Below are 57,671 nucleotides of genomic sequence, written 5' to 3'. Positions count from 1 at the left end.
CTGAAAGTGGCGAGAAAGTAAGTCGAGTAACGTCAATTAAATAATCGATAAGCAACATTAATAGAAGAGCTCCCTCGTTATTATCTTACTCAAGGTAAAAAGTGGGAGCTCTTTTTGTTTAAGGCGAGTTAAGTCTTTCTATTAAACTGAAACATATAGAAACCGTCTTTGTTTATATCGTCAACAACGCACATAAGGTGAGTTTCGTCGCAAAAGTGACGGGTATCTCATTATTCTCTTCAAAAAATAAGTCCCCTATAAAAAACTATAAATCAAATGTGATTGAACCAACTGAATCTAATTTTGCGTCGTAAAATAATGTGATCTTGATCTGTACATTTTTGCGTCTTGAGTTTTTTATCAATTTTTATGTTTTTAAGTGTCTGATTTTAATCTGTTAAATAACTTGTTCTTTTTTGATAGTGAGAGAGATCACTCTGCTCATTCTTTTATTTTGAAACGCAAATTAATTAGAGCAACATAGATTTCATGCCAGGGAGGCTACCAACTACTCAAGCGGTGAAGGTGAATGATGTACCGAAGATGTGCCGCTGAAAAAATCAAACTAAGGCAGTTTACTATGAAAAAAATTATCGCTCTAAGTGCACTTTCTCTTGCTTTTGCTTCTAGTGCTTTTGCTGGTTCTTCTTACGTTACAGGTAACGTTCAATTTCACTCTGATTTCCAACCAAACGCTACGTCTACATTAGAAGCTGGCCACACGTTTGATTCAGGTACAACGCTACTAACAGAGTTCGATGGTATCTCTCTTGGTAAGTACGACGATGATGCTCTACAAGACAACAACATTGGTAACTCTCCATACATCACTCTTGGTGTTGAGCAGATGTACAACATCAATGATAACCTATGGGTTGCTGCTGGTTACCACCACCTACTAAATAACGGTGAGACGGTTCAGTACCGTCCGCTAGTTAAGATTGGTTATAACTTCGATAACGGTATTTCTATCAGCAACCGTACTCGTTACCACGCTATGGAAGATAGCAAAGCTGACGACCAAACTCGTTTTGATAACCGTATCGGCTATGCAGTAAACGCTGAGCTAGCTCTAAGCTACAACAACGTATACGTGATGAGCGATGCTGATAATACTATGGACCACGAGCTTCGTGCTACATGGACTCGTCAAGGCGTTCAACCTTACTTTGAGTACCGTAACCAAGCTGACAATGCTAACAACGCATTCGTATTCGGCGCTTCTTACGGCTTCTAAGCCGATTCACTTGGCTGCTTAGTCTATTAGATTATTAGCCGAGTGAGCTTCTTCGCTAAATAGCTTTTTTGTTAAATAGCTTTTTGCTAAATAGCTTCTTAGCCAATTAGCGAGGAGAAATATAGCGGCACTAACAGCCCGGTTGGTGCCGCGACAAGATTTGCTTTACTGTCCAAAAGCAAAGAGCCTAGCAAGTAAACCACAGTCTTGGGTTTACTCATGCTAGGCTCTATTTTTATGACTTCTTTTTATTGCTTGGCGTTGGTCTAGTTAAGCTTTATTTTCCGTTGTAATGACGGTACTCAAACACCTGACCTTCTTCATTAAACGCATACACAGAATACTCGTCTTTCTTATCGCCATACTCCATGCCCGGTGAGCCCATTGGCATACCTGGAACCGCTAAGCCAATCGCATTGCGTGGTGGGTTTTCTAAAAAGGCTTTCACGTCCTCTGCTGGAATGTGCCCTTCAAATACGTAACCGTCGATCTCTGCAGTGTGGCAAGAGGCTAGTTTTTGCGTTACCCCTAACTTCTGCTTGATTGGATTCATATCATCGTGGAGCTTCTCTGTAACATCGAACCCAGCATCTCGCATATGTTCTGTCCATTCTGTGCAGCAGCCACAGTATGGAGACTTATGGTTTAGAACATCAGTAGCTAGAGCTTGTCCTGAAATTGCAGCGAGTGCTGTAAGAGTCATAATTTTACGAATCATGGTTAACCTCATGAATATGGTTTTTGTTGATATTAGAATGTGTGGGTTTAAACAGTCTTAATCTGTTGGCATTGCTTACTACCGTGATTGACGACATCGCCATAGCAGCGCCTGCAACGACTGGACTAAGCAGAAATCCGAAAAATGGGTAGAGCACACCGGCTGCGATAGGAATACCAAGCGAGTTATAGATGAAGGCACCAAACAGGTTTTGCTTCATGTTTCTTACGGTCGCTTGGGACAACTCGATCGCATTGCTTACTGATAATGGCGATGAGTTGAGTAGCGTCATTTGCGCACTTTCAATCGCGACATCACTGCCACTGCCCATTGCGATTCCTATATCTGCTTGAGCAAGAGCTGGTGCATCGTTAATACCGTCTCCGACCATAGCAACACTCTTATATTGCTGTTGAAGCTGAACAATATGTTGAGCTTTCTGCTCTGGAAGTACTTCCGAGATAACCTCGTCGATACCGACGCTTTTACCTATCGCTTGAGCAACAGAATCGTTGTCGCCTGTTAATAGCACGGTGTGAATTCCGGCGGATTTTAGTTGAGCAATGGCTTGTTTGCTATCTATTTTTAATGCGTCTGAAATGCCAAATATGCCTTCCAGTTTTTGATCTATTACAACGAAGATTGGTGTCCATGCCTGTGAGCGGCAAAGCTCAATAAAGTCCGCGCCAATTTCAGTCTCAATGCCAAGTTGAGTGAGGTACTTAAGTGAGCCGACTTGAACGTTCTTGCCGTTAATTATTGCTTGTACGCCAAGCCCACGTTGGTTTTCGAACTCGCTATGAGGTAGCGCTGAAACTTGTAAGCTCTCTGCATATTGGCAAACGGCTTTCGCTAATGGGTGTTCTGACCCTACCTCTACCGAATAGGCGTAAGCCAGCAGTTCTTGCTCTGATAGATCGCCATAAAAAGCCTGCTGAACGGTTGGCTTACCTTGAGTTAGGGTGCCGGTTTTATCAAATACGACAGCATCGATTTTGCTTGCAGATTGCAACACATCGGCATCCTTGATCAGAACGCCAAACTCTGCGGCTTTACCAACGCCGACAGTAATTGAGAGCGGTGTCGCTAAGCCCAATGCGCATGGGCAGGCGATGATCAGCACTGTTGTTGATACCACTAGCATGTAACTTGCACTAGGTTGTGGTCCAACAAAAAACCAAACTAAGGCGGCAATGGCTGCGATCGCGACAACAACAGGTACGAAAACGGCAGAGATAGAGTCAGCGAGCTTAGCAATCGCAGGTTTGCTGCTTTGTGCTTGGCGAACCATCTGAATGATTCGAGCCAACATGGTGCTTGAGCCAATCCCGGTCGCTTCAATGACCAGGCTGCCATCACCATTAATGGTACCTGCTGAAACGCCATCATTAATCGATTTAACGTTAGGAAGCGGTTCGCCAGTCAGCATTGATTCATCGATGTAGGATTCACCCGAAACCACAACGCCATCGACAGGGACTTTTTCTCCCGGTTTTACACGCACTTGCATACCGACTTGAATGGCTTCGGCGGCGATGGTCTGTTCGTTACCATCGACGATAACTACCGCTTTTTGAGGCTGTAAGTTAATTAGTGCCTGTAAAGATTTTGTGGTGCGTGCTTTGGCTTTAGCTTCAATGTAGTGCCCTAAAGAGATAAGGCCGACAATCATTGCACTTGCTTCAAAATAGACATGACGCGATGGTTCTGGGAACCATGTTGGAATCAGTACAACCAGCATTGAATAGAACCATGCTGCGCCGGTACCCAAAGCAACTAACGTATCCATGGTCGCACGCTTATGCATGAGTGATTGCCAAGCGTTAGTGAAGAAGCTGCGTCCTGAAGTCGCAAGCAGTATCAAACAGACCACACCAACCAATCCCCAAGCTAATTGATCGTTAAATGTAACAATGGTCATGCTGCCACCGAACAGACCCCACGCCATCAGCGGAGCTCCGATAACCAGCGCACTTACTGAATTCTTTAGGAAAGCTTTTTGGGTACGAAGTTGTTGTTCTTGTTGTTTTTGTTGTTGAGTTGCCGCGTCATCAACGAATTCAGCACCGTAACCTGCGGTTTTCACCGATTCTATTAGAGCGCTTTCAATCACATCTCGTGTTTTAGAGGTGAAAACCAAGGCTGTCTGTTCTGCGAGGTTGATCTGAGCTTGGTCGACGAACTCATTCTTTTTCAACGCTTTCTCTACCGAAGAAACGCAACTCGCACATGTCATTCCTTCAAGAACAAGGTGATAGGTATATTGGCTAGCAGCAGGTTTAGCTTGTGTCGGTTCTATGGGCGCTGTTTTTTTATCTTCTTTTGAATCTGAACTCGATAAAAGGTCATTAGCTTCAGAGTAGGGAGTCGCGTGATAACCCACGCTTTCGATCAGCGCAATAAGCTCGGATTCTGCAAGCAAAGTAACCAAGGACAATTCATATTTGCTGACTTCTAGGTCTGATATTTGCTCGGTCTGCTCAAGCGCTTGAGTCAGTTTGCTCACGCACTTACCACAGCTGAGTCCTGATAATGATAGATGCAGCGAATTACCCATGGAATAACTAAGGGGCGCTAACTGTTCGTTGAGTTCAACGTAGCTAAAAGGAGTCGAAATATCGATGTACGTCGGCGATATATCATTGATCGTCGTATTGTCGAGTTCGCCAAACAGTGTGCGAACTTTCTTCGCACAACCCATGCAATTTAGGCCGTTGAGCGCGGTTGTGTAATGCTTCATATCGATACTCCAATTCTCATCTACGCCTAACATAAACCTTCCCGTAAGGGTAAGGTCAAACATAAATTCAAGAATTTGATCTTAGTGGCATATGAATGGGCGGGGTACGTTGATGAAATAAGCGAGAGTTAAAGAAAAGCGTGGCTATAATTTATTGGCTCAGGCTATAGATTTGCTACATCGAAGCTGAATTTGGCCTTTCTACAGTGGCTTTCGCACAAGATCCGCGCATTAATCATTCACTACTGATTGTAGATTTAAGCGGTGGTGATAAAATAGCGCCCAAAATTTAGTGATATTTGTCTGTTACAGGCTTTGTAATGGCGAGCACTAAAAGAATCACCTACATAATCAAGGTATTTAAATGACGGTTAAAACTCGTTTTGCTCCTAGCCCAACTGGCTATCTTCACGTTGGTGGTGCACGTACTGCACTTTACTCTTGGCTATTCGCTAAGAATCAAGGTGGTGAATTCGTTCTGCGTATCGAAGACACGGACCTTGAGCGTAACTCTCAAGAAGCGGTTGATGCAATTCTAGAAGGCATGCAATGGATGGGTATGGAATGGGATGAAGGTCCTTACTACCAATCTAAGCGTTTTGACCGTTACAACGAAATGGTTGATAAGCTACTTGCTGAAGACAAAGCATTCAAATGTTACGCGTCTAAAGAACTGCTTGATGAGATTCGTGCAGTACAAGAAGAAAACAAAGAAATGGCTCGTTACGATGCGAACCACCCTAAAATTGTTGCAGCAAACGAAGCAGCAAAAGAAGGTGATGCATGCGTTATCCGTTTCCGTAACCCTAAAGAAGGCAGTGTAGTATTTGATGACCAAATCCGTGGTCGCATTGAAATCTCTAACAGCCAACTTGATGACCTAATCATTCGTCGTACAGACGGCGCACCAACATACAACTTCGTGGTTGTAGTGGATGACTGGGATATGGGTATTACACACGTTGTTCGTGGTGAAGACCACATCAACAACACACCTCGCCAAATCAACATCTATGAAGCACTAGGCGCGCCAGTTCCAACTTTCGCTCACTGTGCAATGATTCTTGGTGATGACGGTGCGAAACTTTCTAAGCGTCACGGTGCTGTTTCTGTAATGCAATACCGCGATGAAGGTTACCTACCAAATGCACTGAACAACTACCTAGTTCGTTTAGGTTGGTCTCACGGTGACCAAGAGATCTTCTCTCAAGAAGAGATGATTGAGTTCTTCAGCCTTAAAGCAATCAGCAAGTCTGCATCTGCATTCAACACTGAAAAGCTACTTTGGTTGAACAACCACTACATCAAGACTTCTGAGCCTGAGTACGTTGCAAAATACTTGCAATGGCACCTAGACGCACAGAAGATCGATACAACAAACGGCCCAGCGATCACTGAAGTGATCAAGCTAGTTGGCGAGCGTTGTAACACGCTTATCGAACTTGCTGAGCAGTCTCGTTACTTCTACGAAGATTTCTCTGAGTTTGAAGCTGGCGCAGCGAAGAAGCACCTACGTGGTGTTGCTAAAGGCCCACTAGAGCTTGCTCTTGCTAAGGTTGAAGCACTTGAAGATTTCACTACTGCAAACATCAAAGATGGTGTGATTGCAGCAGTATGTGAAGAGCTAGAGATCGGCATGGGTAAAATCGGTATGCCACTTCGCGTAGCAGTAACAGGTGGCGGTCAGTCTCCTTCTGTTGATGCAGTGATGGAGCTGGTTGGTAAAGAGCGCGTAATCGCTCGCATCAAGATGGCTCTTGAGTTCATCGCTGAGCGTGAAGCTAACGCTTAATTGAGCTATTGCTAGATTCACAAAAAAGGGTCAGTAACTTGGTTACTGACCCTTTTTATTTGTCTTGAGCTTTGCCGATTAGAACTTTTTCGATTAAAGCTTTGTCGATCCGAACTCTGCTGATCAGAACTGGATTCGTTATAGCTTGTCGTCAGTAATCAGTTGGGTCGCTTGATCCGCTGTTTTCTTATCGAACAAGATATCCATCATCGCTTTGATGCGTTCCATATCGTCGCCAAACTTTGATAAATTTCCGCTATTAGGTGCCTTAAATTCTACGTTGCCTACGCGCTGTTGATCTTGATAAGCTGAGATCTTGGCGTCTGCCACAAAGGTTCTGAAATCCCAACTCCAGCGAGAGACATAATCAAGCGTAATATCCTCTGGGTTATGTTCTGAACCGTCTGCAACGACTTTACATTTGACCTGATTGTTCAGGCACCAATCGAGCATGGAATCGAGGAAAATGCTGCGTGTTTTTACATCTTCCACGATCGTGATATTTTCGATGTTGTTTGCTTCAGGAAGTGCATTGCCCGAATACTTCGGAGCACTGCAACCTGCGAGTAAAAAGACAACAGCAAGAGCTAGCCAATTTTTCATTATCTATCCTAGATTTTTTTGAAGATGATGGAAGTGTTGATCCCGCCAAAGGCAAAGTTGTTGCTCATTAGGTATTCAACATCCAGTTCGCGGCCTGAGCCCGTTATGTAATCAAGTTTACCGCAGCGTTCGTCAATGTTTTCAAGGTTCAATGTTGGACTGAACCAGCCTGAATGCATCATTTCTAGGCTTAACCAAGCTTCAATTGCACCACACGCACCAAGCGTATGACCAAAGTAGCTTTTCAATGAACTGATTGGCACTTCTCCGAAAATGTTCGCTGTAGCATTACTTTCTGCAATATCGCCTTTTTCAGTTGCGGTACCGTGAGCAGAAACATAACCGATCTTTTCAGCCGGAAGCTGTGCGTCTTTGAGTGCTTTCTCCATACAAACTTGCATGGTTTCCATTTGAGGTTGAGTTACATGGGCCGCATCGCAGTTGCTGGCAAAGCCGATGATCTCAGCGTAGATTTTTGCGCCACGAGCAACAGCATGTTCATACTCTTCGAGCACAAGCGTACCTGCGCCTTCACCGATGACTAGACCATCGCGCTCACTGTCGTAAGGGCTAGGGGATTTTTCTGGTGTGTCGTTTTTTAAACTGGTAGCAAAAAGGGTATCGAAAACGGCAGACTCAGTTGGGCATAGTTCTTCACCACCACCAGCAACCATCACGGTTTGGTAGCCGTGTTTGATCGCTTCATAAGCGTAACCAATCGCTTGGCTTCCTGAAGTGCAGGCACTGCTGGTGGGAATCACGCGCCCGCGCAAGCCAAAGAACAGTCCAACGTTGACCGCAGCAGTGTGTGGCATCATTTGAACATAGGTAGTTGCTGTGATTGCTCGTGTCGATTTCTCATTAAGCATCACACCAAACGCACCTACGGCATCAGTACTGCCGGTTGAAGACCCGTAGGCAATGCCCGTTTCTCCGTTAGTTAGAACATCATGTCCAATTAATCCGGCTTGTGTTAAAGCATCTTCAGTCGCGACAGTGGCTAAGCGAGAAACCCGACCCATGCCTCGAACCTGTTTACGTTTGTAGTGTTTTGGTAATTGGAAGTCATCAATAGGCGCAGCTAGCTTAGTGTTGAGGCCATCGTATTGCTCAAAACTTGGCATATATTGAGTGGCATTTTCACACGCTTTCAGTTTTGGCTCGATGTGCTGCCAATCATTACCAAAGGCAGTAACACCAGACATGCCAGTTACAACAACGCGGTGGGTCATACTAAGCCTCCATTGACAGAAATTACTTGGCGAGTGACGTAGCCTGCAATATCAGACATTAGGTAGCTGACTAGGCCAGCCACTTCTTCTGGCTCGCCCATGCGGCGCAGTGGAACTTGAGGTAGAGCGTGATCTTTCACGTGCTCATCAACCATACCGGTATCGATTAATCCTGGAGCAACACAGTTTACTGTGATCTTGCGTTTTGCGAGCTCAAGAGCAAGAGACTTAGTTGCGCCAATTACGCCCGCTTTTGCTGCGGCATAGTTAGTTTGGCCACGGTTACCCATGATGCCTGATACTGACGCCAAAGTGACGATGCGACCGCCTTTACGCTTTTGAACCATAGGCATTACGCACGGGTGAAGTACGTTGTAGAAGCTGTCGAGATTGGTATGGATCACGCCATCCCACTCTTCTTCCGTCATGGCAGGGAAGGCCGTATCACGAGTAATGCCCGCGTTATTTACTACACCATAGTAAGCGCCATGTTTAGCTATATCTGATTCAAGTGTTTCACGGCATTCACTGCGATTGCTGATATCGAATTGGATCAGACGTCCTGCGCCACCCAATTCAGTGATCGACTTTAAGGTATCTTCGGCACCTTGCTTGTCACCCATGTAATGAACGGCGATTTCAAATCCGTCTTTTGCGAGTTGAATAGCGATCGCTTTACCAATGCCTTTACTGGCACCAGTGACTAATACCTGACGGGTCATGATGGGCTCCTAGTTTTCATTTCTTGTAATTTGTGTTCAGTTGGCACATAGACATTAAGTTGGCATTGAGCCATCAATTCGCCTTGGTCTTCGACTCTGGCGGTAAACACGGCCATGCCACTGTCTTCCATCAGTTGCTCGGCGTAGATATCAAGGGTTTGCCCCTGAGTAAATTGGTCACAAAGTGATTTGTAACGACGAGAACCCAGTAAAAACCCGATGGGTGGAGTGGTGCCGTTTTTTATCGCGTGGTATCCAGACCAAGCGGCAACCGACTGCGCCATAAACTCGATACCAACATAAGCGGGTACGGTTTGAGTGTCTGCGTTAAAGAACAGGTTATGTGCTCCAATATCCACTTGGCAGTGAATCGATAACGCCTCTACGCTGATAGCACGATCGATTAATATCATCGGGTCATCATGTGGGAGGAGTTGGTCTACAGAAGGGATATCAGTCATTTACTACACCAAAAATCAGGCTAATGTTGTTGCCACCAAAAGCAAAAGAGTTGCTTAAGATGTTCTTTACTTTAAGTTTCTGGGCACAGTTTACCAAATCAATCTCAATATCCTCAGCTTTATCCTGACATTTTTGTAAGGGAAGCGGTAAGTCATATTTTAAAATATGCCATGCTATTGCTGCTTCTATCGCACTTGCGGCTCCAAGAGTATGCCCGGTGAGCGGCTTGGTGGAACTGACGGGAACCTTGTTTGCAAAAATACGATGAATGGCTTTGCTTTCCATTGAGTCATTGAGTGGGGTTGCGGTGCCATGGGCATTGATATAGCCGATATCCTCTGCTGTTAGCTGTGCAGCGTTCAGTGCCTTTCTCATGGCTTGTTCTGCGCCATTTCCTTCAGGGTGAGGGGCTGATATATGGTGCGCGTCAGAACTATCACCACAACCTAACAGAGCAATATTGGGTAAGTTGTTCGATGGTTTTATTGTGCTAAGCAGCATAAATGCGGCGGCTTCTCCGATATTAATACCATCTCTAGAAGCACTAAAAGGCTGACAATGTGTCGTTGAAAGCGCTTCAAGGCCATGGAAGCCATTGAGCGTAAGTTTACATAAGGTATCGACACCTCCAACCAAAACAGCATCGGCTATGCCGGAATCTAACAGTCGCTCGGCGGTGAGAAATACACGGCCACTTGATGAGCAAGCCGTCGAAGTTGCATAACTTGGCCCCATTATCGCGCAGTATTGGCTGACGAACTCAGAAGTATTGCCAAGCTCTTGTTTCGAGTAATGGTAATGCTCAGGAAACTCATCGTGTGTCAATTTATGTTTGAAAGCCGCTTCACCATCAGAAATACCTGAGGTGCTAGTGCCTATAACAACAGCAACTTTATCCGAGCCAAATTGTAATTTTGCTTGCTCGATAGAATCTTTGATTTGGTTTAGGGCCGATAACGCGAGCTGGTTATTACGAGTAGCGTATTCGGCAAGGTGCTGAGGGATTTCAGGCAGATCGCCAGCTACCTTACCAACAACAGTCGACTTGCCGTCATTCAGCATATCGTCAACTTCAACCATATTCGATCTGTGCTCATTTTTAAGGCAGTCGTGAATTTCAACAACACTTGAGCCTAGCGCCGAGTGGAAACCACAGTCTTGGATGTAAATAGGCATAGTGTTCAGCTCTTACTTGGGTTGTCGATAATCGTTGAGTTCAACGTTTGTATAGTGATGGTATAGCCTTGGGTCAAATGCGTGAAAACAATGTCGCCGCTAGTTTTGTCAGCTCCGGAATCCGCTTGGTAATCAATTCGAATGATTGCCTGTTGGTTATCGTCAAACACTGTGCGGCTGTTTTCTGTGTCGACCAAGTGCCAGCCGATACTTTCTAAAGGTTGAGTCCACGCTTCAACTGGCCATAAGGTCAGCATTAAATTAAATAGCACCTGTTCGGGTTGCGGCAGGGTCGCCCCAAGGCCAGATAAAACCTGTGTATCAATCACTTGGTTTTGGTACTGCAGTGACAAAATTCGAGTCCCCCAAGATGAAAAACCCGCTAACACCACTTTATCTGGTGTCACTTCAACTTGAACAGGAAGTTGTTGAGTCTCGTTTTGCCAGGTCGCGTTAATCAACTGGCTCGCCGTAAATGAGTATCCAAGCTCAGAAGGCAAAGGTAAGGCTAATTCGGTGTCATTATCGATAGACACACTTGCGCCAGTCGGCTGCTGAGAAACCATTGAACAGGCACTGAGTAGTAAACCCAATACAACGCCCAGCGTTATCTGTATTGTATTTTTCATCTAAAAGCCTCATGAGGTTTTGGTTTTCTTGCGGCTTTCTCTGTATTGATTGCTAGTGGAGAAAGCAACCACGCCACAAAAATACCCGTTAAGACGGTAACACCGAAGCTATGAATGGCATGAGTCTGACTTAATGACAGTAAACCAAATGAAAGCAGCGTCGTGAGGCCAGACAAGGTAATAGCTAACAAGGTGCTCAGTGATTTCTTCTGCTCAGCAAAGAAAAGGGTGTAGTCGATGCCAATCCCTAGAATCAGAATCAGACCCAATAAGTTAAATAGGTTTAAGGTCGAACCTAAAACGCCGGTGATCGCTAGCCCTGCGATTCCCGCAATCAAAGACGGCAACAGCATCAACAGGCTCTGTTTTACACCATAGCGCCAACCTAAAACCATTCCAATGGCTGCCAATGCTATTAATAATAGTTCGGTGATCTTGACTCTGTATTCAGCAAAAAGCGACGAAATTTCATCGGCCTTATTGAGGAACTTAACATCTTGATGCTGAGCAAAATCTGAACCAAGCCATTGAGAGAACAGCTCTGAGTCAGTGACATCTTTGATTAAAATAACAGACGCAGCTTGTCCATCAATCGGCCTCAACCAAAGAGGACGAATGGGTTCTGATACTGGTGATGCTAAAAACTCATCAACTGTTATTGGTTCATAGTTAGGAAGCTCAGGGAAACTCGACCAACCTAATGTGGTTTGTAATGTTGAGCTCTGATTAGCGTAGAGCTGTTTCACCAGCCGATAGTTTTCATTTTGCTCATGCTCACTTGGCAGGTGTTGATTGACGCTGCGATATCCTGAGATGCCTCGCTTCTCGATCAATGAATCTAATTCAGAGGTGATCAATGCCAATTTTTTCAGTAATGCTTGATTACTTTTCGCAGTCACCAACAGCATATTTTGACCACTGCCTAATCCTGAAATCTCAGTGATGGCTTGCTCTTGCTGTTTGAGTTGTTCTGGCATTGCCTGAAGTTGGCGTATATCGTCGTCGTAACGAATTTGACTGAGTGACATTAGGCTAACGACAGTCACCATTAACGGTAAGCCTATTCTGAATTTTGGCTTGCTCCATACACTCAACCAACTATGCCAAAGCTTCACTAGGGGGAGTGGACGTTCCTGACTTGGTTTCGCCGCTAAAACGGGGTACCAACACACTACACTGGCGTAAGCTGCAATGAGTCCAATTGACGAGAACAAAGCAAGTTGTTGTAAGCCTGGGAAAGGTGCAACAAGTAAGCCTAGGTAGCCAATCAAGCTAGTAATAAGCCCCAAGCTGATCGCAATAAGGATATGTTGCAACCCTTTTTTACTTTGCCATTTACTTCCTGCCGCTAAGCGATCGGTAAGGAAGTGAAAAGAGTAATCGATTGATACGCCGATCAAACTGGCACCGAACACTAAGCTGAACAAGTGAATTTTGCCGAAGATAGCGACGGTGCTCGCGAGTGCAACCAATAATCCAGTGCTTATCGAAAGCAGAGACAAGACAAGTGGTAGGGCGCTACGAAATGTCAGCCACACCAACAAAATAACGCCAGCTAACGATCCTAAACCAATGGTGCTGATCTCAGATTTTGCACTTTGAGTGCCGTAATTAGCGTAGAAAACCACGCCAGTGTGCTGAACTTTGACGTCAAATTGCTTCTCTATGCCTCGCTCTAAAGCGTCAAGTGCCGGAAGTTGCTCTTGAATAGCCAAGCTATAGGGAGAGCCAGCCAAGGTTGCGGTAACCAAAATGTGTGACTGATCTTGCGATTGCGCCGTTAGGTAGCCCTCTTTAAGGCTAAAGTTACTCGAACGAGTACCAACGGCGCTGATGTAGTCTCGAAATAACAAAAAAGGATCGAGTGTCAGTTCGGCTGCAGTGACGCCTGAAAATGGATTGTATAACGACTGAATTACATGTTGAGCGCGAGATTCGGGCGAGTGTACCAGTGTTTCTTTTTGTTGAACGGTCAACAGTTGAGCCCGATGACGAAAATAGAAATCGCTCCATTGGCTTTGAGTGCTGGCGTTGATTTTTCCTTGCACGTGCTTAAAAAGAGTTGGCTGACTGGAGAACGCTCTTTGGTTGAGGGCTTTTTCAAAAGCATTAGTGGCAGCGGTGGCATGTTCGATATCAGAGCCACTTATTATGAAGACGACTTGCTCACTCATCGAGTTGGAAATCTGTTGAAAGGCTTGTTCTACCATAGGATCTTGCTGGTTTTCTGGCAGCAATTTCATAATGTTGCTTTCAATCGGTACTGAAGAAGAAAAAGCGAACTGTTTGATTAACAGTCCGCTAAATAGCACCACGACAACAAGCCAAATAAGGGCAAGGCTAGAGTTGGAATTGTTGCGCTTCAGCATCTGATAATACTTCCGGTTGATGGCTTAGCTGGCTAAATTCGATCACTGTGCTGTCTCCACGAATCTCTTTCAGCTCAATGCGTTCAATATCGTTGTTACCTTGTAGTGTGATGGCTTCAAATACCGCATTCATTGGCGCACTTTTGGGCTTTAGAGTGAGCGTCCATGACGTACCCTCTGTGCTTTCATTTGCACTTTCATCTGAGCTTTGCTCAGTCGCGGGTTCAAATGACAATGAGAACTGCTCTTGGAGTTTTTGAGTATCACCGTGGAACACCGCTAGGAATATATGGCTGAAATAAAACGCCATTGGGTTTTCTTGGTCGGTGATGATCTTAGCTGGTTGATCAGCAAACCTTTGGCTCAGTTTGTTGTCGGTTAGCACCAAGCTCACAGGGAACGGTGTCGCTTGTGTCCAAAGTAAACCATTCGATTTGTCTAACAGGAAAGTACCTTGTGATGTTAAAGGCTGAGCGAACATTTCCATATTGCGTGTTTGAGTAAACTCTCCACGCACGATGTTGTTTGCACTTAATACTGTTTGAAGATATGAAATAGAGCCAACCGTAGCTGTACTTTCATTAGCAATAACAAAGCTACTCGCCATCACAGAGGCAAGCCCTAGTAGTGCGATACTGATTTGCTTACGTCCGTGATTAAACAGACTCATGTTTCACCTGCTGCTGTGTGTTAGTTGCTTGAGATTGATCGGATAGCGGATTATTTGATTGAGTGGTGTTTGATTGTGGCAAACAGCCAAATTGGTGCCAATGATCGATTTTATCGGTAAATATTTTCGGCGAAGCAAAACACATTTCTTGTTCTTCAATGGTCACCGCAACCTGCATGGTATGAGCTCGCGTCATACGAGCTCCAGTGTTGGCATCGTGAATCTCGTAGTCAACACGCAAGCGATTTTCCCACTCGGTCAGCTTAGCTGATACCTTGATCTGATGATTAAAAGGGATCGCTTTAATGTACTTTACGCGCGTGTCGATGATTGGCCACATGTAGCCGGAATCCTTCATCTCATGATAGTTGTACTCAATCTTATCCATCATGATGCGCCTTACTTCTTCAAAAAACCGGAAGTAGTTGCCGTGATAGATCACGCCCATCGGGTCGGCATCTTGGAATGAGGTAACTAGAGTGACCTCAGATTGTAATGGATGAAGGATTTCAGACATAAATCGCTCTCAACAATATTGCGTAAAGGGTTGGCTACTTTATGAAGTTAGCTACTTTATGAGGTTAACTACTCTATGAGTAAAGTGACCAGTGCTGACTTTGAATACGAGCAATGAAGTGGCGTAGATCGCCTTCAAGCGGTCGATCTTCAACAATAAACTCAAATTCTTTGAGTACTTCGTCGCGAATGTGCTTTAGGTTTTCACTCATGTGGTGCTCATCAAGCTCATTGTGACGTTTACGAAGTTCAAGTGCTTGTGTACCCGCCAGAAGTGATGCTGCTGCCACTTGTTCCGTTAGCTCTAGAACGCGTAAACAATCACGAGCAGCAATGGTACCCATGCTGACTTTATCTTGGTTGTGACATTCAGTAGAACGAGAGAACACGCTCGCTGGCATGGTGTGTTTCAGTGCTTCTGCCGTCCAAGCTGAAACACCGATCTGTACTGCCTTGAAGCCGTGGTTGATTGGCTTACGTTCGCCTTCTGCGCCTGTTAGGTTAAATGGCAGTCCGTTGTTGAACTTGTAATCCATCAACTGTGCCATTTGGCGATCAAGCAGATCCGCAAGGTTGGCTACTGCTGTTTTTAACGTATCCATCGCCATGGCAATATGGCCGCCATAGAAGTGTCCACCGTGCAGTACGCGCTCGTTGTCGCCATCGATAATTGGGTTATCGTTAGCGCTGTTGAGCTCGTTCTCAATCATTTGGCGAAGCCAAGGCAAAGAGTCTTGAACGACACCGATAACGTGTGGAGCACAGCGCAATGAGTAACGATCTTGCAGTCGGTCACTGTTGCGAGGTGGGCGTTCTGCTTGAAGGTCGTCGCGTAACCACGCTGCAATTTGTTGTTGGCCAGGGTGAGGCTTCACTGCAAACAGTGCTTCATCGAAGTGGAAGTCATTACCTTGCATACCCACAGACACCATTGCCGTGATCTTAGTCGACAGTTGAGTTAGGTATTCAGCGCGTTTGTAGGCGATACAAGCCAAAGCTGTCATCACTGACGTGCCATTCATCAACGCTAGGCCTTCTTTGGGCTTAAGCTTGATAGGGTTAATGCCTAGTTCTTTGTAGACATCACTGGTTGGGCGAACTTCGCCTTTATAGATAACATCGCGCTCGCCAATCAGTGTTGCTGCCAAATAAGACAAAGGCGTTAGATCGCCACTGGCACCGACAGAGCCTTCTTGAGGAATACGCGGTGAGATATCTTGGTTGATCAGGGTAACGATTTGGTTGAGCAGATCGTGAGTCACACCAGACACACCTTGTGACAACGAACAAAGACGTGTTGCTAACACTGCGCGCGCTTGTTCGTGAGACAAAATTTCGCCTAAACCACAGCCGTGAAAACGCGTTAAATGCAGTGGTAATTCATCGACAAGGTTCGGCGGGATCGCAACGGTACATGAGTCACCGTAGCCTGTTGTCACACCATAGATCACGCCTTCTTCTTTCAATAGGCGTTCTAAAAAAGCGACACCACGGTCGATTTTTGATGTGAATGCTTCACTTGAGTTCATCGAGGCTTTTGCGCCTTGTGAGATAGCGACAACGTCCTCGATAGTGAGGCGTTCGGCACCAAAAGTGATGCTATTTGGATTCTTTTTCGTCATGGTGCTGGTTGCTCAATGTCCAAAAGTTAAAAAAGTTGTACCACTGAAGCGGTGCTTTCAGTGTGTAGTGCTGAAGTCGGTTTGCGTATTTTTGCACGACTTGCTGTAAAGATTGTTCGCGAGTCTTTCTTGGTAGCTCGATCTTGTCGCTAAAATGCTCGAAATAAACATTAAAGTGCGGTTTTGATTGAGTGTCATCACGTAGACCAAACAATAGAAACACGGGCGCTTTAAGTATAGAGGCTAACATAAATGGCCCTTGAGGAAAGGGGGCTTCTTTACCCAAGAACTCAGCCCATACCGAGCGACTTTCTTTGCTGGTGGAGGTTCTATCGCCCACAATCACAATCCACTCGCCTTGTTCCAGTTTCTGCTGCAACAAGATAGCGGTATCTGGCCCCATTGAGGTCACTTGGATTAGGTTTAAATCAGACTGCGGGTTGACCGCTTTCATTACCGAATTAAAACGCTCAGCGTGTTCGGTGAAAACCAGCGCATTGATTTTGATGTTCGAGTGTCTGCGACCCAAAGCTCGGCACAGTTCGATATTGCCAAGGTGAGAACCCAGAATTAGCACACCTTGTTGGTTGGCGACCATGCTCTCAAATTGCTCTTGACCATGTATGGTGAGGTTATCGGCTGAGAAATCACCTTTCCACGCGGCTAACTTGTCTAGCATTGTATGGCCAAATGAGAGCAGGTGGTTATAGCTGGTTAATTCAGTCGGCAACTCAATGTTTTGTTGCTCAGCGTATGCCTTAAGCTGAAATAGGTACTGTTCTGAGGCGTTTCGTGCACGTTTGCCCGTTAGATGGTAGTAACGCATCACACCGCGCAAAATCAGATTAAATACGCCTCGGCCTAACAAGGTGTAAACGGCCAATAACAGTTTGATGCCAAGTACTGTTCCGCGTTCTTGAGTGCGCGACCAGTGTGGTTGCTCTGAACCTTTCTGTTTTGAATTTATCTGTTTTGAATGTACCTGTTTTGAATCTGCCGAGGAACCTTGGCTATTTTCAGCTGGCAAACTCTTAGCTGCAGATAAACTCTCGGCAGCAGATAAGCTCTCGGCGGAATCTGATTTGAAATGACGAGCAATCAATTTTGGTGCTCTCGGCAGCATGCCGAAAAACAGTCTCGTGTGCATCCAGCTGATTTTCACGTTATCCCACAGCGCATCGAAATGAGATATGCCGTTTTCAGGATAGATGACTCGCGTCTCAATAAAGTCGATGTCGCAGCCTTCCCAATACAGGCGAACCAGTATCTCGATATCGAAGTCCATTCGAGACCCAACATCGTATTTATTCAGTACGGTTTGCGTCTTATCGATTGGATACGCTCTAAAGCCACACATGCTGTCTTTAATCGATAGAGAGAGGGTTTCTATCCATACCCAGATGTGTGTCGCGTAGCGTCCGTAGAGCCTTGCCTTAGGCACGCTCTCGTCATATACAGGCTGACCTGATATCAGGCGTTGTGGCTTAGCTTGTGACGCTTGGATTAATGCGGGCAGAGCATCTAAGTCGTGTTGGCCGTCTGCATCAATTTGGATGGTGTGGCTAAAGCCGAGCTCTTGCGCTCGCTTGATGCCAGCCTTTACTGCACCACCTTTACCTTGGTTCTGCTCAAGTGTCACCAGAGTTACGCTTGGGCTATCGGCAAGTGGAGTCAGAAACTGTTTGGTCGCGAGTTCACTGCCATCATCAACAATAATAATCGGCAGTTCGAACTTAAAAAGTGATGAGACCACAGTTGGCATGGTGGCACCGTGGTTAAAGCACGGGATTAGGAAGCAAGCGTTGTAGCTACTTTCTTTTTGCGTTTGTTGATAAGCAGCCTCGGCAGGAGCGCTATTCACTTTTCTCTCCCAGCTTCATTTTTCCTGAAGAGTGGGTTTGTTCGCCGTTGTTCGATGTGTAACTGAAGATTAATTTATCTTTATCGGCTTCCCATTTCAGTGAAAGCTGGATAGTTGAGTCAGGCAAGATAGGCTCTTGGAATTTGATGACCTCCATGCCTTTAAAGTAACCAGGGACACCTAGCTCTTGAACTGCGTAGTGAAGTGCCCAATCAATCTGTGTAACGCCAGGAAGAATAGGAAAGCTCTTGAAGTGCCCCTTAAAATCGGTGATGTCTCCAGTAATTTGGAGTGTCAGGGTCGATTCTTTCTCTGCAGTGTCAACAGCAATTACGTTTGGTTTTCTCTTATCCATAGCGCGTGCTTAGAATCCTTGGGCTGAAAATGGGTGTTCTGACAAAAATATAAAAAGACAGTCTCAGTGTAAAATACGATCAGCGGTTTCTATGATTTTATTAGCTGTTCGATGTGAGACGTTAATCGCTTACCTTGGCTGTTGAGTGGAATCTCATCAACAATACGATACTTTCTTGGGATAGCGATCGGTTCTAACCACTTTCTAAGTTCTGAACGCAGCATCAACCAGAATTTACCTTTACTCATGGTGGCGAGAGTTGCTTGGCCTTCCTCTGATAATACTAAAACTGAAGCTAAGATTAAGCGCTCAGGTTCTTCAAACGGAATTACCACGCATTCGGTTATCCAGGGTAGTTGTTCTAATCGTTTTTCCACTTCTACCAGTGATACTCGTTTCTCTTCTATCTTGATCACTCGGTCGGTTCGGCCTTTCAATATAAATTGATTATCCGAAACCATTTCGCACTCATCGGCGGTTTGATACCAGTTGTTTTTGTCGATGTACGGCGACAATAACTTAATGCAATTCTCACTGTTGAGACTAGCCTCAATACAGTCAAAAAGCTGCCAAGGCGTTTGAGCGCTCTCTTGCTGACGAAATGCGATGCCACCGGTTTCTGTGCTGCCAAATACCTCGATAGGTAGATGACCAAGCAGGTTTCGTGACTGGTGAGCCGATTCGGTGGGTAAAGGGCCACCAGAAGAGAACACACCAGCTAGCTGTGCAGACTTTGTCTCGTGTTTTAATCGTTTGAGTAGCGCAGGGCTGCTGATCAGCACGCTCTGTTTGTTAGCGTGAGACAGGATCTGCTCAGGGTATTCGAGATTGTGTCGAGCAAACGGAACGCCAGAACAAAGCGGCCATAAGATTCGAAATAACAGACCATAGATATGTTGGTGTGAGACCGTACTGTGGATACGGTTCCCTTTAAGCAACTTGCCCCAGTTTTTATCTAACTGAGCAATCTCAATATCTAGGTGTTCTAGTGTTTTATTGATTGCCTTTGGCGTGCCACTTGAGCCTGAAGTAAATAGGGTCAAGTGGATTTCTGCTAAATAAATGGCGGGAAGATTATCGGCTAGAGGCTCTTGTTTTTCGGTGTCTAATAAGGTTCGGATATTGCAAACTTCACTTATTTCCACTGCACCAATCGCATCATCGACTAGCAGACTGTCAAAATGTTCACTCAACTCGGCAAGTGCGCAAGGTTGATAGTTACCCGGTAAGATGATGTGTTTGTTGGTTACCGTACATGCCAAAAAGGCCACAGAAAATAGGTAGCTGTCTTGGGTACAAATCGCGACTCGTTGAAAAGGGGATGGAGATAAAAGGTCTACGAGTCGAGATAAGTCGTCGTTAAATGTTTGCCACGTAATCTCGCTATTGTCGTCAAAGCAGACAATAGAATCTGGCGATCTGTTCTGGCTGAGAAGCGCAGACAAGGAAGTGTAAGAGACGGTTTGGGTCATAACAATTTAACTCTGACGAATGCGCTGTCTAACTACCCACTCACCCGCAAAGAGTAACCCGGCAAACAAATAGCTGATTAGGCCATTGTATAAGGTCCAGATTTCAAGCGGTTGGAAGCAAGTGTAAAGCGCGATTGAGCCATTGATAACGAAGAACAGACACCAAACCTTGGTGACTTTTCGCGTGTAATCAACGCCACTTTGCGGAAGTTCAGGCTCTTGGAGGCGAGCAAGGCGCTCGATAATCGTTTGAGGTTGCCATAGGCTTGAAGCAAATACAGCCAACATACAAACATTAACGATGACGGGATAATAGGTTAACCAACCATGCTGCTTGAAGGTTAATCCTAGTGCTAGCAGAACAATTCCGGCACTTCCGCTGATCCAAGCTAAGTGTTTTAGCTCTTTTATTTTAGCCTGCCCGCCAGAGAAAATGCGGACAGCAAAGATAACGGCCAAGACGATACCAACGGTTTGTAGACCAAACTTGTTGAGTCCAAAGTAAACCGCTATTGGATAAGTGAAAAGTATGATTGCCGACAATAAAGTCAGCAGAGGACGCATTATGCGTCCTTCAAAAGTTCAACCACAGACTCTACAACGTCATTAACGGTGCGTACTGCTTTGAACTCTTCAGGTTTGATCTTCTTACCTGTTACGTTCTGTAGATGAACGACCAAATCGACAGCATCAATGCTGTCTAGGTCTAGGTCGAGATAAAGGTGTGCTTCAGGAGTGATATCTTCAGCATCAAGCTCAAACAGCTCAATCAGCGCATCTTTAACCTGGTTGTATACTTCTTGTTGGTTAGCTTGTGTCATAAAGATCTGTCTAGTTGTTCGTTTGAGATGAGATGTAATTCGCTAGGTTTTCAACCGAGGCAAAGTGCTGGCGAGTGTTTGAATCGTCGGCATCGATGATAATGTTGTACTTTTTCTTGATAGCAAGACCAAGCTCAAGTGCATCGATAGAATCTAGTCCCAGTCCATCACCAAATAGTGGAGCTTCTGTTTCAATTTCATCAATGCTCATATCTTCAAGGTTTAACGCGTCGATGATTAGTTGTTTCAGTTCGTTGTGTAATGTTTCCACTTTGGCCTACTTAATGCTTTATCTAAATGCTGCTTCAATGGGGCGATTCTACATTATGCGATGTATTTTCGAAATGCCGATATCACCTGCTGTTTATTGATTATCTAAATGTTTTCTTCGGAAGGGAAAATAGTATATGCAAGATGATGATTAAGGCGTCTTGCTGCCGAAGTTAAGTTGTTCGAATTCTCAATAAATGGTGCGACTTCTATTTTACCTTTCACCGCAATATGAAAAAAGGGTTTCGTAGCAGGAACTTGATACCATTTTTTCTCTTTCGTTAAGAATGTCGGAGAAACCGTAATATGAATCACGCGTAAATCGGTTTGTGTTCGAGTAGCAATTTGCGCCGCACCACGTTGTAATGATGGTTCAATTCCTGGTGTTGTGCGAGTCCCTTCGGGAAAAACCAGTAGTACATTGCCACGAGAGAAACGTTCTTCACAGCGTTCTAAAAGATCGTCAGGTGCTTGATTGGGTATGTAACCTGCCGCTTTAACAATCCTCTTCATAAACGGGTTTTCCCATATTGCCGCTTTGACGAGGCAATCACATTGAGGAAGTTGAGAGGCGATTAGCACATAGTCGATTAAGCTCGGATGGTTGGCAACGATGATGCAATTACGATCTTCACGTAGCAATTCGGCGCCATCAATTCTGTAATCAATTGCGCCTGTGAACTTCATGATTTGGCAAAAGGCATTGAATGAAAAACGAATCAGTCGTTGAGCCTTAAGCTCTTTTTTAATGGTGTTAGATGTGGTGAGTGCGATCGACGGCAAGATCAAGAAGCTGAGAACTAAGCCTCCTAGACCAAAGATGGAGAAGCAAAGCCCTGTCGCGAATACTCGCCAATATTGATCGACCTTACTCATTCTTGAGTTCCAGTTTTGGCGTTGTTTACCCACGACCAAGTTTGGTGCTTGCCTGCAATCGCCCAACGCTGCGTACCCAGTAGAATATGTTGTAGTGTTTGTAGACCTTGTGGCAAATCAGCCGTTGACCTGTCGCTAGCTATGGGGCTACTAGTGGCTGTTCTCGAAATTGAGTATTCATTACCTGCTGTGATCACTAAACCCAGAGCATAGTCGGCATAGTGCTGAGTTTCGTATTGTTGATAAAGCTCAGGCAGCGGTTGGTCAAAGTCGATGACTAAGACACGATGCGATGGGTATTGGTGAAGGTAAAGATAAGCTTCAATCAGAGCGTTATGGAAAGTATCTTGCCCCGCGGCGATTGAGGTCAGTGGAATCGGTGCTTTCGCGGCAATGGTGGTTAGGCCCGCTGCGGTATTATGTACCGACTGCGAGAACGCCATTGGAGAGGCATCGTCACCTTCGAGTATCGACTGAATCAATGTGGCAGTTCGGTGTAGCTCACCGTGTCGGCTGGCAAAAACCAGATAATCAATCGAGGTGTCTTTTAATAGCGTTAACGCGGTTTGGACGGCAAGCTTGCTTTGCAGGCTCATTCGGCGGCGCATCATCGGCGGGATAGCTTTAAATTCAGTTGAGCCATCTTGTGGCCAATCTAAATTCTTGCTCCATGTTTGCCATTCGGCATCAGAATTGAGCCCCGCAGAGTTTGCAGACCATTTCTCAATATTAAACGACATTAATTGGGATTGATTTGACATAGAGTATTGATTTGCTTTGGGTCTAACTAAATACTACGCGTGCTTATAAATAAACACAGATAAGGAATCTAAATGAAATTACTAAAAATAGCCGTTTCAATGTTATTCATATTCGTTCTTGCAGGGTGTGGACGTGTCCAGCCTGTAATGAACGTTGAGGATACTCCAGTTGCACTTAATCTTCAAAGCAAACAGGTGAAATCAGCTATTTATGAGTCCGCTGAGAATCGAGGCTGGTTGGTTTCAGAAATAAAGCCTGGCGTGATCCGTGCGGAACTGTATGTTCGTTCACACCATGCTGTGGTTGAAATTCCTTATAGTGACAAGTTTTACTCTATTCTTTACGTTGAATCAGAGAATTTGAAGTATGACGATGGTGAAATACACCGTAATTACAACCGCTGGGTTAATAACTTAAACGTTGATATTAAACGTAAGCTTGCAAAAATGGCTGCTGAGTAACCCTCTATTATTTTAAAGTTAGGTTTTTCGTGTCGGAATATAAATTAGATCCATTCAATGCATTAGAAGCAAAAACAGAAGCGCAAAAGCTGTCTTTCGCTCCGATTGTTTTTCATACTGCTCGTACACTTCGTGATTTAGGTATTTTAAAAGCCTTAGATGATGCGTGTAACGATGGTTTGCCAGCAGAGATGCTCTCTGAAATCACCGGTGTATCCGAGTACGGCGTGAAAGTTCTCCTCGATATGGCGTTAAGTGCTCATATTGTTACTTGGGACAAACCTAACTATAAAATGGCTAACCTTGGCTTCTACCTTCTGCACGATGGCATGACCAACGCGAACATGGATTTCACGGCTGATGTTTGCTACGCCGCGATGATGCATTTAACGGAAGCGATTGAAGAAGGTACACCTGCCGGCCTGAAGGAACTGGGTGACTGGGAAACTATTTACCAAGGTTTGTCTCAATTGCCAGAAAAAGCAAAAGAGAGCTGGTTCAAGTTTGATCACTTCTATTCAGATCGTTCGTTCCCTGTTTTGCTTGAGAAAGTCTTCAGCAAGAAACCTAAATCGCTGGTGGATATTGGTGGCAACACGGGTAAGTGGGCAATGCAGTGCTGCAACCACGACTCAGATGTTGAGATAACAATTGTCGACTTGCCACAGCAACTAGAAATGGCAATGGCAAACGCGACACAACATGGCCATCAAGACCGAGTGACGCCATTCCCAGCCAACATGCTCGACAAACAACAAGCGTTGCCTACAGGCGCGGATGTGTGGTGGATGAGCCAGTTCCTTGATTGCTTCTCGCCAATGGAAATTCTGAGCATATTAAAGCGTGTTCGCTCTCATATGTCAGAAGAGGCGACGGTCTATATCCTTGAACTGTTTTGGGATGCACAGAAATACGATGCGGCTTCTTATAGCTTAAACGCCACGTCTCTCTACTTTACCTGCTTGGCCAACGGCAACAGCCGTTTTTATCGCAGTGAAGATTTCTTAGAGATCGTTGAAGAAGCTGGCTTTGAAGTGGTGACCCGTACCGACGATATCGGCCTTGGTCATACGCTTCTTGAACTGAAAGCTGGCGCGCAATAAAAAATAACAAACATGGCTTAAATTAATGAAAAAACTGTCAACTCAAGTAGTGATCATCGGAGCTGGGCCATCAGGGTCTATTGCTGCGTCTTTGCTTCATAAAAAAGGCATCGATGTTCGAGTGATTGAAAAGAGCCTTTTCCCGCGCTTTTCGATTGGTGAAAGCTTACTACCTGCTTGCATGGAAGTGATTGAACAAGCTGGCATGAGCGAAGCGGTGGCTGACGCTAACTTCCAATTTAAAGATGGTGCCGCTTTTCGTAAAAATGGCGTGTACACCGCGTTTAATTTTGAAGATAAGTTCTCTGCTGGGCCGGGAACCACGTTTCAGGTTCAACGAGGCGCCTTTGACAAGGTGTTAGCAGACACTGCCGAGGCGCAAGGTGTTGCCATTGATTATCAACATGAGTTGATGGGCATTAACTTCACTGAAGACAGCACCATTTTAGACGTACAAGTGCTTGATGGAGAACGCTATCAGCTAGAGGCTCAGTATGTGCTGGATGGCAGTGGCTTTGGTCGCGTGTTACCGAAGATGCTTGATTTGGAAGAGCCATCATCGCTTCCTCCACGCAAAGCTATTTTCACGCACATTAACGACCATATTTCAGAGGTTGATACCGACCTTGAATATGACCGCAACAAAATTCTGATCTCGGTGCACCCAACCAACCCTGATGTTTGGTATTGGTTGATCCCGTTTAGTAACGGTGTGTCTTCGTTTGGTATTGTCGGGGAGCCTAAGTTCTTTGAATCATACCCAGAAGACAAGATTGCCGCGATTAAGCAACTGGCAACGGAAGAGCCGGGTTTGGCTGAAATATTGGCGAATGCAAAGTATCCAGACCCTGCCGGTGAAATCGGTGGCTATTCTGCCAACGTAAAACACCTTGCAACAGACAAATATGCGCTATTGGGCAATGCCGGTGAGTTCCTTGATCCTGTGTTTTCATCAGGTGTGACAATTGCGATGAAGTCAGCTCAGTTTGCGGTTGAGTGCGTGGAAAAGCAGCTCAACGGTGAAAGTGTTGATTGGGATCGTGATTATGCAGATCCATTGATGACCGGAGTAAACACCTTTCGAACCTATGTCGAGGGCTGGTACTCAGGTACCTTGCAGGATGTGATTTTCTATCAAGACCCCAACCCGAAGATTAAGCAAATGGTGTGTTCTATTTTGGCTGGTTACGCATGGGATCAAAGTAACCCTTATGTGAAAGAGTCAAAGCGTCGATTGACGACACTGGCAGAGATATGCCGAAGCTAGGTGGTCGATTTAGGGTTTAGCAACATACTAAAGCACCACAATGACATAGCCTATAAATCAAAACAGCCGCAATGCGGCTGTTTTTGTATCTGATAGATATGGGGAGCTGATTCTTAGCTAATTCGCTTAACTGAGGTTGGCACTACTTCAGGTCGATGCTGTTCAGTCGTCCCATAAAGATAAGCAGCTCAATCACATCTTTGTGAGCTTCAAGCAGCGCTCGTTTGGTTTGGCTGTAGGCCGCGAGTCGACCGTGTTTGCGTATAGAGCATACTTTGGTTCTGTATTTGTATTCACCACTTTCAGAGAATACGCGCCACTTAGCGATGTAACATTCATCTCGATGTTCAGGATCTGTCTGAGTAGGGTTTGGTTTGAATACTATTTTAGGTTCTAAACTGTGCGGTAAACGTGTCATCAGATAGGGCTCTCTAAGGACTTTTGGCCAAAACTTTCCCCAGAGCTTTCTGCCAAGCTCATCTCTTAACTTGATGGTTTTCTTTAGTGCTTTGTCTTCACCCATACGAACAAAACCGACAGAACGATGTAACACCGTATCTTCAGGAGTATGGATGTGGATTTTAAAAGCGGTTTGGCCTTTCGATATAAATCGATAACCGGTCGCACCAATTAGATTATTCTGGCTCATAGTTTGCTAAATGATGATTATGTTATTAATAAGGTTACGACAAATACGTTAAAACCGAAACTAATCATCATGAAAAAAATAAAGCCTTAACAAAAGTGCTAAGGCTTTATTCGAAACTATGAAGTGAGCTTGTCGCTAACTACATGATTTTCTGCATTACATCACCAATTTGAATGCTTCCAGCAAGGCTAGGTTGATCAATCGTGAGCTCGGCTTCATTTTCATACACGCGAGAAACCGTCAGTGTGATATCGCTTTGAGAGACCTTATTACGTGGCAAGCCTCGTTGGTCGATAAACGAACCGGTGTGCCACAGTTGCAGTTTGTCACCTTGTTGAACGCCATGCATTCGACCTAAATCAATGGTCACAGTGTTGCCAAATACTGCTGCCACTTCTGGAAGCGTGATTTTACATGATACTTCTGATTCCAAGTCCAACATAATATTGCGGCTGACGCGAAGCATCATACTGCCGTAGGTTGATGCCCAAAAACGAGCACTGCGCGTATCAACCTCACTGGTCTTAGCAAAAGGCCATTTTGCCACTTCACGGTAGCTACGGTTATAAACCTGATGACCTGTTTTGCCATCGAAGACTTGCATTTCTAAGGCAAACTGGCGGTTTATAATGTCGTCTTTTAGAAGCTTGGATTCAATGGTAGCAGTTAAATCGGTGATATCACCGCCGATAATGTACTGTGCTCCTGTGTCTTGTGCGATCATTTTGATTACTTCAGGTCGACGTTTGTCGATATCGTAATTGGTTGTGCCAACAGACACAAAGCTTCGAGATTCTTGGGCCAGTTGTCGGTCAACGACATGGCTAAAATCATCACCAATATTATAGATTCTGCCCATTACAGCTTGTTGTGGGGAAGTCACATCAATGTTGCCGACCAAAAATGTCTTCTTATATTGGCTCTCATGGCAAGCATTTGCCGAAGGATAGATGTCGATCCTTGCAGTGACCATTATATTGCCACTGCGTTTTTTCTCTTTTTCTACCAAGATGTAGCGCACTTCATGATTGGTAAATTGAAACTCTTTCTTGTTTGCGTCGAGATAGGGCGTGAGGTTGGAGATACTACCAATATCAGCACCTGAGAACTGGATTGCTTTATATACCGCGTCTTCCAGAGCATGGACCCTTGCCGTTTCCTCTGACGATACGATGGCTGCGGTACCGGTAACTTCATACCAAGAGGCATGAGCACTGAAGCTTATGGTTATCAGTGAACTTATTGAAAATAAGTAAGAAATTATTTTTTTCATCTATTCGTTACCAGTTGGGTATAAATATTGCTTAACAAATAACTATAAGCTTGAAGCTGACTTAAGTGCGTTTTTCTTAATCCGAACCATTAATGAAAAGCAAAGACTGTTCCAACATTGTAATCCATTGAAAAGAATAATGGTGAGAACATATTGGAACAGGGAGCACTAAAACTATCTGGAGATAAGATAATGAAAAAATGGCTCGTAGTAATGAGTGTCATGTTATTGACCTCATGTGCTTATTCGCCAATCTATAACGGCAAGTCTGAGTATTCAGGTAGTCAGTTTATGTTGATGGATAGCCCTCGTCATACCATGGACTTTTTCGTGGAAAGTATGACCGAAGATCTGATCATTTCGAATACGAGTATCTCAGCAAGAACTCCGATAGCGATTACTTCGTTTGTTGACCTGCAACACATGGACACAACGAACTGGTTAGGAAACTCGGTATCAGAAGGTTTTATTCATCAGTTTCAGCGTCGTGGCTTCAAGGTGGTTGATTTCAAAACAACAGGTTCTATTCAAGTGACTCACCAAGGTGACTTTGCGTTAAGCCGCGATTGGAAAGACTTAGCTCAAGAGCAAGATGTACAGTACGTACTAACAGGCACTATGCTTCGCCAAGAAGGCGGTGTGTTAGTAAATGCTCGTGTTGTTGGCATGCAAACGCGCATTGTGGTTGCTTCCGCGCAAGGCTTTTTGCCAGCGGATCGTATTGGTCGAGATCTAGATACTCTGAACAGCATTCGAACTCAAGATGGTGTCATTATTCGTTCTGATCCAACGATGACTCAGCCTTATACCGTTATTCTTCGCCCTTAGGAGTTCGAGATGAAGAAGTTAATATTTGTTGTTGCTGCCTTACTGCTTGTTGGCTGCCAGCCATTGCAAAGTATGAGGCCAGACGACTTCTTAGTTGCCGTTGGTTACGCAAGTATCAGTGAGCAATCAGGCCGTAATGACGAAGAGAAACGTATCCGTGCCATGAGAGCATCTAAAATTGATGCCTACCGTGAGCTTGCCGAGCAAGTGTATGGTATGCGAGTGAGTGGCCGAGCTGAACTGTCAGATCAGCGATTAGGTACTGAGCGAACGACAGGTGCTGTCGATGGCGTGATTCGTGGTGCTGAAGTGGTGCGCAGTTACCCTGTTGGCGATAGTTACGTGACCGAACTTCAGCTCGATATTCGTAAGATGGAGCAGTTGCGCGATTACGGTGAAGTTCAAGCTGTGCCAGAGAAGAGACAACAAACGCTGTTCTAGTCTTTATGACCATTTAAGTCATATGACCGACGAGTTGTATAAGTTGCTCTCGCTTTCCAGATGGCAGGGCGGCAATAAATAACGACAGTGAATGTAAAAGCGGCAAGTATGAAAATACTTGCCGCTTTTTTGTGTTTATCGTTTATTAGGGGCATTTATAGGTTTAGAGAGACTTTGACGGTGTAGCGAGAAGGGTAGGCTGAGATACAGATACAGATACAGATACAAGCAAGAAGGGTGTTGTGCGAAGAAGATTAGCCCAATTAGGCTTTTACATTGGTTCCCAGCGTAGAAATCGTATGCGTTTGGCCACCGGCATTGTAAGTCATACCAATTTTACCATGGCTTTGCTGCATCATATTACTGAGTTTTTTGAAACTGAGGTGTGCTCGATTCAAGGCTTCGCCATTGACTAGGTTCGCTTGGTGGCAGTCGTGCACAATGGACTTTATGGTTGAGACTAGCTGAGCAAGTTCAGGGTTCTCGGTCAATTCTGAGATATTGGTATGGGTAGCAATTCGTTGATCGGTTGATCTTAGCTGTTCAACAAGGACCACTTTTTCTTTGGCGATTCGCTCAATATCGTTTGATTGTCGGCTCGTAATAGCGATTTTCTCTGAACTTAGTAATTCAGATAAGGCTTTGGCATTTTGAAGTTGAAAATTCACTAAATCTGCTAGTGCCGCCATAACGTAAACCTATTCATAACCTCGTGTACTTTAAGACAATAACTTCAATGAAAAGTTAGTGTTTTCTTAAAGGCCTTTTAATTCATCTTCGAACTTGATCATGTTGTCAGCCAGTTTCTCTGGATCGACAGTGTATGAACCGTTCGCAATCGCTTCTTTGATCGCAGCAACTTTTACAGAGTCAAAGCTTGGTTGCGCAGCCATGTCTTGATGGAGCTGACCAATCGCTTTGCCTTGTTGGCTTAGTGAAACCGCGTCTTTGCTTGCTGGTGATTTAGTTGATACATCAGAACGTGATGCCTCAGAGCTAGAATCAGAGCGTACTGCTGGTCGGTTAGTGGTCGTTAGGGTTTGCCCTGAACGAATATTATCAATGCCTGCCATAGTTAAGCCTTTTTTTTCAAAAATGGGAACCTGTACAGTCCATATCGACCAAGGGTTCGAATACTTTAGCAATTTTTAGCTCAATAGTCGAAAAGGGACAAAATACTGCAGCCGTTATATTTTGGCGTTACAGTTGAGAGCAAAATAACTAACGATACCGTCAATTTAGAAGTAAAGAGTTAAAAGTAAACCGTGACTTCAGACATGCTGGTAACAATACCTTCAATTATACGCTGTGATTTATCATTTTTCACCCTTACTTGATCACCCATTGAGCCATCCGTAAGCGCAGTCCCTTTGGTGGTAATGGTCATGCCACCTTTTACTGCCTGTATGATAACCTTCTCGTTTCGGCATACGACACAGATATCGCCTCTTTCGACAACGTCACCTGGCCTCAGGTTCTTTTTTACCTTGGCGCCGATCACTTGTTGGGGTGCGGTGAAACCTTGGCGACGAAACTTGTTAAGCGAAATCATAGCGGTGGTGACATCGTATTGACCAACGATTTCTCCTCTTGCTAGTGAGCGTGTTGTTGTGACTAGTGGTACTGACATTGAAATACGTACCGGCACGTAAACTCGCCACCCATCAGGAACACATTGCACTAAAACCGTAATGCTACTGCGGGTATTACTGGTGGTTGAGGCGCTGGTATCTAGAGGGATAGGGCAATCTGTTGCTTTGATTCTAGAGTCCACATTTGCTGAGTTAACAAAGAGTTCGCCGCCTTGTGGCTGCTCAACTGTCTCTAGGATGTGCTGTTCCGCCGCAGACTGAATCATTTCAATTTGCTCTGGAGTCGCAGCTTGTACAAAAAAACTAAACAATATTGATAAAATGCCGATAAACTTAGCGACAGTTTTAAAAGTAGCTCTACACATTGCTATGGAAAAAAGCGGCAGATTTGTTTTATGATATATCATTCCGTTTCTCTAGTGGTTCGTAGCCTGCAGTAGACTAACACTTTTTATCCAAAAAAGTTTGATATGGAGATGAGCTCATGACGGGTATTCTTGATTCAGTGAATCAGCGTACGCAACTCGTCGGTCAAAACCGATTAGAATTACTAACCTTTCGCCTAATGGGGCGTCAGCGTTACGGCATTAATGTTTTTAAAGTAAAAGAAGTACTTCAGTGCCCTAAACTGACAAAAATGCCAAACTTGAACCCACTGGTTAAAGGTGTAGCACACATTCGTGGCCAAACGATCTCTGTAATCGATTTGAGCTTAGCGATTGGTGGCCGTCCTACAACGGATGTTGAAAAGTGTTTTGTGGTTATTTCTGAGTTTAACCGAACCATTCAAGGTTTCTTGGTCAGTTCAGTAGAACGCATTATTAACATGCACTGGGAGTCGATTCTTCCGCCGCCAGATGGTGCAGGCAAAGCCCACTACCTGACTGCAGTCACCAACATTGATAATGAGCTGGTAGAAATTCTTGATGTAGAAAAAATTCTAGCGGAGATTTCACCTGTTGATGAAACAATGGACAGCAAAATTGCTGAAGAAATCGCAGAAGTAGAACAAGGTAAAGAATTGGTTCGTCGTATCTTGATTGCTGATGATTCAACCGTTGCTCGTAAGCAGGTTCAGCGTGCGATTGAGTCGATTGGTTTTGAAGTTATTTCGGTGAAAGATGGTAAAGAAGCCTATGAGAAGCTGGTGGAGATGTCATCAGAAGGCAGTATTTACGATCAGATTTCATTGGTGATTTCAGATATCGAAATGCCAGAAATGGATGGCTATACGCTAACTGCTGAGATTCGTCGTCACGCCGAACTTAAAGATCTATACGTAATTTTACACTCATCATTGAGTGGTGTATTTAACCAAGCCATGGTTGAGCGTGTAGGAGCTAACTCCTTCATCGCGAAGTTCAACCCCGATGAGCTTGGTGCAGCGGTAAAAGCTGCGTTAACTAACTAAAAGAGACATTAATGACTGCTATAACAATAAGTGATCAAGAGTATCGCGATTTCAGCCGTTTCTTAGAATCTCAATGTGGCATTGTATTAGGTGACAGCAAACAGTACTTAGTGCGCAGCCGTCTAAGCCCATTAGTAACGAAGTTTAAGTTAGCTTCGTTGTCTGATTTGTTGAGAGATGTAGTAACAGGTCGAAACCGTGAGCTGCGCGTGGCTGCAGTCGATGCCATGACGACGAACGAGACACTTTGGTTCCGTGATACTTACCCGTTTGCTGTGCTTGCGGATAAACTTCTACCGGAAATAGCGGCAAATAAACGTCCTATTAAGATTTGGTCTGCGGCAAGCTCTTCAGGCCAAGAAGCATACTCAATGGCAATGACGATTCTTGAGACTCAAGCTCGTAAGCCAGGTATGTTGCCAAATGTATCGATTACCGCAACTGACATCTCAGCAAGCATGTTGGATATGTGCCGCATTGGCGCGTACGACAACCTTGCATTGGGACGTGGACTTTCTCCTGAGCGTCGTCGTACTTTCTTTGAAGATGCGGGCGATGGCCGTATGAAAGTGAAAGATAACGTTAAGCGCATGGTGAATTTCCGCCCTCAGAACCTGATGGACAGCTATGCATTGTTAGGTAAGTTCGACATCATCTTTTGTCGTAACGTGCTGATTTACTTCTCACCTGATATGAAATCAAAGGTACTTAACCAGATGGCAAACAGCTTGAATCCTGGTGGTTATCTATTATTGGGTGCGTCTGAATCGTTAACAGGCTTAACGGATCGTTTTGAAATGGTTCGCTGTAATCCAGGCATCATCTACAAATTAAAGTAATGAGTGGCACCAGTACTAGGTGCAACGTTATTGCCTAATTCCAAAACCCAGCCAAGTGCTGGGTTTTCTTTTTTCCGCTAAAGCTATATCTTTAAGTCAGAGTGACATTCCAATTTACTCTATTTTTTGGCTTGTATATTGCAAGTTTACCCACGAGTAACCTGTAAAAGTATTGATAGCCCGCTTTGTTTTAAAAGTTGGTATATATATTGCTTTGGTTATCTCATAACAGTCAGTTCTTGAGTTGAGGTTTACATGGCTATTTCTTTTGACAATGCTTTAGGCATTCACCAGCACACAGTTGGTGTACGTGAGCGTAACGCTGAGGTGCTTTCCACCAATATCGCGCAAGCAAACACGCCTGGGTATAAAGCAAAAGGATTAGACTTTAAGAAATCGCTGCAAGCGGCAAGTTCTGGGGCAAGCATTGGTCTTAGCCGTACAGATGGTCGGCACATTTCTGCCTCAACAACGGTGAACGGGGAAACGAAGTATCGAATTCCTACCCAACCTGATACAGGAGATGGCAACACGGTTGATTTGGATTTGGAAAGAAACCTTTTCATGCAAAACCAAATTAGGCATCAAGCCTCTCTCGACTTCCTAGGAAGTAAGTTCAAGAATTTAACTAAAGCGATTAAAGGGGAATAATTAGATGAGTTTATTCAATGTATTCAATGTGACTGGTTCTGCGATGAGTGCTGAATCTGTTCGTCTAAATACGACCTCGAGCAACCTTGCGAATGCGGACAGTGTAAGTAGTTCTGCTGAAGAAACTTACAAGGCTCGCCACGCAGTGTTTGGCGCTGAGTTAAATAAAGCACGTAACAGTGGTCACACTGTGCCTGTGAAAGTATTAGGTATTGTGGAAAGCGATAAGCCGCTGAGCGCGGAGTACAACCCAGATCACCCATTAGCGAATGACGAAGGCTATATCTACAAGCCTAACGTGAACGTTATGGAAGAAATGGCCAACATGATTTCGGCATCACGCGCGTACCAAACAAACGTGCAGGTTGCTGACTCGAGTAAACAAATGCTGCTGCGTACGCTGCAGATGGGTCAATAAGGATAAGGAGGTAGCAAATGGCTGGAATCAACAACAATGTTGGTCAAAGCGGCTTGTCCTATGTTGACCAGCTGAAGAGTCTTCAAGATGGCGCGAAAAAGCCCGACGAAACAACAGGTAAGCAGGATCTTAAACAAGAAGACTTCTTATCTTTGTTGACTAAGCAATTAGCCCAACAAGACCCTTTTAAGCCGGTTAGCAATGACCAGATGATTGCGCAAATGGCTTCATTTGCGACCGTAGATGGCATTGGCAAAATGAATACACAGTTTGAAAGCTTGAATTCATCAATGACCTCTAACCAAGCATTACAGGCATCCTCTTTGGTTGGCCGCGATGTATTGGTTCCTGGTGCGGCAGGTGTGAAACCTGGTGATGGCGGTATGGCGTCAATGGTTAAGCTTCCTCAGGCAATGGACAATGTAATCGTCCGTGTTGAGAACGAAGTTGGCCAATTGATTCGCACTTTTGATATCGGCTCTAAACCATCAGGCGACACACGTGTTGAATGGGATGGAAAAGACGAAGACGGTAACCCATTACCGGCTGGTAAATACAACGTGAAAGCGTCGGGTTTATTGGATGGCGAGAACACAGAGTTCCAAGTTTCCAGTTATGCGAACGTGAACAGTGTGCTTCTTGGTAAGGGTGATGGCAACGTACTACTCAATCTGGCTGGTTTTACATCGCCAGTACGACTTGCTGAAGTACTAGAAGTTGGTAAAGCGTAACGCTTTAAAAGAGTGATTATGCTAGCTAGAGAGATTAGGAGAATATTGGAATGTCATATGTAGCTTTGAGCGGCCTATCCGCTGCACAATTAGACTTGAATACAACCAGTAACAATATTGCGAATGCAAACACGTTTGGCTTTAAAGAGTCTCGAGCAGAGTTCGGCGATGTGTATTCAAGCTCGTTGTTTACTAACGGAAAGACTACCCCTGGTGGTGGTGCTCAAGCAAATAAAGTTGCGCAACAGTTTCACGAAGGTTCAAGTATTTATACAAATAACCCAATGGACTTACGTGTCAGTGGTACAGGTTTTTTTGCAGTATCGAAAGACCGCATGGTGCCAGAGATCAACGAACTAACGCGTAACGGAGCTTTTCACTTAAATAAAGACAACTTCATGGTAACCTCGAATGATGAATTTCTTTTAGGTTACGATGTTGATCCAAACTCGGGTGAAGTTCTTTCTTACGCGCCAAAGCCTCTCGACATTCCTGCTGAGTTTGGTAAGCCAAAACAGACAGAAAACATTGAAGTAGGAGTTAACCTTCCTGCAAATGGTGATCTTAAAGACCCGGCTGCATTTAACTTCGAAGATTCTGATACCTATAACCGTGCAACGTCTTCGACGGTATACGATTCTATGGGGCAGTCTTACAAGTTAACGACTTACTATCTCAAAGATCAGACTCAACCAAACACTTGGCAGACGTACTACACCATGTCAGATGAAAATGGTGAAAAAGCCTTAAATATTGCAAATGGTGATGCTACTGCTGGGACACATGTAGGCCATACCATGAAGTTTAATAATGATGGTACATTGGCAAGTTTAAATAGTGGTGCTCCTATAAACTCTGTTGAGTTGGGGGTCACTGAAGGAGGGAGTAACCCTACTCCTATTGACTTAAATGGTGCAGATCCAAACCAAGTACTTAAGTTAGGTCTCGATTCTTCAACTCAGTTTGCCGCTCCGTTTGAACTGACTAAATTTGATGAAGATGGCGCGACAACTGGTTTCTTAACCAAAATTGATTTCGATGAGTACGGCAGTGTTCTAGGTACCTACTCTAATGGTGAAAACGTTATACTGGGTCGTGTAGGCTTGGTTCGCGTACCCAATGAGCAAGGTCTAGATAAGAAAGGCGGCACTCAGTGGGATTCTACTAATGACTCAGGTTCTAAAATCTGGGGTGAATCGAACAAAGGTTCATTTGGTAGTATCAACAACGGCTCGCTAGAGCAGTCGAACATCGATATGACTCAAGAACTGGTTGATTTGATTTCTGCTCAACGTAACTTCCAAGCGAACTCTCGTTCTCTAGAAGTACACAACCAACTACAACAGAATATTCTTCAGATTCGTTAATCGTTTCGAGCGTTTGAATCATCTGCGAATACCCAATTCAATGTTATTGAATTGGGTATTGTTGCTGAATTTGATATGGCTGTTTGCTTTTCTATTTGCCGCCCCTATTGCCGCACGGTAATGCCACTGGCAACAATTCTTCCTCAATGATCCTTTGATGATCACCTTTCCTGTTTGTTTTCTATTTAAATCATTGATAAATAAAAGTTAAAAATATTGGCACAGTGTTTGCTTTATTAGCCTCAGAAGATGATTTTTGGAGCAAAATTATGGATCGCGCACTGTTTCTTGCCATGAGTGGCGCTAAGCAAAATATGCAAGCTTTGCAGCTACGTGCTAACAACCTTGCCAACGTAAGTACAACGGGCTTCCGTGCTGATTTAGCACAAGCACGTTCAATGCAAGCGTACGGTGAAGGCATGCCCACTCGTGTTTTCAGCATGACAGAACGTCCGGGTCATAATTTCGCACAAGGTAGTGTGGTCACCACTGGTCGAGATCTCGATGTTACCGTTCAAGGTGATGGTTGGATTTCGGTAATGGACAACACTGGCCGTGAAGGACTAACGCGTAACGGTAACCTAAAGGTTGACCAAAACGGTTTGCTAACTAACGCAAGCGGTCATTTGGTGTTAGGCGAGAACGACGCACCCATCACACTCCCCATTCCTATCAGTAAAGTCGAAATCGGCACAGACGGTACCATTTCGGTGATTCCTCAAGGCGCTCCAGCTGAAGAATTAGCGATTGTCGACCGTATCAAGCTTGTGCGTCCAGATAACCAAAGCTTATTTAAAGACACGAATGGTTTATTCCGTTCGAAAAACCCAGATCAGGCATACGAAGCCGATGCAGCGGTAACGTTGCTTAAAGGTGCTATCGAAGGCAGTAACGTAAATGCTGTAGGTGAAATGACCAGCCTAATTGACTTACAACGTCAGTTTGAAATGCAGGTCAAGATGATGAGCACGGCAGAGGAAATGGACAAATCGTCTGATTCACTGCTTCGTATGAGCTAATAGAATTTAAAGGAATTTGCTATGCATCCAGCATTATGGGTAAGTAAAACAGGTTTAGACGCACAACAAACCAATATCTCAACGATTTCGAACAACCTTGCCAACGCCTCGACCATTGGTTTCAAAAAGAGTCGTGCGGTATTTGAAGATTTGTTCTACCAGAACATTAACCAACCGGGTGGCCAATCTTCTCAGAATACTGAGTTACCGAGCGGTTTGATGCTGGGTGCCGGTTCAAAAGTCGTCGCAACTCAAAAAGTGCATACTCATGGTAATGCTCAAACCACTACAAACAGCTTAGATATGATGATCGAAGGCGATGGTTTCTTCCAAGTTGAAATGCCAGATGGTGAAACAGGCTACAGCCGAAATGGTCAGTTTACGCTGAACGGTGACGGCGCAATCGTAACCTCAGGCCAAGGTTATGCGCTGCAACCAGAAATCGTGATTCCTGAGGATGCGATCTCTGTGACGGTAGGTAACGACGGTGAAGTATCAGTACGTCTACGTGGTGAGCAAAACAACGTCGTGGTTGGCCAAATCACTATCACTGACTTCGTAAACCCAGGTGGTTTAGAGCCTGTAGGTCAAAACCTTTACTTACCAACCGGTGCTAGTGGCGACCCGCAAGAGGGTGTTCCTGGCTTTGATGGCTTAGGTAATATTCGTCAGTCGATGCTCGAAACATCGAACGTCAACGTAACCGAAGAGCTGGTGAATATGATTGAAGCTCAACGTGTCTACGAAATGAATTCGAAAGTTATCTCGTCGGTAGACAAGATGATGAGCTTTGTTAACCAACAGCTGTAACTGATTTATTAGCCGTTTAATTATTGATAATTAATAGATTATTTCCAATTAATTGACGTGTTTCTACTCATTGATCTATTTACCATTGCCTGCTGAGAGTATATCGCCATGAAACGTATTTTTTGTTTAGCTCTGTTTATGTCTATGACGGGGTGTTCTGTTTTGGATCCTATTGAGACTCCGGCAGAAGAAAATGCAACCACAGTGGTTGATGCAGTGGAAGGTGATAAGTCGGCTCAAGAGAGCTCAGGCATTATTGATACACTTCGTGGTCGAACCGATCCAGTTGCTGGTGACCCAGCATGGGCGCCAATCAATCCAAAAGAAAAACCAGAACACTACGCAGCAGCAACGGGCTCACTGTTCAATGTTAATCACATTGGCAGCATGTATGACGACTCAAAACCTCGTGGTATTGGTGACATCATTACCGTGGCGTTGGACGAGAATACTCGAGCGACCAAGAAAGCCAACGCAGACATGTCTAAGTCGAATGATGCAACAATGGAGCCGCTGGCAGTTGGTGGTCAAGAGTTGACGATCGACAAGTACAACTTTTCTTATGATCTGAGCAACACCAACACCTTTGCGGGTGACGCGTCAGCCAACCAAAGTAACAGCATCAGCGGCTACATTACCGTTGAAGTTATCGAAGTATTAGCCAATGGTAACCTAGTGGTTCGTGGTGAAAAGTGGATGACACTGAACACGGGTGATGAGTACATCCGCCTAAGCGGTACCATCCGTCCAGACGATATTGACTTCGAAAATACCATCGCTTCAAACCGTGTTTCTAACGCGCGAATTCAGTACTCAGGGACTGGCGTTCAGAAAGATATGCAAGAGCCTGGATTCTTGGCACGATTCTTTAATGTATCACTGTAAAGCTTGAGAGGGTGTCGAGATACTGACAGCCTCTATCACGCGGCCATATTTAGCTAAGCTATTATAAATTAAAGCAATACAGACAGGTCACTCAATGAAAAAACTAACACTCGTACTATTCGGCATGCTATTTCTTGCCACCAGTGCCCATGCTGCGCGTATCAAAGACGTGGCAAAAGTGGCGGGTGTTCGTAGTAACCAACTTGTCGGTTATGGTTTGGTTACGGGTTTGCCGGGGACAGGTGAGACAACTCCCTTTACCGATCAAACGTTTAACGCAATGCTGCAAAACTTTGGCATTCAATTGCCGCCCGGCACCAAGCCAAAAACCAAGAACGTCGCCGCGGTAATTGTTACCGCTGAACTTCCGGCATTCTCTAAGCAGGGCCAGGAAGTTGACGTGACCGTTTCTTCTATCGGATCAGCAAAAAGCCTTCGTGGTGGTACCTTACTGCAGACTTTCCTGAAAGGTCTAGACGGTCAAGTGTATGCTGTGGCTCAAGGTAACTTGGTGGTGAGTGGTTTTAGTGCACAAGGTAACGATGGCTCTAAAATCGTCGGTAACAACCCTAATGTCGGCATCATATCTAGCGGTGCGACGGTTGAGCAAGAAATCCCAACTCCATTTGGCCGTGGTGACTACATCACTTTCAACCTAATCCAATCCGATTTTACAACGGCTCAGCGCTTGGCTGACGCGGTTAATAATTTCCTAGGCCCACAAATGGCTTCAGCGGTCGACGCGACGTCAGTAAAAGTTCGTGCGCCACGTGAAATCAGCCAACGTGTCGCTTTCTTATCTGCCATCGAAAATATCGAATTCGACCCTGCAGAGGGTTCTGCAAAAATCATTGTTAACTCTCGTACTGGTACGATTGTGGTTGGTAAACATGTTCGCTTAAAAGCGGCAGCGGTAACGCACGGTGGTATGACGGTCGCAATCAAAGAAAACCTCAACGTGAGCCAACCGAATGCATTTTCTGGTGGTCAAACCGTAGTGGTTCCTGATTCTGATATCGAAGTCACCGAAGCCGATGGCAAGATGTTCAAGTTTGAACCGGGTCTAACGCTGGATGATTTGGTTCGTGCAGTCAACGAAGTGGGCGCAGCGCCTTCTGATTTAATGGCAATCCTTCAAGCACTGAAACAAGCGGGTGCTATTGAAGGCCAGTTGATCATTATCTAAGGAGTAAAGCATGATTAAAAATAACAATGACATCGGCTTTATTCACGACATCGGCAGCCTAGATCGTCTTCGTCAACAAGCAGTAAACGGTGAAGAAGGCAGCGAGAAAGAAGCATTAACCGCTGCGGCAAAACAGTTTGAATCCATTTTTACGTCGATGTTGTTTAAGTCGATGCGTGATGCGAACTCTAGCTTTAAGTCAGATATGCTGAACAGCCAGAACGAGCAGTTTTATCGTCAGATGCAAGATGACCAAATGGCGAGTGAGTTGAGTGCTTCAGGTTCATTAGGCCTTGCGGACATGATTGTAGCTCAGTTAAGCGCAGGTCAAGCAAGCGACGCGACAGAAGATAAGGTTCGCAGTGAAGGTTTTGATACCTCGCTGGAGAGACCTCAATATTCAGATCGTTCAGAAAATAAAGTATCTCAAGTTCAATCTGCTTCCGCTGCAAAACAACCCGCTTCATTTGATTCGCCGGAATCGTTTGTTACGTCGATGAAGCCTTACGCTGAAAAAGCGGCGAGCGCACTCGGTGTTGATTCGTCACTGCTATTAGCACAAGCGGCACTTGAAACAGGTTGGGGCTCTAAGATGATTAAGAACTCTTTGGGTAACAGCAATAACCTATTTAACATCAAAGCAGATAGAAGTTGGAAGGGCGATAAGGTCGCAACCCAAACTCTTGAGTTCCATGGCAAAACAGCCGTTAAAGAGTCAGCTTCTTTCCGTTCTTACTCTAATTTCGAAGATAGCTTTAATGATTACGTGAAATTCTTGAATGAAAATCCAAGATACGAAACGGCGCTACAGCATCAAGGCAATTCAGAGAATTTCATTAAAGGTATTCATCAGGCTGGTTACGCAACTGACCCTAACTATGCAGACAAGGTTTTACGAGTTAAAGCCAAGATTGATGAGATGAACTAGCGTCATAAATCAACATAGAGAGCTTGCTACTGGCAGGCTCTTTTCTTCTCCGCCCCTTCAGTTCTTACGCGTCATCCATAGTTATCTCCTTACATTTCAATAAATTATTGTCTTTTAACTCTCCATTATTTGTATTGGCACATATATTGCTATTATCTTAGTAATATGCGGTTGTAGTTAATCAGTTCATTCTGGTTTTGTTAAGTTTTTTGGGGGCATTATGGCGTCGGATCTTCTGAATGTAGGGGCACAAAGTGTTCTTACGGCTCAGAGACAGCTCAACACCACAGGTCATAACATTTCTAACGCCAACACAGAGGGCTATAGCCGCCAGTCTGTGATTCAAGGTGTGAATGACCCGCGCCAGTACGGTGGGCAAACCTACGGTATGGGTGTGCATGTGGAAAATGTTCGCCGCTCTTGGGATCAGTTTGCCGTTAAAGAACTTAACTTATCGACAACTAATGCCGCTAACAAAAGCGATACCGAAGCTAACCTTGATCTGCTGTCTGGCATGTTGTCATCGGCTGCTTCGAAGAAGATTCCCGAGAACCTCAATGAGTGGTTTGATTCTATTAAGACACTCGCCGATACCCCGAATGATGTGGGTGCGCGCAAGGTCGTGCTAGAGAAAGCTGGGCTTTTAACTAAAACCTTGAATGAATTTCATGAAACGGTACGTCAACAATCTGATTCTACCAACAAAAAATTAGAAGTCGGCATCGAACGTGTTAACCAAATTGCGGTTGAGATTCGTGACGTTCAGCGTCTGATGATGCGAACACCAGGACCTCATAATGATTTACGAGATCAGCACGAAAAGCTGATCAATGAGCTATCTGGCTACACCAAAGTGACGGTAACGCCGCGATCTAATGCGGAAGGATTTAACGTCCATATTGGTAATGGTCATACCTTAGTTTCTGGTAGTGAAGCAAGTCAACTGAAGCTAGTTGACGGTTTACCTGATACGCATCAGCGTCGACTGGCGATTGTTGAAGGTAAGTCTTTGAAGCCGATTACCAGTAATGATATCGATGGGAAAATCGGTGCCATGCTCAATATGCGAGACGAACACATTCCTGACATCATGGATGAGCTTGGGCGTTTGGCGACGGCTTTCTCGGAGAAAGTAAACTCACTTCAATCACAAGGTTTAGATCTCAATGGCAACGTTGGCCAAGATATTTTCACCGATGTGAACTCTGAGCGAGTGGCAAAATCACGCGTGACGGCTGGTAGCCAATCAAAGGCTGATGTTGCCGTATATATTGATGACACCTCTGCCTTGAAAGGTGGCGAGTATGGTCTTAAGTATGACGGCAGTGACTATGTCGTGACCAAGCCGGATGGTGAAACGGTAAAAGTCAGCACTAATTCAGCAGGTAATGCTTTTTATCTAGATGGGATGCGAGTCGAAGTTCGAAACCCGCCGGAATTGGGTGAGAAGCTGTTACTGCGTCCAACGCGTAACTTTGCTGCTCAGATTCAGATGGAAACCAAAGACCCTAGAGATATTGCCGCACAAAGTTATGAAGCCTCGACCACGTTCGCGAAAGGCTCTGCGGGGTTCAAGATCTTAGCGGCCGGTCAATTGCGTGAGTTTGAAGTGATTGTTTCACCAAAAGGTGAGCAGTTTGCCGTGACTGATCCGAAAGGCAATATTTTAATGCAGCCTCAGCCGTACCCACCTGAGGGGCCGGTTACGATTAATGGCACGACTTTCGAGTTGACCTCTGGAGCCGTGGCAAACGATAAATTTACGGCAAACCTTGTCCCATCAGAGGGTGACAACGGTAACTTACGTAAACTGCAAGATCTTCAAACTGAAAAAGTTTTGAACGATGGTGAATCTACGATTTTAGAGCTTTACCACAACTTGAATACTAATACGGGGCTGAAGTCATCAACGGCAAATCGTCTGAGTGATATCGCTAGGTTGGAAAAAGAGTCAGCTCAAGAACGTATCGCTTCAGTGTCTGGAGTTAACCTAGATGAAGAAGCGGCAAATATGATGAAATTTCAGCAAGCGTATATGGCCTCTTCGCGAATCATGCAAGCAGCCAATGATACGTTTAACACTATTTTGGCTCTGAGATAGGAAGGTATAAATGTTGAATCGCATCTCTAGCTTCCACAATTATCAGTCAGTACAAAATGACTTGCGCCGTCAAGAAAATAAGGTACATCACAATCAAGCGCAACTTGCTTCCGGTAAGAAGTTGCAGTCGCCAAGTGATGATCCGTTGGCTACGCATTATTTGCAAAACATTGGTCAGCAGTCAGAGCAGCTTAAGCAATATGGTGACGCCATTGTCTTGGTCCGCAATCGATTGGAGCACCAAGAAGTAATGATTTCTAATTCGGAGGATTTTGCAGATGAAGCAAAACGTACCGTGATGGAAATGGTAAATGGTTCGTTATCACCAGAAGATCGTCTTGCAAAGAGGCGTGAAATTCAAGAATTAGCGAGTAATTTTTTGCATATGTCTAATTCTCAAGACGAGTCAGGTAACTACACATTTGCTGGCACTAAGCCGAAGAATCAACCCTTCTTTCGAGATAATAAAGGTCATGTCAGCTATGCAGGTGATGATTACCAACGCAAGATGCGTGTTGCAAGTAGTTTTGAAATGGCGATGAATGATCCGGGCAGCAAGCTGTTTATGGAAATCGATAACCCATTTGGTGATTATGAGCCTCAATATGATTTGAAGCCGGCCTCTGCATTGTTACTTGAACGAGCCACAAATGAGTCTTTTCAAGATGATTCAACTTACAAAATTACTTTTGTCGATATGCAAAATGGTCAGTTTGCTTATCAACTAGAAAAAGATGGTAGTACTGTATCTGTGGAAGATTTTGAACCATCTAAAGGTATTGAATATGAAGGTTTGAGTATTCAAATCAAAGGTCAAATCACCAAAGGCGACTCGATTACTTTGGAGCCAAGAAGCTCATTTTCAATATTTGACACCTTCCAAGATGCAGCAGAACTTGCAGAATCATCCGTGTCTGACGCATCAGCGACGGCAAAGTTGCAACAAGCAACCGAAGAGTTCCATGCTGCGTTTATTCATTTGACCAAAGCGAGAACGGATGTCGGTGCGCGATTGAATACGCTGGATATCCAAGAACAGCAACATGAAGATTTTAAGTTGTCTTTAGCCAAAGCAAAAAGCAACTTTGAAGATTTGGATTACTCGAAAGCCATCATTGAGTTCAATGAAAACTCACGAGCATTGCAAGCTTCTCAACAAGCGTTTGGTAAAACCAAAGACCTGACCTTGTTTAACTATATTTAATGATCAATCGGTATTTAGTGGTGAACTAACACTCACCATTGAAGTTAGATTCTTTGCCGTATGTGCTATGCCGTACGAGCGAATCACTTCAACCTTTGCCGGTTTTTTATACAGGGTGTCATCTGTTTGAAAATAGCGGCAAAAAGCGGCAATGGGTCAATGAAGGTACTTTTTGTTCCCTAAGCCAGTTAAACCAAATCGAGTTAAGTTTTAATTTAAGTGATTGATTTTATGTATATTAAAATTCAATTAAAACAGTATTAAACTTGGCATATAACTTGTATATGTATTGGTCATAAAATGATTTATACAGATCTTAAACCTTGCATAGGGTTTAGCGAGTAATACACGGTCAGTGCTTATCCATATGAGAGTAAAGCTGGCCGCTTCGCAGAAAGTTTGCGAACTCATAAGGAGAGCAAAATGGCTATTAATGTAAGCACTAACGTTTCTGCTATGACAGCACAACGTTACCTGAATAAAGCGTCTAATGATTTAGCGACCTCTATGGAACGTTTGTCATCAGGGCATAAAATCAACAGCGCGAAAGACGATGCAGCCGGTCTGCAAATCTCTAACCGTTTAACGGCGCAATCACGTGGTTTAGACGTGGCAATGCGTAATGCCAATGATGGTATTTCAATTGCACAAACCGCTGAAGGCGCGATGAATGAATCAACCAACGTACTACAACGTATGCGTGATCTGGCGATTCAATCATCAAACGGAACTAATACCGCAGCTGAACGTACCGCGCTCAATGAAGAGTCTTCGGCACTTCAAGATGAGCTTAACCGTATCGCAGAGACAACCTCGTTTGGTGGTCGTCGTCTGTTGAATGGTTCATTTGGTGAAGCATCATTCCAGATTGGTTCTAGCTCTGGTGAAGCGATGATTATGGGCCTTACTAGTGTTCGTGCTGATGATTTCCGTATGGGTGGTACAACGTTTGATTCTGAAAACGGTAAAGACAAAAGTTGGGAAGTACCAGCACAAGCTCGCGATCTTAAGCTCGAATTTAAAACAAAGTCAGGTGAAGACATCGTTTTAGATATTAATACCAAAGCGGGTGATGATATCGAAGAGCTTGCTACTTACATTAATGGTCAATCTGATCTTGTGAACGCATCGGTTACCGATGATGGTCGCATTCAACTATTTGTTGCTGAACCTGACCTTGAAGGGGCTATGTCTATTTCTGGTGGCTTAGCTTCTGAGCTAGGTATTAAGAGTGAAGGTCGTGCAACATCGGTTCAAGATATTAGTTTGATGAGCGTAGCAGGATCACAGAATGCTATTAGCGTGATTGATTCTGCAATGAAATACGTAGATTCACAGCGTGCTGATTTAGGTGCGAAACAAAACCGTCTAAGCCACAGTATTAACAACTTGGCAAACGTTCAAGAGAACGTAGACGCTTCAAATAGCCGAATCAAAGATACGGACTTTGCGAAAGAGACGACGCAAATGACCAAATCACAAATTCTGCAACAAGCAGGTACTTCGATACTTGCTCAAGCAAAACAGTTGCCTAACTCTGCAATGACACTATTGCAATAGTTATTGGTTGAACTTGCTGCTCGTGTTCAGACGTGAGCCATGCAGCAAGGGAAACTGGCAAGCATACTTACTATGAGTGTTTAGCTCTCTCATCTCTCACCTGCTATTCATTTTTACGGTAAGAATGCAACGGCGCGTCAGAAATGTGTTCATTTCTCGATGATCTCCACACAGGCTCTGACCTGCCAACTAGCCCCGGTTCTCTCAAAGGAAAAGGGGCTTTTTCCTTTCTGTTCTTTATATCTCTGTTTCCTATATTTCTTATTTTTACTTTTTTGTTTTCCTGTCTTTTGCGTTTCCCCACTGGTTTCTAACTTTAGTTTTCTGATCCTTAAGTTTCCATTCAACCCATTTTCTTCGTTACAAATGCTCTCCTTGGCAAGATAAATTGCATAATCTTTATGCCCATCAATGATCTTTGGTGATTGATCATTTCTGAGCGTTGACCAATTTTAACGACGCTTAGCGTGTTTTTTGAACAAATTAGGATCTTTACCTAATTAAATTCAATAGCTGCTTTAGAAAATCAGTAAATTTAACCTACTGATAAATATCAAATTAATATTTTATTTGTGGTTTTTTAAAAGTTTTTCTAAAGCTTCGGGATTTTGAGCCGTTATTAAAAGTAACTTTGAGAGAACTACTTGGTTTTCCGAGACGTCGGAAACCGCTATACCGGAAAATCAATTGGAGAAATCACCATGGCAGTGAATGTAAATACAAACGTTTCAGCGATGACAGCGCAACGTTACCTAAACAACGCAAACAGCGCACAACAAACATCAATGGAGCGTCTAGCTTCAGGCTCTAAAATCAACAGCGCGAAAGATGACGCTGCGGGCCTACAAATCTCTAACCGTTTGAACGTTCAGAGCCGCGGCCTTGATGTTGCTGTACGTAACGCGAACGACGGTATCTCTATTGCACAAACTGCTGAAGGTGCAATGAACGAGACAACCAACATCCTGCAACGTATGCGTGATTTGTCTCTACAATCTTCAAACGGCTCAAACTCAAAATCTGAGCGTGTAGCGATTCAAGAAGAAGTAACAGCATTGAATGACGAATTAAACCGTATCGCGGAAACAACGTCTTTCGGTGGCAATAAGCTGCTTAACGGTACTCACGGTACTAAATCATTCCAAATCGGTGCGGATAACGGTGAAGCGGTAATGCTTCAACTGAAAGACATGCGCTCTGATAACGCTCAGATGGGTGGTAAAAGCTACCAAACTGAGAACGCGAAAGACAAAGACTGGAACGTTCAAGCTGGCGCAAACGACCTAAAAATGTCGTTCACTGATAACTTCGGTCAAGCACAAGAAATCGATGTGTCTGCGAAAGCGGGCGATGACATCGAAGAGCTAGCAACGTACATCAATGGTCAACAAGATTCTGTTAAAGCGTCTGTAACTGAAGACGGCAACCTACAAATGTTTGCAGGTAATAACAAGGTTGAAGGCAGCGTTGAGTTTTCTGGTTCACTTGCGGGTGAACTAGGCATGCAAGCGGGTAAAGAAGTAACGGTTGATACGATTGATGTAACGTCAGTTGGTGGTGCACAAGAATCTGTTGCAGTAATCGATGCGGCCCTTAAGTATGTAGATAGCCACCGTGCTGAGCTAGGTGCTTTCCAAAACCGTTTCGACCATGCTATCAGCAACTTAGACAACATTAACGAAAACGTTAATGCATCTAAGAGCCGTATTAAAGATACCGATTTCGCGAAAGAAACGACCCAGATGACTAAGTCTCAGATCCTTTCTCAAGCTTCAAGCTCGATCCTTGCTCAAGCGAAGCAAGCTCCGAACTCGGCACTTAGCCTACTAGGTTAATCGATTGAAAAGCCACGTTGGTTATAAGCGCTGTTGATCATAAACGTTAACGTTAGGCTTCCACAAATTAGCTCGTGGTGAGAGATGAGCGCTAAACAAACCCAGCTTCGGCTGGGTTTTTTATTGCCTGTAATTTGGCGAAGGTGTATTTGGAAAAGTGCAATGTTGGTAAGCAGGAGCAAAAGCGAGATTCCCTATCACGTTCGTTCCTCACTGTAGGGAATGACGACTATAGAGAGGTAGCCATCCATTGTTTACTTGAATCGAAGTCGTTGGCCGTCATCCCAGAATCGAGTAGAACGAGATATCAGGGATCTTTTTTGGTTTTTATATTCAACACCACGCCCATTAATCCAAGCTGAATGGAAACTTTAGCGAATGTCGCTCGATTAATTGAATCCCGATCACACTTTTCTTTGTTGTTGAAAAGAATATGAAAAAAAGCACATTTTTTATTAAAGCTTCTAATTAAGGGGCCGTTAAAGGGATTGAGAGAAATGATATGTACCAATGTAAGGTGAGAGAGACACTGGTGCATAAACAAAATTGACATGTATTTGTGTGAGGTGAGAGTCACATAAGTACATTAAAAAATGCCTAAAGGAGATCAACTATGGCGATTAATGTAAGCACTAATGTGTCTGCAATGACGGCTCAGCGCTACCTAAATAGCGCGGCTGAAGGTACTCAAAAATCAATGGAGCGTTTGTCTTCTGGCTATAAAATCAATAGCGCAAAAGATGATGCTGCAGGCCTACAAATTTCTAACCGCTTAACGTCGCAAAGCCGTGGCCTAGATATGGCTGTGAAAAATGCGAATGACGGTATCTCTATTGCACAGACAGCTGAAGGTGCAATGAATGAGTCAACCAACATTCTGCAACGTATGCGTGACCTTTCTCTTCAATCTTCAAATGGTTCAAACAGCAAATCTGAACGTGTTGCGATCCAGGAAGAAGTCTCTGCTCTAAACACAGAACTTAACCGTATCGCTGAAACGACCTCTTTTGGTGGTAACAAGCTTCTTAACGGTACTTACGGTAGCCAATCTTTCCAAATCGGTGCTGATTCTGGTGAAGCAGTAATGCTGACTATGAATAACATGCGTACTGACACTCAAGACATGGGTGGCAAAAGCTACGGCGTAGAAGAAGGCAAAGATGCTTCTTGGCGTGTAGGCGCAGGTTCTGATCTGACTATCAAATACAACGATAAGTTTGGTGAAGCTCAAGAGCTGTCTATTTCTGCAAAAGAAGGCAACGATATCGAAGAGCTAGCAACGTACATCAATGGCCAAAGTGAAGATGTTAAAGCGTCTGTTGGTGAAGGCGGCAAATTGCAACTTTTCGCTTCAAGTCAAAAAGTTGAAGGTGATGTTGAGTTCGGTGGTAGCCTTACTGGTGAGCTAGGTATCGGTGCCGCTAAAGACGTTACTGTTAACGATATCGATGTAACCTCGGTTGCTGGTGCGAACGAAGCCGTATCTGTTATTGATGGCGCACTAAAATCAGTGGACAGTAACCGCGCTTCTCTTGGTGCTTTCCAAAACCGTTTTGATCATGCAATCAGCAACTTAGATAACATCAACGAAAACGTTAATGCATCTAAGAGCCGTATCAAAGATACCGATTACGCGAAAGAAACAACGGCAATGACGAAGTCTCAAATCCTGCAACAGGCGAGTACTTCTATCCTAGCTCAAGCGAAGCAGTCACCATCAGCAGCTCTAAGCTTATTGGGCTAAACTTACCTTGGTAAGTAGTGGTAAACTCTACTCTGGGTAGAGTTTTACTGTTTGGCTCATAAAGGAGGGAGGGAGAGTGTTATGGAAATTCCATCCAACGCATCGAACATCCAGCCTTATGGCTCACCTAATGGCATTAAATTTGCAAGCGATGAAGGTAGTAGTGCGTCGAACATTTCACGACTGAAAGAAGCAACATCTTATGGCAAGGTAGAAAAATCGAAAGAGCAAGCTACCGAAGCTGCGATTCAATTAGCTCAAGATAGACAGCAGTTAAACGATGAAGAGCGAGTCAAGATGGTAGAGAAGGTAAACGAGTTTGTCTCCTCTCTCAACAAGGGTGTTGCCTTTAAAGTCGATGAAGAGTCGGGGAGAGATGTGGTCACTATTTATGAGACCACCACTGGTGATATTATTCGCCAGATTCCTGATGAAGAAATGCTTGAGATTCTAAGGCGCCTAGCAGCCCAAAACTCAAATAGTAGAATATTTGAGGTGAAGGTTTAAGTCGTATTATTGAGGTGGTTTAATGAGTTTTGGCCCAATGGGGATTTCGTCTGGCATGGATATCAATTCCATGGTCAGCAAAATTGTTGATTCGGAGCGTGTACCTAAACAGCAACGAATTGATAATGAACGAACGCGAATCGATACCAGCATTAGTGCCTATGGAAGACTCAGAGAATCCCTTGATTCGATGAAAAACCTGATGACAAACTTTCGTCAGGAAAAAGCTTTTGCTGTGCGAACAGTTGAAAGTACCGATGAAGGTCTTGTCTCTGCAACCGCGACTACCGAAGCGATCGCTGGCAAATATGCCATCGATGTGTTGCAGCTTGCCCAGAGTCATAAAGTGGCTTCTGATGTACTGTCAGAGGACATGAAATTTGGCCCAGGTAAGCTGCAGGTTTCGCTTGGTGATGACAGCTTTGATGTGCAAGTTGGCGACAGATCGAAACTTATCGATGTCGTTCGCAGTATAAACGGCGCAGATAGCAATCCAGGCGTTCGTGCATCTATTATCAATGATGTCGAAGGCCCACGACTTATTGTCGCCTCGAACCAGTCTGGTTCAGATCAGCAGATCAGCATTAATGTAGAGTCTGATGCTGCTAATCCTCTAAAAAAACTCGAATACAAAACTCTAGAAGAGCGTGTGAAGGCGCTTGAGAAAGCGCGCCTTGCTGCACAAGATGTTCTTGCTCTAACCCCTGCAGGAAAAGCCGTTGAACTCATCGATGAAGCGATCGCTAACGATGACCCAAATGCGAGTGAAAAACTCGATGAAGACGGCAATGTTATCCCAGCAACCCAAACCGATTCTGCCTCAGATGTTGACGGAGACTCTCAAAGTCTTAGCTACGGCGAACAAGCTGCAGCCGATGGTCAAGCTGCCCTAGACGCAGCTCTTGCGTCAAAGTCTGTGATGCCCGAAGACAATATCCCAGGTTGGACTGAAACAGCCTCAGGAACTCTTTTAGATTCTTACTACACACCAGAACTTGAGCTTGATGAAAAAGCGATAGAGAAGGCGCCTGACGTGCCGGGGTGGTCAAATGCTGCCTCGGGTACTCTGACCGATTCCTACGTGACGCCGAAAGAAGCTCAGCAAAAGCTTGAAGCTGAACAAGCGCGTATCGAAGATAAAATTTCACAAGAAAAAGCCGATTTGGCTGAGAAAGTTCAAAAAGGCGAATTGACCGCCGAACAAGCCAAAAAAATTGAGCGTGCGAAATTAGAACCCGAAGAGCGTGAGCTTTTAGATAAAGTCGATAAAGCGCAAGCTGAGCTCGAACAGGCACAGCAGTCTTTTGATACCTATAGCGGTATGGCTGAAGTTCAGGCAGGGCAAGATTCAATGGTCGTTCTAGACGGCGTTGCACAGCTTTCGAGTAATAACAATGTGATTGAAGATGCCGTAGAAGGTATCGATATTACGGTGAAAGGAAAAACGCCAAAAGATAAGCCACCGGCTGAAATTGGTGTTGAGTACGACCGTAATAGTGTGCGCCAAGACATTGAAGCTTTCGTTAACTCTTACAATCAGTTTTATCAAGTGTCTAAGAATTTGGCGGGCGTTGATCCAACGACTGGCCAAAAAGGGCCGCTTTCTGGCGACAGTACTGTACGTAATGCCGATTCGCGATTGAAAGGGGTGTTCTCATCAAGTATTGAAGGCGCGCCTGATAATCTCAAGTCATTGACTGAATTTGGTATCACTACCACTAGGCAAGGCTCGCTAGAAATCAACTACGACATGCTTGATCGTCAACTTAATAATAACTTCGATAAGTTGGGTGAGTTCTTTGGCGGCAACAACGGTTTCGCCAAAAAAGTGGAAGATGCGATTCAAGGTATCACAGGTATCACAGGTTCGATTCGTACTAGAGAAAAGAGCTTAGTCGAGCAAAACTACCGCTTGGTTGATGACCAAAGCGCACTCGATCGCCGTATGGACAGCCTAGAAAACCGTACACATTCTAAGTTTACTGCCATGCAAGATGCGACTAGCAAGATGCAATCCCAATTGGGCAGTATGATGAATGCGTTGGGCTAATAGATGAACAGTCAGCTGCAAGAGCTTTGTGAACTCGATCAATTAATTATCTCTAAGCTTGAATTTAGTGAAATTAATGCTGAAGAAATAACGCGGCTTGTCGATAACAGAGAACAGTTATTGCAAAACGTGCTTCAAATAATCGACTCACACCCCGACGTTAAGCAAAGTTCTGAATGGTTTGAAGCCATTACCAGAACCAGAAAATTAGTCGAATTGATGCAATCTGAGACGAGTCGAGTAGGTAAGACCCTACACAGATACCGTCACGGCGCTAAATCAGTTCAACAATACAAAAAGTTTTTATAAAAGAGGTTTACTATGCGCGGTTCTTTACAGGCATATAAAAAGGTATCAGTGGATAGTCAGCTAACAGCTGCCTCACCGCATAAGGTTGTACAAATGCTAATGGCAGGTGCTATCGAGCGCTTGATTCAAGGTAAAGCGGCAATGCAAGCAGGCAACATCCCAGTGAAAGGCGAGCGACTTGGTAAGGCTCTGGATATCATTATTAGCCTACGTAGTTGCCTGTCTATGGACGATGGTGGTGATATTGCGAAAAACCTAGATCAACTTTATGAGTTCATGATCACGCAAATTTCTGCGGCAAATCACAAAAATGACCCACAGGCTATTGATGATGTTATCGATATTATCCGCGAAATTAAGAGCGCTTGGGACCAAATTCCGAACGAATATCACAACTTGACGTCTGCTGACGTAGGTATTTAAAGAAAAATTGCAGTTTTAACCAATCTCATATCCCTTAATTGCTTGGTTGCCTTATTTTTTTAATCAAATAAAATAGAAGCCATTAGATAGCCTAGTGGCTTTTTTCGTTGCTGATTTCCTAAATTTGTCCACGTAGACCATAATCATTGATACTTTTCTCTGTTTTATCGATTACGTCGCTCACCGTTTTCCGCATCGCACCAAAATAAAGGCAATAATTCCTACTTATGCAAGGTTTGGCAAAACTGCTTGTCGTCGACGATAGCGCTCAAGATCGTCACAATTTAAGCACAATATTAGAGTTTGTAGGAGAGAGCTGCGAAGTAATCAGCTCTGAACAAGCACGTAAAGTTGACTGGTCACTACAGTGGGCCGGCTGCATTATTGGTACCATTAAAGGTAAAGGCTTCAACGCATTACTGAATGAAAAGCTTGTTCACGCCAATCACATCCCTTTACTGGTGATTGGTAAAAACAATCACCCGGTTGACGAGCTAACTAACTATGTTGGCGAGCTTGAACTTCCCCTTAACTACCCGCAATTAAGTGATGCATTAAGGCACTGTAAAGATTTCTTAGGCCGCAAGGGTGTTCAAGTGGTGTCTTCGGCACGCAAGAACACGCTGTTTCGCAGCCTCGTAGGGCAAAGTGCTGGCATTCAAGAAGTACGTCACTTAATTGAACAAGTTTCTTCTACGGAAGCGAACGTGCTGATTCTTGGTGAATCTGGTACCGGTAAAGAAGTCGTAGCGCGTAATATTCACTATCACTCTAAGCGCCGTTCTGGGCCTTTTGTGCCTGTGAATTGTGGTGCTATTCCACCAGACTTACTCGAAAGTGAGTTGTTTGGTCATGAGAAGGGCGCATTTACTGGTGCGATTACCGCACGAAAAGGTCGCTTTGAATTGGCTGAAGGTGGCACACTGTTTCTTGATGAAATTGGCGATATGCCAATGGCAATGCAAGTTAAGTTGTTGCGTGTACTGCAAGAGCGCTGTTTTGAACGCGTAGGTGGCAACAGCACCATTAAAGCTGACGTTCGTGTGATTGCAGCAACACACCGCAATCTTGAAGACATGATCGACGATGACTCGTTCCGTGAAGACCTTTATTACCGCTTGAATGTATTCCCGATTGAAATGCCAGCGCTTCAAGATCGTAAAGAAGATATTCCACTGTTGCTTCAAGAGCTAATGACTCGAATGGAAGCGGAAGGCAGTATGCCTATCTGCTTCACTGCTCGCGCTATTAATTCTTTGATGGAGCACTACTGGCCAGGTAATGTTCGTGAGCTAGCGAACCTCGTTGAGCGAATGGTTATCCTGTATCCGAATAGCTTGGTTGATGTGAACCATCTACCCACTAAATATAGATACAGTGATATCCCTGAATTCCAGCCTGAATTTAATCGCTTTGTGTCGGAAGAAGAGCAAGAACGTGATGCACTTTCTGATTTGTTCTCAGAAGATTTCAGCTTTGACCAGCAAGATGATCTTGCCGATAACGCGAATGCGCCTCAAGAGTTACCACCAGAAGGTGTTAATTTGAAAGAGCTGTTGGCGGATATGGAAGTGAACATGATCAACCAAGCCTTGGAAGCGCAGGGTGGCATTGTTGCCCGTGCTGCAGACATGCTTGGAATGCGCAGAACCACTCTGGTTGAAAAAATGCGTAAGTATAATCTACAGCGATAGAGCTCAGATTCGTGTTCAGCGATATCAAATTAAGACGGGTGTTGAGTTAAAGCATCGTTTTGGTTGAGAGAATAGAGAGGGCATAGTCGAGTTGTTGCTTGCTTAACTATGTGATAAATATAGCAAATAGCCTGACGCGTGTTTTACGTGTCAGGCTGTTTTAGTATTTGAGGCAAATTTTTGACATGCACGGATCTAACGAATCAGAAAATCAGTCACACCTAGATTCAGTTGAACAGCAGGTTGAGCGCTATAAGCAAGTACTTGATGTGATGCCAGCAGGTGTCATCTTGTTAGATACTCATGGTGAAGTAAGGGAAGCGAACCCAGAAGCGCACCGAATTTTAGGTGTGGAACTGGTGGGCGAGAAGTGGTTTTCGGTTATTCAAAGTGCCTTTGACCCAAAAGACGATGATGGACATGAGATCTCATTGAAGAACGGGCGTAAAGTGCGTTTAGCGATTTCAGCCTCGACTACAGGTCAGCTAATCTTGATCACCGACCTGACAGAAACTCGTCTTCTACAGTCTCGCGTGAGTGACCTTCAGCGCTTGTCGTCGTTAGGCAGAATGGTAGCCTCGTTGGCACATCAAGTTCGTACGCCACTTTCTAGCGCCATGCTTTATGCATCAAACCTTGCCGCGCCAAACTTACCGCCGGCAACAAAGACACGTTTTCAATCTAAGCTTATGGATAGATTGCATGACTTAGAGAAGCAAGTGAACGACATGCTGTTGTTTGCCAAAGGTGGCGACAACAAAGTGGTTAAGCCTTTTACTGTGGCTGAATTGATTACCGAGTTTCATCCTATGGTTGAAGCGGCATTAAAATCGAACCAGATTGACTATTGCCAGGAAGTAGAAGATGAAGAGACTCAGATGTTTGGCAATGCTAATGCTATAGCTTCTGCTCTGAGCAACCTGGTTTTGAACGCAGTGCAAATTGCGGGTAAAGAATCGCAGATTGATGTTTTTTTTAGGCCTGTAAACGGCGAGCTTAAGATATCAGTGCAAGACAGTGGCCCCGGCGTGCCGAAAGAGCTTCAAGGTAAAATTATGGAACCCTTCTTTACCACTCGTTCGCAAGGTACAGGTCTAGGTTTAGCCGTTGTACAAATGGTCTGTCGAGCACATGAAGGCCGACTGGAATTGATATCAGAAGAAGGGGACGGCGCATGCTTTACCATGTGTCTACCGCTGGAAAGAAGCGCTTCTTCTGAAGACTAATACGTTTTAACTGAATTTACACTGGAGAATCCTATGGCTCAAAGCAAAGTGTTAATCGTCGAAGATGATGAAGGTCTACGCGAAGCCCTTGTCGACACTCTCGCGCTTGCTGGCTATGAATGGCTGGAAGCGGATTGTGCGGAAGATGCTCTGGTAAAATTGAAATCGAACTCCGTTGATATTGTTGTCTCTGATGTGCAGATGGCAGGTATGGGCGGCTTAGCACTGCTAAGAAATATCAAGCAGCATTGGCCAAATCTACCAGTATTGTTGATGACAGCGTATGCCAACATTGAAGACGCCGTTGCCGCAATGAAAGAGGGCGCTATAGACTATATGGCAAAGCCATTTGCGCCTGAAGTACTGCTTAATATGGTGAGCCGTTATGCTCCGGTAAAATCGGATGATAATGGCGATGCCATCGTTGCCGATGAGAAAAGCATCAAGCTAATGATGTTGGCTGATAAGGTGGCTAGAACCGATGCTAACGTCATGGTTTTGGGGCCAAGTGGTTCTGGTAAAGAGGTCATGTCTCGCTATATTCACAACGCTTCGAGCCGTAAAGACGGTCCGTTTGTTGCGATTAACTGTGCCGCGATTCCAGATAACATGTTGGAAGCAACACTGTTTGGCTACGATAAAGGCGCATTTACTGGTGCTATTCAAGCTTGTCCTGGTAAATTTGAGCAAGCTCAAGGCGGTACTATTTTGTTGGATGAGATCAGTGAAATGGATCTTAGCCTACAAGCGAAACTACTGCGCGTGTTGCAAGAGCGCGAAGTTGAACGTCTTGGTAGCCGTAAGAGTATCAAACTGGATGTCCGTGTTTTGGCAACCAGTAACCGCGACCTAAAGCAGTATGTTTCTGAAGGGAATTTCCGTGAAGATTTATACTATCGTTTGAATGTATTTCCAATTACTTGGCCAGCACTGTGTGAACGTAAAGGCGATATTGAGCCGCTTGCGAAGCATTTGGTTGAGCGCCATTGCACCAAACTTGGTATGCCCGTTCCTATTCTGTCCGAGCAAGCCATCAGTAAGCTCGTCAATTATCCGTGGCCGGGTAATGTGCGTGAACTGGATAATGTCGTTCAGCGCGCTCTAATTCTGAGTGAGCAAGAAAATATTTCAGGTGAGCACATCTTACTTGAAGGTGTCGATTGGCAAGACGCAAGTGGCCTACAGCAAATTGTTGAAGGCAACAGTGTTGCAGCGCCAGAAATTAAGCCGATAGCTGAAGCGAGTCCAATCAATAAACTGGCAGCCAGCAGCGAAGGGTTAGGTAATGAGCTTAGAGATCAAGAGTATGCGATTATTCTTGAGACGCTGATCGCTTGTAATGGCCGACGCAAAGAAATGGCAGAAAAGTTGGGCATTAGTCCTCGTACATTGCGTTATAAGTTGGCAAAGATGCGCGATGCTGGGATAGATATCCCAAACTGAGGATAGGCTAGTAGTGTCAGCTTTCTGACTAGTGTATTACGATATCTAGTCAATTTAATGTGTGGCACGCTAATTGCTCTGTCAATAATACAGCTAAATAGATAGTCATAATTTTGACTCCTGAGGTAGTAGATGAGAATAGATGGTTTACAAGGCGAAATGCAGGCAATGATGGTTGAAGCTGCTAGCGCGCGTCCTGCTGCAACGGGGCAAGCGGTCGGTGCAGATTTTGGCAACATGCTGACGCAGGCCATTAATAACGTGAACTCATTACAAAAAACCTCAGGTGATCTTCAAGCTCGTTTTGATAGTGGCGACCAAAGCGTGTCTCTATCGGACGTGATGATTGCTCGTAATAAATCTAGTGTGGCTTTTGAGGCGACGATCCAAATTAGAAATAGATTGGTCGAATCGTACAAAGAGCTGATGAATATGCCGGTATAAGTTGGGTAATTAAATAGTGGCAGATAATAGTCAAACAACAGATTTAACCGTAAGCGATAGCAATGACCATGCACTCATTGCAGGTTCGGAGCTTGATGGGGAAGGGCAAAATCCCGATCTAGGTGAACGCAGTTCCTCTAAGTTCGATATGGCCGTCGGTGATCTCGATTTACTTCGTCAGGTCGTCTTAGTCCTATCTATTTCTATCTGTGTAGCGCTAATTGTGATGCTGTTTTTCTGGGTGAAAGAGCCAGAAATGCGTCCATTAGGGGCTTATGAAACAGAAGAGTTGATTCCCGTGCTTGATTACTTGGATCTACAAAAGATCGAATACACTCTTGAAGGTAACACTATCTCGGTACCGGCT

General features: G+C 44.5%; 58 protein-coding genes (2 of these 58 running past the window's edge). 33 read left to right on the top strand and 25 right to left on the bottom strand.

What is annotated here, in order from left to right; translation table 11 throughout:
• Together L3V33_RS16065 and L3V33_RS16060 are read left to right on the top strand one after the other, a co-directional pair.
• Positions 1 to 44, top strand: the 3' end of a protein-coding gene (locus L3V33_RS16065) for a beta-N-acetylhexosaminidase (RefSeq protein WP_237290803.1). The gene continues 2,608 nt to the left of window position 1, outside the view; only the last 44 of its 2,652 coding nucleotides appear in the window; the start codon falls outside the window, past its left edge; its stop codon occupies positions 42 to 44.
• 536 nt (positions 45 to 580) lie between these two features.
• A complete protein-coding gene (locus L3V33_RS16060; protein ID WP_076678140.1) occupies positions 581 to 1,237 on the top strand; it encodes an oligogalacturonate-specific porin KdgM family protein in 657 nt (218 codons plus the stop codon).
• 277 nt (positions 1,238 to 1,514) lie between these two features.
• Here the strand turns inward: L3V33_RS16060 and L3V33_RS16055 are convergent, their stop codons facing one another.
• Together L3V33_RS16055 and L3V33_RS16050 are read right to left on the bottom strand one after the other, a co-directional pair.
• Complete coding sequence (locus L3V33_RS16055) at positions 1,515 to 1,955, bottom strand: DUF411 domain-containing protein (RefSeq protein WP_004736129.1); 441 nt, start codon at positions 1,953 to 1,955, stop codon at positions 1,515 to 1,517.
• Positions 1,945 to 4,728 (bottom strand): heavy metal translocating P-type ATPase, encoded by a 2,784-nt coding sequence (locus L3V33_RS16050; RefSeq protein ID WP_237290802.1) that lies wholly within the window; start codon positions 4,726 to 4,728, stop codon positions 1,945 to 1,947. The genes L3V33_RS16055 and L3V33_RS16050 overlap by 11 nt, the downstream gene beginning before the upstream one ends.
• A gap of 331 nt (positions 4,729 to 5,059) precedes the next feature.
• Between L3V33_RS16050 and gltX the strand changes: the two genes are divergently transcribed.
• Positions 5,060 to 6,487, top strand: a complete 1,428-nt coding sequence (gltX, locus tag L3V33_RS16045; protein ID WP_054548128.1) for a glutamate--tRNA ligase — start codon at positions 5,060 to 5,062, stop codon at positions 6,485 to 6,487.
• 138 nt (positions 6,488 to 6,625) lie between these two features.
• On the opposite strand, the gene L3V33_RS16040 is transcribed toward gltX, so the two are convergent.
• The 18 genes from L3V33_RS16040 to L3V33_RS15955 all read right to left on the bottom strand — a co-directional run bounded on the left by L3V33_RS16040 (position 6,626) and on the right by L3V33_RS15955 (position 22,904).
• Positions 6,626 to 7,090, bottom strand: coding sequence for an Sbal_3080 family lipoprotein (locus tag L3V33_RS16040; RefSeq protein WP_102550794.1), 465 nt, complete (start codon positions 7,088 to 7,090; stop codon positions 6,626 to 6,628).
• A gap of 8 nt (positions 7,091 to 7,098) precedes the next feature.
• Positions 7,099 to 8,322 carry a beta-ketoacyl-ACP synthase gene (locus L3V33_RS16035; protein WP_237290801.1) on the bottom strand — a complete coding sequence of 408 codons (1,224 nt, stop codon included), beginning with the start codon at positions 8,320 to 8,322 and terminating at the stop codon, positions 7,099 to 7,101.
• The gene (locus L3V33_RS16030; protein ID WP_145572152.1) at positions 8,319 to 9,044 is read right to left on the bottom strand and encodes a 3-ketoacyl-ACP reductase FabG2; all 726 of its coding nucleotides are present in this window, start codon (positions 9,042 to 9,044) and stop codon (positions 8,319 to 8,321) included. The genes L3V33_RS16035 and L3V33_RS16030 overlap by 4 nt, the downstream gene beginning before the upstream one ends.
• Positions 9,041 to 9,505, bottom strand: a complete 465-nt coding sequence (locus L3V33_RS16025) for a hotdog family protein (protein WP_237290800.1) — start codon at positions 9,503 to 9,505, stop codon at positions 9,041 to 9,043. Before L3V33_RS16025 ends, L3V33_RS16030 begins: the two co-directional genes overlap by 4 nt.
• Entirely contained in the window at positions 9,498 to 10,682 is a 1,185-nt protein-coding gene (locus tag L3V33_RS16020) for a beta-ketoacyl-[acyl-carrier-protein] synthase family protein (protein ID WP_237290799.1), read from the bottom strand. The genes L3V33_RS16025 and L3V33_RS16020 overlap by 8 nt, the downstream gene beginning before the upstream one ends.
• 5 nt (positions 10,683 to 10,687) lie before the next feature.
• The gene (locus L3V33_RS16015) at positions 10,688 to 11,311 is read right to left on the bottom strand and encodes a DUF3261 domain-containing protein (protein WP_237290798.1); all 624 of its coding nucleotides are present in this window, start codon (positions 11,309 to 11,311) and stop codon (positions 10,688 to 10,690) included.
• Entirely contained in the window at positions 11,308 to 13,680 is a 2,373-nt protein-coding gene (locus tag L3V33_RS16010) for an MMPL family transporter (protein ID WP_237290797.1), read from the bottom strand. Before L3V33_RS16010 ends, L3V33_RS16015 begins: the two co-directional genes overlap by 4 nt.
• Positions 13,652 to 14,350 (bottom strand): outer membrane lipoprotein carrier protein LolA, encoded by a 699-nt coding sequence (locus L3V33_RS16005; protein ID WP_237290796.1) that lies wholly within the window; start codon positions 14,348 to 14,350, stop codon positions 13,652 to 13,654. The genes L3V33_RS16010 and L3V33_RS16005 overlap by 29 nt, the downstream gene beginning before the upstream one ends.
• Complete coding sequence (locus tag L3V33_RS16000) at positions 14,337 to 14,867, bottom strand: acyl-CoA thioesterase (protein ID WP_237290795.1); 531 nt, start codon at positions 14,865 to 14,867, stop codon at positions 14,337 to 14,339. The genes L3V33_RS16005 and L3V33_RS16000 overlap by 14 nt, the downstream gene beginning before the upstream one ends.
• A 73-nt stretch (positions 14,868 to 14,940) precedes the next feature.
• Complete coding sequence (locus tag L3V33_RS15995; RefSeq protein WP_237290794.1) at positions 14,941 to 16,488, bottom strand: aromatic amino acid ammonia-lyase; 1,548 nt, start codon at positions 16,486 to 16,488, stop codon at positions 14,941 to 14,943.
• Complete coding sequence (locus tag L3V33_RS15990) at positions 16,466 to 18,349, bottom strand: glycosyltransferase family 2 protein (RefSeq protein WP_237290793.1); 1,884 nt, start codon at positions 18,347 to 18,349, stop codon at positions 16,466 to 16,468. The genes L3V33_RS15995 and L3V33_RS15990 overlap by 23 nt, the downstream gene beginning before the upstream one ends.
• Positions 18,342 to 18,704 (bottom strand): 3-hydroxyacyl-ACP dehydratase, encoded by a 363-nt coding sequence (locus L3V33_RS15985; protein WP_145572159.1) that lies wholly within the window; start codon positions 18,702 to 18,704, stop codon positions 18,342 to 18,344. The genes L3V33_RS15990 and L3V33_RS15985 overlap by 8 nt, the downstream gene beginning before the upstream one ends.
• Before the next feature lie 89 nt (positions 18,705 to 18,793).
• Positions 18,794 to 20,176, bottom strand: a complete 1,383-nt coding sequence (locus L3V33_RS15980; protein WP_237290792.1) for an AMP-binding protein — start codon at positions 20,174 to 20,176, stop codon at positions 18,794 to 18,796.
• A gap of 6 nt (positions 20,177 to 20,182) precedes the next feature.
• A complete protein-coding gene (locus tag L3V33_RS15975) occupies positions 20,183 to 20,740 on the bottom strand; it encodes a septation protein IspZ (RefSeq protein WP_237290791.1) in 558 nt (185 codons plus the stop codon).
• A complete protein-coding gene (locus tag L3V33_RS15970) occupies positions 20,740 to 20,997 on the bottom strand; it encodes an acyl carrier protein (protein ID WP_004739745.1) in 258 nt (85 codons plus the stop codon). Before L3V33_RS15970 ends, L3V33_RS15975 begins: the two co-directional genes overlap by 1 nt.
• Positions 20,998 to 21,007: 10 nt before the next feature.
• The gene (locus L3V33_RS15965) at positions 21,008 to 21,268 is read right to left on the bottom strand and encodes a phosphopantetheine-binding protein (protein WP_102445120.1); all 261 of its coding nucleotides are present in this window, start codon (positions 21,266 to 21,268) and stop codon (positions 21,008 to 21,010) included.
• Between the two features lie 104 nt (positions 21,269 to 21,372).
• Positions 21,373 to 22,143, bottom strand: a complete 771-nt coding sequence (locus tag L3V33_RS15960; protein ID WP_135455393.1) for a lysophospholipid acyltransferase family protein — start codon at positions 22,141 to 22,143, stop codon at positions 21,373 to 21,375.
• On the bottom strand, positions 22,140 to 22,904 hold the full coding sequence (locus L3V33_RS15955) for a beta-ketoacyl synthase chain length factor (RefSeq protein ID WP_237290790.1): 765 nt from the start codon (positions 22,902 to 22,904) through the stop codon (positions 22,140 to 22,142). The genes L3V33_RS15960 and L3V33_RS15955 overlap by 4 nt, the downstream gene beginning before the upstream one ends.
• Before the next feature lie 72 nt (positions 22,905 to 22,976).
• Here L3V33_RS15955 and L3V33_RS15950 point away from each other — a divergent pair, with 72 nt between their 5' ends.
• The 3 genes from L3V33_RS15950 to L3V33_RS15940 are packed head-to-tail and all read left to right on the top strand — an operon-like array spanning position 22,977 to position 25,736.
• Entirely contained in the window at positions 22,977 to 23,366 is a 390-nt protein-coding gene (locus L3V33_RS15950) for a hypothetical protein (RefSeq protein WP_171330869.1), read from the top strand.
• A gap of 29 nt (positions 23,367 to 23,395) precedes the next feature.
• Positions 23,396 to 24,469, top strand: a complete 1,074-nt coding sequence (locus tag L3V33_RS15945) for a methyltransferase (RefSeq protein ID WP_171330871.1) — start codon at positions 23,396 to 23,398, stop codon at positions 24,467 to 24,469.
• Between the two features lie 25 nt (positions 24,470 to 24,494).
• Positions 24,495 to 25,736 (top strand): NAD(P)/FAD-dependent oxidoreductase, encoded by a 1,242-nt coding sequence (locus tag L3V33_RS15940; protein WP_237290789.1) that lies wholly within the window; start codon positions 24,495 to 24,497, stop codon positions 25,734 to 25,736.
• 142 nt (positions 25,737 to 25,878) lie between these two features.
• Here L3V33_RS15940 and L3V33_RS15935 read toward each other — a convergent pair whose 3' ends face one another.
• On the bottom strand, positions 25,879 to 26,385 hold the full coding sequence (locus tag L3V33_RS15935) for a hypothetical protein (protein WP_017084506.1): 507 nt from the start codon (positions 26,383 to 26,385) through the stop codon (positions 25,879 to 25,881).
• Between the two features lie 139 nt (positions 26,386 to 26,524).
• Complete coding sequence (locus L3V33_RS15930) at positions 26,525 to 27,658, bottom strand: flagellar assembly protein FlgT (protein WP_017095995.1); 1,134 nt, start codon at positions 27,656 to 27,658, stop codon at positions 26,525 to 26,527.
• Positions 27,659 to 27,850: 192 nt separating this feature from the next.
• On the opposite strand from L3V33_RS15930, the gene L3V33_RS15925 reads away from it, so the two are divergent.
• Together L3V33_RS15925 and flgP are read left to right on the top strand one after the other, a co-directional pair.
• The gene (locus L3V33_RS15925) at positions 27,851 to 28,486 is read left to right on the top strand and encodes a FlgO family outer membrane protein (RefSeq protein WP_004736167.1); all 636 of its coding nucleotides are present in this window, start codon (positions 27,851 to 27,853) and stop codon (positions 28,484 to 28,486) included.
• A gap of 9 nt (positions 28,487 to 28,495) precedes the next feature.
• Positions 28,496 to 28,927: a flagellar assembly lipoprotein FlgP gene (flgP, locus tag L3V33_RS15920; protein WP_102436433.1), complete on the top strand. Its 432-nt coding sequence runs from the start codon at positions 28,496 to 28,498 to the stop codon at positions 28,925 to 28,927.
• A 263-nt stretch (positions 28,928 to 29,190) separates the two neighbouring features.
• Here flgP and flgN read toward each other — a convergent pair whose 3' ends face one another.
• The 3 genes from flgN to flgA all read right to left on the bottom strand — a co-directional run bounded on the left by flgN (position 29,191) and on the right by flgA (position 30,926).
• The gene (gene flgN, locus L3V33_RS15915) at positions 29,191 to 29,616 is read right to left on the bottom strand and encodes a flagellar export chaperone FlgN (RefSeq protein WP_146454448.1); all 426 of its coding nucleotides are present in this window, start codon (positions 29,614 to 29,616) and stop codon (positions 29,191 to 29,193) included.
• Between the two features lie 66 nt (positions 29,617 to 29,682).
• The gene (gene flgM / locus L3V33_RS15910) at positions 29,683 to 30,000 is read right to left on the bottom strand and encodes a flagellar biosynthesis anti-sigma factor FlgM (protein ID WP_032546011.1); all 318 of its coding nucleotides are present in this window, start codon (positions 29,998 to 30,000) and stop codon (positions 29,683 to 29,685) included.
• Between the two features lie 179 nt (positions 30,001 to 30,179).
• A complete protein-coding gene (gene flgA, locus L3V33_RS15905) occupies positions 30,180 to 30,926 on the bottom strand; it encodes a flagellar basal body P-ring formation chaperone FlgA (RefSeq protein WP_146454450.1) in 747 nt (248 codons plus the stop codon).
• 77 nt (positions 30,927 to 31,003) lie between these two features.
• Here flgA and L3V33_RS15900 point away from each other — a divergent pair, with 77 nt between their 5' ends.
• From L3V33_RS15900 to fliF, 25 genes are all read left to right on the top strand, one after another.
• On the top strand, positions 31,004 to 31,930 hold the full coding sequence (locus tag L3V33_RS15900; RefSeq protein ID WP_004736173.1) for a chemotaxis protein CheV: 927 nt from the start codon (positions 31,004 to 31,006) through the stop codon (positions 31,928 to 31,930).
• An 11-nt stretch (positions 31,931 to 31,941) separates the two neighbouring features.
• Positions 31,942 to 32,769: a protein-glutamate O-methyltransferase gene (locus L3V33_RS15895; RefSeq protein ID WP_171330875.1), complete on the top strand. Its 828-nt coding sequence runs from the start codon at positions 31,942 to 31,944 to the stop codon at positions 32,767 to 32,769.
• Positions 32,770 to 33,024: 255 nt separating this feature from the next.
• Positions 33,025 to 33,420: a flagellar basal body rod protein FlgB gene (gene flgB, locus L3V33_RS15890; protein WP_004736175.1), complete on the top strand. Its 396-nt coding sequence runs from the start codon at positions 33,025 to 33,027 to the stop codon at positions 33,418 to 33,420.
• A gap of 4 nt (positions 33,421 to 33,424) precedes the next feature.
• Complete coding sequence (flgC, locus tag L3V33_RS15885; protein ID WP_114633099.1) at positions 33,425 to 33,838, top strand: flagellar basal body rod protein FlgC; 414 nt, start codon at positions 33,425 to 33,427, stop codon at positions 33,836 to 33,838.
• A gap of 17 nt (positions 33,839 to 33,855) precedes the next feature.
• Entirely contained in the window at positions 33,856 to 34,569 is a 714-nt protein-coding gene (gene flgD / locus L3V33_RS15880) for a flagellar hook assembly protein FlgD (protein WP_017085299.1), read from the top strand.
• A 50-nt stretch (positions 34,570 to 34,619) separates the two neighbouring features.
• Complete coding sequence (gene flgE, locus L3V33_RS15875) at positions 34,620 to 35,936, top strand: flagellar hook protein FlgE (RefSeq protein ID WP_237290788.1); 1,317 nt, start codon at positions 34,620 to 34,622, stop codon at positions 35,934 to 35,936.
• Between the two features lie 269 nt (positions 35,937 to 36,205).
• Positions 36,206 to 36,955 (top strand): flagellar basal body rod protein FlgF, encoded by a 750-nt coding sequence (locus L3V33_RS15870; RefSeq protein ID WP_017073281.1) that lies wholly within the window; start codon positions 36,206 to 36,208, stop codon positions 36,953 to 36,955.
• 21 nt (positions 36,956 to 36,976) lie between these two features.
• Positions 36,977 to 37,765, top strand: coding sequence for a flagellar basal-body rod protein FlgG (gene flgG / locus L3V33_RS15865; protein WP_017073282.1), 789 nt, complete (start codon positions 36,977 to 36,979; stop codon positions 37,763 to 37,765).
• A 108-nt stretch (positions 37,766 to 37,873) separates the two neighbouring features.
• Entirely contained in the window at positions 37,874 to 38,650 is a 777-nt protein-coding gene (flgH, locus tag L3V33_RS15860; RefSeq protein WP_017076829.1) for a flagellar basal body L-ring protein FlgH, read from the top strand.
• Positions 38,651 to 38,744: 94 nt separating this feature from the next.
• Positions 38,745 to 39,836, top strand: a complete 1,092-nt coding sequence (locus L3V33_RS15855; RefSeq protein WP_017106350.1) for a flagellar basal body P-ring protein FlgI — start codon at positions 38,745 to 38,747, stop codon at positions 39,834 to 39,836.
• A gap of 10 nt (positions 39,837 to 39,846) precedes the next feature.
• Positions 39,847 to 40,764, top strand: a complete 918-nt coding sequence (gene flgJ, locus L3V33_RS15850; protein WP_146454452.1) for a flagellar assembly peptidoglycan hydrolase FlgJ — start codon at positions 39,847 to 39,849, stop codon at positions 40,762 to 40,764.
• A 220-nt stretch (positions 40,765 to 40,984) separates the two neighbouring features.
• Positions 40,985 to 42,865, top strand: coding sequence for a flagellar hook-associated protein FlgK (flgK, locus tag L3V33_RS15845; protein ID WP_237290787.1), 1,881 nt, complete (start codon positions 40,985 to 40,987; stop codon positions 42,863 to 42,865).
• A gap of 10 nt (positions 42,866 to 42,875) precedes the next feature.
• Positions 42,876 to 44,069 carry a flagellar hook-associated protein FlgL gene (gene flgL, locus L3V33_RS15840; RefSeq protein WP_017095941.1) on the top strand — a complete coding sequence of 398 codons (1,194 nt, stop codon included), beginning with the start codon at positions 42,876 to 42,878 and terminating at the stop codon, positions 44,067 to 44,069.
• A gap of 423 nt (positions 44,070 to 44,492) precedes the next feature.
• Positions 44,493 to 45,629, top strand: coding sequence for a flagellin (locus tag L3V33_RS15835; protein WP_017085293.1), 1,137 nt, complete (start codon positions 44,493 to 44,495; stop codon positions 45,627 to 45,629).
• 701 nt (positions 45,630 to 46,330) lie between these two features.
• Entirely contained in the window at positions 46,331 to 47,464 is a 1,134-nt protein-coding gene (locus L3V33_RS15830; protein ID WP_017095940.1) for a flagellin, read from the top strand.
• A 613-nt stretch (positions 47,465 to 48,077) separates the two neighbouring features.
• Positions 48,078 to 49,208 (top strand): flagellin, encoded by a 1,131-nt coding sequence (locus L3V33_RS15825; RefSeq protein WP_237290786.1) that lies wholly within the window; start codon positions 48,078 to 48,080, stop codon positions 49,206 to 49,208.
• Between the two features lie 81 nt (positions 49,209 to 49,289).
• Positions 49,290 to 49,715: a flagellar protein FlaG gene (gene flaG, locus L3V33_RS15820; protein WP_017087933.1), complete on the top strand. Its 426-nt coding sequence runs from the start codon at positions 49,290 to 49,292 to the stop codon at positions 49,713 to 49,715.
• Between the two features lie 22 nt (positions 49,716 to 49,737).
• Complete coding sequence (fliD, locus tag L3V33_RS15815; RefSeq protein WP_146457871.1) at positions 49,738 to 51,765, top strand: flagellar filament capping protein FliD; 2,028 nt, start codon at positions 49,738 to 49,740, stop codon at positions 51,763 to 51,765.
• A gap of 3 nt (positions 51,766 to 51,768) precedes the next feature.
• The gene (locus L3V33_RS15810; RefSeq protein WP_146457869.1) at positions 51,769 to 52,074 is read left to right on the top strand and encodes a flagellar protein FliT; all 306 of its coding nucleotides are present in this window, start codon (positions 51,769 to 51,771) and stop codon (positions 52,072 to 52,074) included.
• A 12-nt stretch (positions 52,075 to 52,086) separates the two neighbouring features.
• A complete protein-coding gene (fliS, locus tag L3V33_RS15805; protein ID WP_237290785.1) occupies positions 52,087 to 52,497 on the top strand; it encodes a flagellar export chaperone FliS in 411 nt (136 codons plus the stop codon).
• A gap of 227 nt (positions 52,498 to 52,724) precedes the next feature.
• Positions 52,725 to 54,191: a sigma-54 dependent transcriptional regulator gene (locus L3V33_RS15800; protein ID WP_004736195.1), complete on the top strand. Its 1,467-nt coding sequence runs from the start codon at positions 52,725 to 52,727 to the stop codon at positions 54,189 to 54,191.
• A 185-nt stretch (positions 54,192 to 54,376) separates the two neighbouring features.
• Positions 54,377 to 55,417, top strand: a complete 1,041-nt coding sequence (locus tag L3V33_RS15795; protein WP_146457867.1) for an ATP-binding protein — start codon at positions 54,377 to 54,379, stop codon at positions 55,415 to 55,417.
• Positions 55,418 to 55,450: 33 nt separating this feature from the next.
• Positions 55,451 to 56,860: a sigma-54 dependent transcriptional regulator gene (locus L3V33_RS15790; RefSeq protein WP_146457865.1), complete on the top strand. Its 1,410-nt coding sequence runs from the start codon at positions 55,451 to 55,453 to the stop codon at positions 56,858 to 56,860.
• Positions 56,861 to 56,992: 132 nt separating this feature from the next.
• Positions 56,993 to 57,304: a flagellar hook-basal body complex protein FliE gene (gene fliE / locus L3V33_RS15785; protein WP_004736198.1), complete on the top strand. Its 312-nt coding sequence runs from the start codon at positions 56,993 to 56,995 to the stop codon at positions 57,302 to 57,304.
• 16 nt (positions 57,305 to 57,320) lie between these two features.
• On the top strand, positions 57,321 to 57,671 hold the 5' end (the start) of the coding sequence (gene fliF, locus L3V33_RS15780) for a flagellar basal-body MS-ring/collar protein FliF (RefSeq protein WP_146457863.1). It continues 1,392 nt past the right edge of the window; only the first 351 of its 1,743 coding nucleotides appear in the window; its start codon is at positions 57,321 to 57,323; its stop codon lies off the right edge, out of view.

Origin of the sequence: Vibrio sp. A2-1 (assembly GCF_021728355.1) — a bacterium.
In the GTDB taxonomy this organism is placed as follows: domain Bacteria; phylum Pseudomonadota; class Gammaproteobacteria; order Enterobacterales; family Vibrionaceae; genus Vibrio; species Vibrio splendidus_K.
This window is presented reverse-complemented; position numbering and strand designations above follow the sequence as displayed.

Bases quoted from the DNA above. Each gene is read 5' to 3' on its own strand.
- L3V33_RS16060 (WP_076678140.1), top strand. From the start codon at position 581: ATGAAAAAAATTATCGCTCTAAGTGCACTTTCTCTTGCTTTTGCTTCT.
- L3V33_RS16055 (WP_004736129.1), bottom strand. From the start codon at position 1,955: ATGATTCGTAAAATTATGACTCTTACAGCACTCGCTGCAATTTCAGGA.
- L3V33_RS16050 (WP_237290802.1), bottom strand. From the start codon at position 4,728: ATGTTAGGCGTAGATGAGAATTGGAGTATCGATATGAAGCATTACACA.
- gltX (WP_054548128.1), top strand. From the start codon at position 5,060: ATGACGGTTAAAACTCGTTTTGCTCCTAGCCCAACTGGCTATCTTCAC.
- L3V33_RS16040 (WP_102550794.1), bottom strand. From the start codon at position 7,090: ATGAAAAATTGGCTAGCTCTTGCTGTTGTCTTTTTACTCGCAGGTTGC.
- L3V33_RS16035 (WP_237290801.1), bottom strand. From the start codon at position 8,322: ATGACCCACCGCGTTGTTGTAACTGGCATGTCTGGTGTTACTGCCTTT.
- L3V33_RS16030 (WP_145572152.1), bottom strand. From the start codon at position 9,044: ATGACCCGTCAGGTATTAGTCACTGGTGCCAGTAAAGGCATTGGTAAA.
- L3V33_RS16025 (WP_237290800.1), bottom strand. From the start codon at position 9,505: ATGACTGATATCCCTTCTGTAGACCAACTCCTCCCACATGATGACCCG.
- L3V33_RS16020 (WP_237290799.1), bottom strand. From the start codon at position 10,682: ATGCCTATTTACATCCAAGACTGTGGTTTCCACTCGGCGCTAGGCTCA.
- L3V33_RS16015 (WP_237290798.1), bottom strand. From the start codon at position 11,311: ATGAAAAATACAATACAGATAACGCTGGGCGTTGTATTGGGTTTACTA.
- L3V33_RS16010 (WP_237290797.1), bottom strand. From the start codon at position 13,680: ATGCTGAAGCGCAACAATTCCAACTCTAGCCTTGCCCTTATTTGGCTT.
- L3V33_RS16005 (WP_237290796.1), bottom strand. From the start codon at position 14,350: ATGAGTCTGTTTAATCACGGACGTAAGCAAATCAGTATCGCACTACTA.
- L3V33_RS16000 (WP_237290795.1), bottom strand. From the start codon at position 14,867: ATGTCTGAAATCCTTCATCCATTACAATCTGAGGTCACTCTAGTTACC.
- L3V33_RS15995 (WP_237290794.1), bottom strand. From the start codon at position 16,488: ATGACGAAAAAGAATCCAAATAGCATCACTTTTGGTGCCGAACGCCTC.
- L3V33_RS15985 (WP_145572159.1), bottom strand. From the start codon at position 18,704: ATGGATAAGAGAAAACCAAACGTAATTGCTGTTGACACTGCAGAGAAA.
- L3V33_RS15980 (WP_237290792.1), bottom strand. From the start codon at position 20,176: ATGACCCAAACCGTCTCTTACACTTCCTTGTCTGCGCTTCTCAGCCAG.
- L3V33_RS15975 (WP_237290791.1), bottom strand. From the start codon at position 20,740: ATGCGTCCTCTGCTGACTTTATTGTCGGCAATCATACTTTTCACTTAT.
- L3V33_RS15970 (WP_004739745.1), bottom strand. From the start codon at position 20,997: ATGACACAAGCTAACCAACAAGAAGTATACAACCAGGTTAAAGATGCG.
- L3V33_RS15960 (WP_135455393.1), bottom strand. From the start codon at position 22,143: ATGAGTAAGGTCGATCAATATTGGCGAGTATTCGCGACAGGGCTTTGC.
- L3V33_RS15955 (WP_237290790.1), bottom strand. From the start codon at position 22,904: ATGTCAAATCAATCCCAATTAATGTCGTTTAATATTGAGAAATGGTCT.
- L3V33_RS15950 (WP_171330869.1), top strand. From the start codon at position 22,977: ATGAAATTACTAAAAATAGCCGTTTCAATGTTATTCATATTCGTTCTT.
- L3V33_RS15940 (WP_237290789.1), top strand. From the start codon at position 24,495: ATGAAAAAACTGTCAACTCAAGTAGTGATCATCGGAGCTGGGCCATCA.
- L3V33_RS15935 (WP_017084506.1), bottom strand. From the start codon at position 26,385: ATGAGCCAGAATAATCTAATTGGTGCGACCGGTTATCGATTTATATCG.
- L3V33_RS15930 (WP_017095995.1), bottom strand. From the start codon at position 27,658: ATGAAAAAAATAATTTCTTACTTATTTTCAATAAGTTCACTGATAACC.
- L3V33_RS15925 (WP_004736167.1), top strand. From the start codon at position 27,851: ATGAAAAAATGGCTCGTAGTAATGAGTGTCATGTTATTGACCTCATGT.
- flgP (WP_102436433.1), top strand. From the start codon at position 28,496: ATGAAGAAGTTAATATTTGTTGTTGCTGCCTTACTGCTTGTTGGCTGC.
- flgN (WP_146454448.1), bottom strand. From the start codon at position 29,616: ATGGCGGCACTAGCAGATTTAGTGAATTTTCAACTTCAAAATGCCAAA.
- flgM (WP_032546011.1), bottom strand. From the start codon at position 30,000: ATGGCAGGCATTGATAATATTCGTTCAGGGCAAACCCTAACGACCACT.
- flgA (WP_146454450.1), bottom strand. From the start codon at position 30,926: ATGATATATCATAAAACAAATCTGCCGCTTTTTTCCATAGCAATGTGT.
- L3V33_RS15900 (WP_004736173.1), top strand. From the start codon at position 31,004: ATGACGGGTATTCTTGATTCAGTGAATCAGCGTACGCAACTCGTCGGT.
- L3V33_RS15895 (WP_171330875.1), top strand. From the start codon at position 31,942: ATGACTGCTATAACAATAAGTGATCAAGAGTATCGCGATTTCAGCCGT.
- flgB (WP_004736175.1), top strand. From the start codon at position 33,025: ATGGCTATTTCTTTTGACAATGCTTTAGGCATTCACCAGCACACAGTT.
- flgC (WP_114633099.1), top strand. From the start codon at position 33,425: ATGAGTTTATTCAATGTATTCAATGTGACTGGTTCTGCGATGAGTGCT.
- flgD (WP_017085299.1), top strand. From the start codon at position 33,856: ATGGCTGGAATCAACAACAATGTTGGTCAAAGCGGCTTGTCCTATGTT.
- flgE (WP_237290788.1), top strand. From the start codon at position 34,620: ATGTCATATGTAGCTTTGAGCGGCCTATCCGCTGCACAATTAGACTTG.
- L3V33_RS15870 (WP_017073281.1), top strand. From the start codon at position 36,206: ATGGATCGCGCACTGTTTCTTGCCATGAGTGGCGCTAAGCAAAATATG.
- flgG (WP_017073282.1), top strand. From the start codon at position 36,977: ATGCATCCAGCATTATGGGTAAGTAAAACAGGTTTAGACGCACAACAA.
- flgH (WP_017076829.1), top strand. From the start codon at position 37,874: ATGAAACGTATTTTTTGTTTAGCTCTGTTTATGTCTATGACGGGGTGT.
- L3V33_RS15855 (WP_017106350.1), top strand. From the start codon at position 38,745: ATGAAAAAACTAACACTCGTACTATTCGGCATGCTATTTCTTGCCACC.
- flgJ (WP_146454452.1), top strand. From the start codon at position 39,847: ATGATTAAAAATAACAATGACATCGGCTTTATTCACGACATCGGCAGC.
- flgK (WP_237290787.1), top strand. From the start codon at position 40,985: ATGGCGTCGGATCTTCTGAATGTAGGGGCACAAAGTGTTCTTACGGCT.
- flgL (WP_017095941.1), top strand. From the start codon at position 42,876: ATGTTGAATCGCATCTCTAGCTTCCACAATTATCAGTCAGTACAAAAT.
- L3V33_RS15835 (WP_017085293.1), top strand. From the start codon at position 44,493: ATGGCTATTAATGTAAGCACTAACGTTTCTGCTATGACAGCACAACGT.
- L3V33_RS15830 (WP_017095940.1), top strand. From the start codon at position 46,331: ATGGCAGTGAATGTAAATACAAACGTTTCAGCGATGACAGCGCAACGT.
- L3V33_RS15825 (WP_237290786.1), top strand. From the start codon at position 48,078: ATGGCGATTAATGTAAGCACTAATGTGTCTGCAATGACGGCTCAGCGC.
- flaG (WP_017087933.1), top strand. From the start codon at position 49,290: ATGGAAATTCCATCCAACGCATCGAACATCCAGCCTTATGGCTCACCT.
- fliD (WP_146457871.1), top strand. From the start codon at position 49,738: ATGAGTTTTGGCCCAATGGGGATTTCGTCTGGCATGGATATCAATTCC.
- L3V33_RS15810 (WP_146457869.1), top strand. From the start codon at position 51,769: ATGAACAGTCAGCTGCAAGAGCTTTGTGAACTCGATCAATTAATTATC.
- fliS (WP_237290785.1), top strand. From the start codon at position 52,087: ATGCGCGGTTCTTTACAGGCATATAAAAAGGTATCAGTGGATAGTCAG.
- L3V33_RS15800 (WP_004736195.1), top strand. From the start codon at position 52,725: ATGCAAGGTTTGGCAAAACTGCTTGTCGTCGACGATAGCGCTCAAGAT.
- L3V33_RS15795 (WP_146457867.1), top strand. From the start codon at position 54,377: ATGCACGGATCTAACGAATCAGAAAATCAGTCACACCTAGATTCAGTT.
- L3V33_RS15790 (WP_146457865.1), top strand. From the start codon at position 55,451: ATGGCTCAAAGCAAAGTGTTAATCGTCGAAGATGATGAAGGTCTACGC.
- fliE (WP_004736198.1), top strand. From the start codon at position 56,993: ATGAGAATAGATGGTTTACAAGGCGAAATGCAGGCAATGATGGTTGAA.